The sequence below is a fragment of the Mycobacterium sp. RTGN5 genome, assembly GCF_033804465.1.
Lineage (GTDB): Bacteria > Actinomycetota > Actinomycetes > Mycobacteriales > Mycobacteriaceae > Mycobacterium.
In genome coordinates this window covers 173,015-228,006 of record NZ_JAPZLA010000006.1, presented here as the reverse complement: position 1 = coordinate 228,006, position 54,992 = coordinate 173,015, and the positions used below count along the sequence as shown (strand labels likewise).

Annotated in this window: 58 protein-coding genes (2 of these 58 running past the window's edge); 23 read left to right on the top strand and 35 right to left on the bottom strand. The window is 66.3% G+C overall.

Features of this window, described 5'->3' with window-relative positions:
* The 9 genes from SLQ31_RS25100 to SLQ31_RS25060 form a co-directional block, all read right to left on the bottom strand.
* Window positions 1–1,095, bottom strand: partial view of a CocE/NonD family hydrolase gene (locus SLQ31_RS25100; protein WP_319436954.1) — the 5' portion only. Its footprint begins 645 nt before the window's first position; 1,095 of the gene's 1,740 nt are visible here — the first part of the coding sequence; the start codon lies at window positions 1,093–1,095; its stop codon lies off the left edge, out of view.
* 179 nt (window positions 1,096–1,274) lie between these two features.
* On the bottom strand, window positions 1,275–3,647 hold the full coding sequence (locus SLQ31_RS25095) for a lysylphosphatidylglycerol synthase domain-containing protein (protein WP_319436845.1): 2,373 nt from the start codon (window positions 3,645–3,647) through the stop codon (window positions 1,275–1,277).
* A gap of 71 nt (window positions 3,648–3,718) precedes the next feature.
* On the bottom strand, window positions 3,719–4,264 hold the full coding sequence (locus tag SLQ31_RS25090) for a chromate transporter (RefSeq protein WP_319436844.1): 546 nt from the start codon (window positions 4,262–4,264) through the stop codon (window positions 3,719–3,721).
* Window positions 4,261–4,830, bottom strand: a complete 570-nt coding sequence (locus tag SLQ31_RS25085; protein WP_319436843.1) for a chromate transporter — start codon at window positions 4,828–4,830, stop codon at window positions 4,261–4,263. The genes SLQ31_RS25090 and SLQ31_RS25085 overlap by 4 nt, the downstream gene beginning before the upstream one ends.
* The gene (locus SLQ31_RS25080) at window positions 4,823–5,812 is read right to left on the bottom strand and encodes a phospholipase D-like domain-containing protein (protein WP_319436842.1); all 990 of its coding nucleotides are present in this window, start codon (window positions 5,810–5,812) and stop codon (window positions 4,823–4,825) included. The genes SLQ31_RS25085 and SLQ31_RS25080 overlap by 8 nt, the downstream gene beginning before the upstream one ends.
* A 71-nt stretch (window positions 5,813–5,883) precedes the next feature.
* Window positions 5,884–6,504 (bottom strand): hypothetical protein, encoded by a 621-nt coding sequence (locus tag SLQ31_RS25075; protein WP_319436841.1) that lies wholly within the window; start codon window positions 6,502–6,504, stop codon window positions 5,884–5,886.
* Window positions 6,505–6,587: 83 nt separating this feature from the next.
* A complete protein-coding gene (locus SLQ31_RS25070) occupies window positions 6,588–7,253 on the bottom strand; it encodes a hypothetical protein (RefSeq protein ID WP_319436840.1) in 666 nt (221 codons plus the stop codon).
* A gap of 7 nt (window positions 7,254–7,260) precedes the next feature.
* Window positions 7,261–7,950, bottom strand: coding sequence for an MspA family porin (locus SLQ31_RS25065; protein ID WP_319436839.1), 690 nt, complete (start codon window positions 7,948–7,950; stop codon window positions 7,261–7,263).
* A 129-nt stretch (window positions 7,951–8,079) separates the two neighbouring features.
* Window positions 8,080–8,763 carry an MspA family porin gene (locus tag SLQ31_RS25060; protein ID WP_319436838.1) on the bottom strand — a complete coding sequence of 228 codons (684 nt, stop codon included), beginning with the start codon at window positions 8,761–8,763 and terminating at the stop codon, window positions 8,080–8,082.
* A gap of 292 nt (window positions 8,764–9,055) precedes the next feature.
* On the opposite strand from SLQ31_RS25060, the gene SLQ31_RS25055 reads away from it, so the two are divergent.
* On the top strand, window positions 9,056–9,766 hold the full coding sequence (locus SLQ31_RS25055; RefSeq protein ID WP_319436837.1) for a hypothetical protein: 711 nt from the start codon (window positions 9,056–9,058) through the stop codon (window positions 9,764–9,766).
* 85 nt (window positions 9,767–9,851) lie between these two features.
* On the opposite strand, the gene SLQ31_RS25050 is transcribed toward SLQ31_RS25055, so the two are convergent.
* Together SLQ31_RS25050 and SLQ31_RS25045 are read right to left on the bottom strand one after the other, a co-directional pair.
* Window positions 9,852–11,045 carry a hypothetical protein gene (locus SLQ31_RS25050; protein ID WP_413643004.1) on the bottom strand — a complete coding sequence of 398 codons (1,194 nt, stop codon included), beginning with the start codon at window positions 11,043–11,045 and terminating at the stop codon, window positions 9,852–9,854.
* A 463-nt stretch (window positions 11,046–11,508) separates the two neighbouring features.
* Window positions 11,509–12,000, bottom strand: coding sequence for a hypothetical protein (locus SLQ31_RS25045; RefSeq protein WP_319436835.1), 492 nt, complete (start codon window positions 11,998–12,000; stop codon window positions 11,509–11,511).
* 86 nt (window positions 12,001–12,086) lie between these two features.
* Here SLQ31_RS25045 and SLQ31_RS25040 point away from each other — a divergent pair, with 86 nt between their 5' ends.
* A complete protein-coding gene (locus SLQ31_RS25040; protein WP_319436834.1) occupies window positions 12,087–12,335 on the top strand; it encodes a hypothetical protein in 249 nt (82 codons plus the stop codon).
* On the opposite strand, the gene SLQ31_RS25035 is transcribed toward SLQ31_RS25040, so the two are convergent.
* The 3 genes from SLQ31_RS25035 to SLQ31_RS25025 are packed head-to-tail and all read right to left on the bottom strand — an operon-like array spanning window position 12,336 to window position 14,642.
* On the bottom strand, window positions 12,336–13,121 hold the full coding sequence (locus SLQ31_RS25035; RefSeq protein WP_319436833.1) for an SDR family oxidoreductase: 786 nt from the start codon (window positions 13,119–13,121) through the stop codon (window positions 12,336–12,338).
* Window positions 13,118–13,378, bottom strand: a complete 261-nt coding sequence (locus tag SLQ31_RS25030; RefSeq protein WP_319436832.1) for a hypothetical protein — start codon at window positions 13,376–13,378, stop codon at window positions 13,118–13,120. The genes SLQ31_RS25035 and SLQ31_RS25030 overlap by 4 nt, the downstream gene beginning before the upstream one ends.
* Window positions 13,338–14,642, bottom strand: a complete 1,305-nt coding sequence (locus SLQ31_RS25025; protein ID WP_319436831.1) for a cytochrome P450 — start codon at window positions 14,640–14,642, stop codon at window positions 13,338–13,340. The genes SLQ31_RS25030 and SLQ31_RS25025 overlap by 41 nt, the downstream gene beginning before the upstream one ends.
* Window positions 14,643–14,689: 47 nt before the next feature.
* Between SLQ31_RS25025 and SLQ31_RS25020 the strand changes: the two genes are divergently transcribed.
* Window positions 14,690–15,607, top strand: a complete 918-nt coding sequence (locus SLQ31_RS25020) for a cyclase family protein (RefSeq protein WP_319436830.1) — start codon at window positions 14,690–14,692, stop codon at window positions 15,605–15,607.
* Entirely contained in the window at window positions 15,604–16,791 is a 1,188-nt protein-coding gene (locus tag SLQ31_RS25015; protein WP_319436829.1) for an alpha-hydroxy acid oxidase, read from the top strand. The genes SLQ31_RS25020 and SLQ31_RS25015 overlap by 4 nt, the downstream gene beginning before the upstream one ends.
* A 51-nt stretch (window positions 16,792–16,842) precedes the next feature.
* On the opposite strand, the gene SLQ31_RS25010 is transcribed toward SLQ31_RS25015, so the two are convergent.
* Window positions 16,843–18,327: an aldehyde dehydrogenase family protein gene (locus SLQ31_RS25010; protein ID WP_319436828.1), complete on the bottom strand. Its 1,485-nt coding sequence runs from the start codon at window positions 18,325–18,327 to the stop codon at window positions 16,843–16,845.
* Between the two features lie 74 nt (window positions 18,328–18,401).
* Here SLQ31_RS25010 and SLQ31_RS25005 point away from each other — a divergent pair, with 74 nt between their 5' ends.
* The gene (locus tag SLQ31_RS25005) at window positions 18,402–18,686 is read left to right on the top strand and encodes a DUF1330 domain-containing protein (protein WP_319436827.1); all 285 of its coding nucleotides are present in this window, start codon (window positions 18,402–18,404) and stop codon (window positions 18,684–18,686) included.
* A 7-nt stretch (window positions 18,687–18,693) separates the two neighbouring features.
* Here SLQ31_RS25005 and SLQ31_RS25000 read toward each other — a convergent pair whose 3' ends face one another.
* Window positions 18,694–19,356, bottom strand: a complete 663-nt coding sequence (locus SLQ31_RS25000; protein WP_319436826.1) for a 3-oxoacid CoA-transferase subunit B — start codon at window positions 19,354–19,356, stop codon at window positions 18,694–18,696.
* On the bottom strand, window positions 19,356–20,120 hold the full coding sequence (locus tag SLQ31_RS24995) for a CoA transferase subunit A (RefSeq protein ID WP_319436825.1): 765 nt from the start codon (window positions 20,118–20,120) through the stop codon (window positions 19,356–19,358). Before SLQ31_RS24995 ends, SLQ31_RS25000 begins: the two co-directional genes overlap by 1 nt.
* A 177-nt stretch (window positions 20,121–20,297) precedes the next feature.
* On the opposite strand from SLQ31_RS24995, the gene SLQ31_RS24990 reads away from it, so the two are divergent.
* From SLQ31_RS24990 to SLQ31_RS24970, 5 genes are all read left to right on the top strand, one after another.
* Window positions 20,298–21,065, top strand: a complete 768-nt coding sequence (locus tag SLQ31_RS24990; protein ID WP_319436824.1) for an IclR family transcriptional regulator — start codon at window positions 20,298–20,300, stop codon at window positions 21,063–21,065.
* Between the two features lie 97 nt (window positions 21,066–21,162).
* On the top strand, window positions 21,163–22,740 hold the full coding sequence (locus tag SLQ31_RS24985) for a methylmalonyl-CoA mutase family protein (protein WP_319436823.1): 1,578 nt from the start codon (window positions 21,163–21,165) through the stop codon (window positions 22,738–22,740).
* Window positions 22,740–23,141: a cobalamin B12-binding domain-containing protein gene (locus SLQ31_RS24980; protein ID WP_319436822.1), complete on the top strand. Its 402-nt coding sequence runs from the start codon at window positions 22,740–22,742 to the stop codon at window positions 23,139–23,141. The genes SLQ31_RS24985 and SLQ31_RS24980 overlap by 1 nt, the downstream gene beginning before the upstream one ends.
* A complete protein-coding gene (locus SLQ31_RS24975) occupies window positions 23,141–24,097 on the top strand; it encodes an LLM class F420-dependent oxidoreductase (RefSeq protein WP_319436821.1) in 957 nt (318 codons plus the stop codon). The genes SLQ31_RS24980 and SLQ31_RS24975 overlap by 1 nt, the downstream gene beginning before the upstream one ends.
* Window positions 24,094–25,131, top strand: coding sequence for a CoA transferase (locus SLQ31_RS24970; protein WP_319436820.1), 1,038 nt, complete (start codon window positions 24,094–24,096; stop codon window positions 25,129–25,131). Before SLQ31_RS24975 ends, SLQ31_RS24970 begins: the two co-directional genes overlap by 4 nt.
* A gap of 5 nt (window positions 25,132–25,136) precedes the next feature.
* On the opposite strand, the gene SLQ31_RS24965 is transcribed toward SLQ31_RS24970, so the two are convergent.
* Window positions 25,137–25,409 (bottom strand): 2Fe-2S iron-sulfur cluster binding domain-containing protein, encoded by a 273-nt coding sequence (locus tag SLQ31_RS24965; RefSeq protein ID WP_319436819.1) that lies wholly within the window; start codon window positions 25,407–25,409, stop codon window positions 25,137–25,139.
* 135 nt (window positions 25,410–25,544) lie between these two features.
* Between SLQ31_RS24965 and SLQ31_RS24960 the strand changes: the two genes are divergently transcribed.
* The 4 genes from SLQ31_RS24960 to SLQ31_RS24945 are packed head-to-tail and all read left to right on the top strand — an operon-like array spanning window position 25,545 to window position 29,665.
* Window positions 25,545–26,939, top strand: a complete 1,395-nt coding sequence (locus SLQ31_RS24960; protein ID WP_319436818.1) for a class I adenylate-forming enzyme family protein — start codon at window positions 25,545–25,547, stop codon at window positions 26,937–26,939.
* On the top strand, window positions 26,917–27,822 hold the full coding sequence (locus SLQ31_RS24955; RefSeq protein WP_319436817.1) for an acyl-CoA dehydrogenase family protein: 906 nt from the start codon (window positions 26,917–26,919) through the stop codon (window positions 27,820–27,822). Before SLQ31_RS24960 ends, SLQ31_RS24955 begins: the two co-directional genes overlap by 23 nt.
* Window positions 27,809–28,897, top strand: coding sequence for an acyl-CoA dehydrogenase family protein (locus tag SLQ31_RS24950; RefSeq protein WP_319436816.1), 1,089 nt, complete (start codon window positions 27,809–27,811; stop codon window positions 28,895–28,897). The genes SLQ31_RS24955 and SLQ31_RS24950 overlap by 14 nt, the downstream gene beginning before the upstream one ends.
* A 3-nt stretch (window positions 28,898–28,900) precedes the next feature.
* The gene (locus SLQ31_RS24945; protein ID WP_319436815.1) at window positions 28,901–29,665 is read left to right on the top strand and encodes an enoyl-CoA hydratase/isomerase family protein; all 765 of its coding nucleotides are present in this window, start codon (window positions 28,901–28,903) and stop codon (window positions 29,663–29,665) included.
* 18 nt (window positions 29,666–29,683) lie between these two features.
* On the opposite strand, the gene SLQ31_RS24940 is transcribed toward SLQ31_RS24945, so the two are convergent.
* Complete coding sequence (locus tag SLQ31_RS24940; protein WP_108058585.1) at window positions 29,684–30,448, bottom strand: SDR family NAD(P)-dependent oxidoreductase; 765 nt, start codon at window positions 30,446–30,448, stop codon at window positions 29,684–29,686.
* A gap of 112 nt (window positions 30,449–30,560) precedes the next feature.
* On the opposite strand from SLQ31_RS24940, the gene meaB reads away from it, so the two are divergent.
* A complete protein-coding gene (meaB, locus tag SLQ31_RS24935; protein ID WP_319436814.1) occupies window positions 30,561–31,460 on the top strand; it encodes a methylmalonyl Co-A mutase-associated GTPase MeaB in 900 nt (299 codons plus the stop codon).
* Between the two features lie 9 nt (window positions 31,461–31,469).
* Here the strand turns inward: meaB and SLQ31_RS24930 are convergent, their stop codons facing one another.
* The 8 genes from SLQ31_RS24930 to SLQ31_RS24895 all read right to left on the bottom strand — a co-directional run bounded on the left by SLQ31_RS24930 (window position 31,470) and on the right by SLQ31_RS24895 (window position 38,047).
* Window positions 31,470–32,123, bottom strand: a complete 654-nt coding sequence (locus SLQ31_RS24930; RefSeq protein WP_319436813.1) for a TetR/AcrR family transcriptional regulator — start codon at window positions 32,121–32,123, stop codon at window positions 31,470–31,472.
* Between the two features lie 163 nt (window positions 32,124–32,286).
* Window positions 32,287–33,066: an acyl-CoA dehydrogenase family protein gene (locus SLQ31_RS24925; protein ID WP_319436953.1), complete on the bottom strand. Its 780-nt coding sequence runs from the start codon at window positions 33,064–33,066 to the stop codon at window positions 32,287–32,289.
* A gap of 23 nt (window positions 33,067–33,089) precedes the next feature.
* The gene (locus SLQ31_RS24920) at window positions 33,090–34,214 is read right to left on the bottom strand and encodes an acyl-CoA dehydrogenase family protein (RefSeq protein ID WP_319436812.1); all 1,125 of its coding nucleotides are present in this window, start codon (window positions 34,212–34,214) and stop codon (window positions 33,090–33,092) included.
* The gene (locus SLQ31_RS24915) at window positions 34,211–34,645 is read right to left on the bottom strand and encodes a nuclear transport factor 2 family protein (RefSeq protein WP_319436811.1); all 435 of its coding nucleotides are present in this window, start codon (window positions 34,643–34,645) and stop codon (window positions 34,211–34,213) included. The genes SLQ31_RS24920 and SLQ31_RS24915 overlap by 4 nt, the downstream gene beginning before the upstream one ends.
* Window positions 34,626–35,843: a metal-dependent hydrolase family protein gene (locus SLQ31_RS24910; RefSeq protein WP_319436810.1), complete on the bottom strand. Its 1,218-nt coding sequence runs from the start codon at window positions 35,841–35,843 to the stop codon at window positions 34,626–34,628. The genes SLQ31_RS24915 and SLQ31_RS24910 overlap by 20 nt, the downstream gene beginning before the upstream one ends.
* Before the next feature lie 2 nt (window positions 35,844–35,845).
* The gene (locus SLQ31_RS24905) at window positions 35,846–36,175 is read right to left on the bottom strand and encodes a hypothetical protein (protein ID WP_319436809.1); all 330 of its coding nucleotides are present in this window, start codon (window positions 36,173–36,175) and stop codon (window positions 35,846–35,848) included.
* Complete coding sequence (locus tag SLQ31_RS24900) at window positions 36,168–37,511, bottom strand: aromatic ring-hydroxylating dioxygenase subunit alpha (RefSeq protein ID WP_319436808.1); 1,344 nt, start codon at window positions 37,509–37,511, stop codon at window positions 36,168–36,170. Before SLQ31_RS24900 ends, SLQ31_RS24905 begins: the two co-directional genes overlap by 8 nt.
* Before the next feature lie 5 nt (window positions 37,512–37,516).
* Window positions 37,517–38,047 carry a carboxymuconolactone decarboxylase family protein gene (locus tag SLQ31_RS24895; RefSeq protein WP_319436807.1) on the bottom strand — a complete coding sequence of 177 codons (531 nt, stop codon included), beginning with the start codon at window positions 38,045–38,047 and terminating at the stop codon, window positions 37,517–37,519.
* 235 nt (window positions 38,048–38,282) lie between these two features.
* Between SLQ31_RS24895 and SLQ31_RS24890 the strand changes: the two genes are divergently transcribed.
* From SLQ31_RS24890 to SLQ31_RS24865, 6 genes are all read left to right on the top strand, one after another.
* Window positions 38,283–39,578 (top strand): amidohydrolase family protein, encoded by a 1,296-nt coding sequence (locus tag SLQ31_RS24890; protein ID WP_319436806.1) that lies wholly within the window; start codon window positions 38,283–38,285, stop codon window positions 39,576–39,578.
* A gap of 105 nt (window positions 39,579–39,683) precedes the next feature.
* The gene (locus SLQ31_RS24885; protein ID WP_319436805.1) at window positions 39,684–40,862 is read left to right on the top strand and encodes an acyl-CoA dehydrogenase family protein; all 1,179 of its coding nucleotides are present in this window, start codon (window positions 39,684–39,686) and stop codon (window positions 40,860–40,862) included.
* Window positions 40,863–40,896: 34 nt separating this feature from the next.
* The gene (locus SLQ31_RS24880; protein WP_319436804.1) at window positions 40,897–42,111 is read left to right on the top strand and encodes a CaiB/BaiF CoA-transferase family protein; all 1,215 of its coding nucleotides are present in this window, start codon (window positions 40,897–40,899) and stop codon (window positions 42,109–42,111) included.
* Between the two features lie 25 nt (window positions 42,112–42,136).
* Complete coding sequence (locus SLQ31_RS24875; protein WP_319436803.1) at window positions 42,137–43,291, top strand: thiolase family protein; 1,155 nt, start codon at window positions 42,137–42,139, stop codon at window positions 43,289–43,291.
* A complete protein-coding gene (locus SLQ31_RS24870) occupies window positions 43,291–44,439 on the top strand; it encodes an acyl-CoA dehydrogenase family protein (RefSeq protein WP_319436802.1) in 1,149 nt (382 codons plus the stop codon). Before SLQ31_RS24875 ends, SLQ31_RS24870 begins: the two co-directional genes overlap by 1 nt.
* A gap of 51 nt (window positions 44,440–44,490) precedes the next feature.
* Window positions 44,491–45,228, top strand: coding sequence for an SDR family NAD(P)-dependent oxidoreductase (locus SLQ31_RS24865; protein ID WP_319436801.1), 738 nt, complete (start codon window positions 44,491–44,493; stop codon window positions 45,226–45,228).
* 19 nt (window positions 45,229–45,247) lie between these two features.
* On the opposite strand, the gene SLQ31_RS24860 is transcribed toward SLQ31_RS24865, so the two are convergent.
* From SLQ31_RS24860 to SLQ31_RS24850, 3 genes are all read right to left on the bottom strand, one after another.
* The gene (locus SLQ31_RS24860) at window positions 45,248–45,856 is read right to left on the bottom strand and encodes a TetR/AcrR family transcriptional regulator (protein ID WP_319436800.1); all 609 of its coding nucleotides are present in this window, start codon (window positions 45,854–45,856) and stop codon (window positions 45,248–45,250) included.
* A 224-nt stretch (window positions 45,857–46,080) separates the two neighbouring features.
* A complete protein-coding gene (locus SLQ31_RS24855; protein WP_319436799.1) occupies window positions 46,081–47,514 on the bottom strand; it encodes a GMC oxidoreductase in 1,434 nt (477 codons plus the stop codon).
* Window positions 47,515–47,696: 182 nt separating this feature from the next.
* Window positions 47,697–48,860: an alkane 1-monooxygenase gene (locus tag SLQ31_RS24850; protein WP_319436798.1), complete on the bottom strand. Its 1,164-nt coding sequence runs from the start codon at window positions 48,858–48,860 to the stop codon at window positions 47,697–47,699.
* 1,040 nt (window positions 48,861–49,900) lie between these two features.
* Between SLQ31_RS24850 and SLQ31_RS24845 the strand changes: the two genes are divergently transcribed.
* Window positions 49,901–50,509, top strand: a complete 609-nt coding sequence (locus tag SLQ31_RS24845) for a helix-turn-helix domain-containing protein (protein ID WP_319436797.1) — start codon at window positions 49,901–49,903, stop codon at window positions 50,507–50,509.
* Window positions 50,506–51,012, top strand: coding sequence for a hypothetical protein (locus SLQ31_RS24840; protein ID WP_319436796.1), 507 nt, complete (start codon window positions 50,506–50,508; stop codon window positions 51,010–51,012). Before SLQ31_RS24845 ends, SLQ31_RS24840 begins: the two co-directional genes overlap by 4 nt.
* A gap of 15 nt (window positions 51,013–51,027) precedes the next feature.
* Here SLQ31_RS24840 and SLQ31_RS24835 read toward each other — a convergent pair whose 3' ends face one another.
* From SLQ31_RS24835 to SLQ31_RS24815, 5 genes are all read right to left on the bottom strand, one after another.
* Window positions 51,028–51,219, bottom strand: coding sequence for a ferredoxin (locus tag SLQ31_RS24835; protein WP_319436795.1), 192 nt, complete (start codon window positions 51,217–51,219; stop codon window positions 51,028–51,030).
* Entirely contained in the window at window positions 51,216–52,418 is a 1,203-nt protein-coding gene (locus tag SLQ31_RS24830; protein ID WP_319436794.1) for a cytochrome P450, read from the bottom strand. The genes SLQ31_RS24835 and SLQ31_RS24830 overlap by 4 nt, the downstream gene beginning before the upstream one ends.
* Before the next feature lie 102 nt (window positions 52,419–52,520).
* Window positions 52,521–53,330: an NAD(P)-dependent oxidoreductase gene (locus SLQ31_RS24825; RefSeq protein WP_319436793.1), complete on the bottom strand. Its 810-nt coding sequence runs from the start codon at window positions 53,328–53,330 to the stop codon at window positions 52,521–52,523.
* Complete coding sequence (locus SLQ31_RS24820) at window positions 53,327–54,145, bottom strand: NAD(P)-dependent oxidoreductase (RefSeq protein ID WP_319436792.1); 819 nt, start codon at window positions 54,143–54,145, stop codon at window positions 53,327–53,329. Before SLQ31_RS24820 ends, SLQ31_RS24825 begins: the two co-directional genes overlap by 4 nt.
* Window positions 54,145–54,992, bottom strand: partial view of an alpha/beta fold hydrolase gene (locus tag SLQ31_RS24815; protein ID WP_319436791.1) — the 3' portion only. 28 nt of this gene lie beyond the right edge of the window; only the last 848 of its 876 coding nucleotides appear in the window; its start codon lies off the right edge, out of view; its stop codon occupies window positions 54,145–54,147. Before SLQ31_RS24815 ends, SLQ31_RS24820 begins: the two co-directional genes overlap by 1 nt.

The following is a 54,992-nucleotide window of genomic DNA, read 5'->3' as shown; positions in this document are numbered from 1 at the left end:
GTCCATCTGGCCGTCGCCGGACAGGAAGTATCGGCTCCACCGGGTTTGAGGCAACGGCCAGCTGTCGGCCGTCTTCCACTTGTTGGCGCCCATCACGAAGTAGTCCACCCGAGGCGTGCCGCCGGAGGTCCCGTTGACGCCATTGGCGACGCCCTTGAGGAAGTGGTCGTACCACGACAGCATCAGCTCGTTGATCGGGCTTTCGCCCACGCTGCCGATGTCCTTCAGCAGCGGTGCCGGTTCGGAACCGCGGCGGCCCCAGTCGACATGGTCCCATGGGCCGATGACCAGCCGTTGGTTTGACCGGGCCTGCGGCGTGGCCGCGGAATTCACCATCCCAGTGAAGTTTTCGATGCCACCGGCGAGGAAGGCGTCGTACCAACCTTCGACGTCGAGCACCGGCACCCGCACCGACGCGTAGCGGTCACGGATGCTCCACTGCCGCCAAAAGCTGTCACGTGACGAATGGGTGACCCAGTCGAAATACCACGGGGCCACAGCGGGATTGGCGGGTTGTAGCGCCGGAAGAGCGCGGTAGGGCCGGAGGTCCAGCCATCGGGTGGGGTCTGCCGCGGCCAGTTTCAGCGCGGCCGCGGTGGCGTCGTCGTGCCGATTGGTCGCGGCGCTGGTGGCCAAGCCGATCGCCCACGGCAGGACGAACGCCAGCCGGAATTGGCCACCCTCGTACATCCAGCCGTCGAAGTAGTCCGAGGCCGTGTTGGCCGGCACGATCGTGACCAAATGCGGGGGAGTGGTTGTCGCCGCGAGCCACTGCGTTGCGCCGACGTACGACGAGCCGTACATGCCCACCTTGCCGTTCGACCCTGGTAGGCCTGCGGCCCACTCCACCGAGTCGTAACCGTCGTCGCCGTCATGGGTGAACTCGCTGAAGGTTCCCCCCGAGGTGCCTTGGCCCCGAATATCTTGAATGACAACGAGATAGCAGTGCGATGCGAACCAATCGGGGCTTTGGTAGCGCGACGGCTGGACCTGCGCGCCCGACTTTCCGTACTGGGTGCGCATCAGGATCACGGGGACGGCGTCGGCGGTGTCCGGCCGGTAGACGTCGGCGCGCAGGATCGTGCCATCACGCATCGGCGCCGCCACGTCGGTCTGCTTGGTGACCCCGCACGGGCCGCGGCCACTCGATGGCGGCCACGTCGGGTCGGCGGCGGGCTTGTTCGGCGCACCGCATGCTGTCAGCACAAGTGCCAGCGCGGACAGCACCGCCACGACACGCTTCGCCAGCACGCCTCCACGCTACGCAGTCCGGGCTAGATCATCTCTCTTGCGGTCAGCCACCGCATGATGGGCCAGCCGGCGAATACCGGCAGCCAACACGTCAGCACCCGGTAGAGCAGTACCGCGGGCACCCCGACAGCCGCAGGCACGCCGAAGGCGGCGAGCCCACCGATCAGTGCCGCCTCCACCGCGCCGACACCACCGGGGGTGGGTGCCGCCGACGCGAGGGTGCCACCGACCATCGTCACGACGGTGACGGTGACGAACGTCGTGTCACCGCCGAAGGCTTCGATACTGGACCACAGAACAAGCGCTTGGCCGAGAGTTGTTGTCGCACAACCCAGCACGATGATCGCCAGCCGTTTGGGCTCGCGGACCAGTTCGAGCAGTTCGGTACCGACCTCCTGGATCCGCGGGCGGACGGCCGTACCGAGCCACCGGCGCGCCCTCGGCACCAACAGGAACGTGCCCAGCATGCCAAGCGCGACGCCACCGATCAGGTACAGCAGCGTGGCACTCGGCACGAAATGGGATAGGTCGGCGGTGGCCCCGGCGGCCACGCTGAAGAAGATCAGCAGCGTCACGTGGGTGATCACCTGCACGGCCTGCTGCAGTGCGACGGCCGCGGTGGCGCGCAACGCGCCCAGTCCGCCCTTCTGCAGGAACCGCGTGCTCAGCGCCAAGCCGCCGACGCCGGCCGGTGTGGTGGTGGCGGCAAAGGTGTTGGCGAACTGCATGATCACCAGGTTGCGGAAGCTGACGAACCCCGAAGCGCACGCCCACAACGCCGCAGCCGCACCGAAATACGTCAGCGCGGACACCGCAAGCCCGAGCAGCGCCCACCACCAGTTGGCGTTGCGCAGCTCGGAAAAGAACGTGGGCACCGTGCTGATGAAGGGGTAGGCGACATAGACCAGCGCCACCAGTAGGACCAGTTGGATGACCTGCTTGCGGGTGAAGCGGGTGATGGTCTCGGTCTTGATCTCGTCGGCGCCGGTCTGCCGTTTCACCTCGTCGCGCGCGGCGGCCATGACGGCCTTGGGATCGTTGAGCGACTTACGGATTCGGGCCGGCACCGCTGCTCTGGTCAGGCGACGTGACGCGTTGAGCACGACCTGCTTGCCCAGTGTGTCGACGGCGGCCCGGACGGCCGGCTCGGCGCCGAACCGATCGGTCGTCGTCACCAACAGCTGCGCGATATCCGACTGCAACTGTTCGTCGGTCGCCCCGAACTCCGAACTGCCGAAGCCACCGAACAACACCTTGCCGGATTCGACCGTCATTTCGTTGAAACGCAGGTCGCCATGGGCGATTTGGTGACGGTGCAGCACACCGAGCGAGCCCCAGATCATGGTCACCAAAGCCTCGTCGGAGGCGGTCCCGATCGGGGTGCCGAGCGACGGGGTGTGCGCGTACAGCGTCCACCCGCGCTCCAGCGCCGCGACGACCATCGTGGTGGTGTTGGACACCCCCAGATCGCCGACGGCGATCGTCATCAGCGCGCGATGTTCGACGGCCCGACGCATCGAGGCCTGCAGCGGTGCGGTTTCGGCGTCGCGCAGAATCAGCCACCGCCAGAACTGGCGCAACGCGCCGCCGCTGCGCAGGTTGGGCCCGTACATCTCGACGACCACGCGCGCACCGGCGTCGTCGGCCGCCGCCAACTCCAACGGACCGGTGCTGGCCGGGCGCACCACCGTCAGCGACGTCACGAGGAAACCCCGGCGAGACAACGCCCGCACCGCCCCGTCGAGGGGCACCTCGAGACCCGGGGTGCCCACCACCCACACCGTCAGCGCACCGACGAACCAACCGACCGACAGTCCGAGCAATGAGCGGGCCGGGACCACTGCACTGACCACGAGGTGAATCGGCACGAACGCCAGCAACAGCGTCCACCACCATCGGCGCCAGCGACCCGGCAGCCATGGCCCGCAGACGGTCAGGACCGCGGCGAGCATCGCGATCCAGCGGGGATCGTCGAGGAACTGCGACAAGGTCGTCGACAATCGTTCCGAGAGGTCGAAATGCCAGCGCGGCGCGGCGATCCCGTTGCCGGTGATGGACAGGGAGAACACGGCCAGGAACCCGGCCGCCGCATAGGCCGCGAACAGTTTCCACTGCCGTGCGGCGATCAGCCCGATCAGGATCACGAACGGCAGCGCCAGGATCGCCACGCCGTAGGCCAGATAGACCAGGTTGGACTGAGTGGGGGTGAGCACCCCCACGATCCGCGACACCGACTTCTCCAGCCCGACCCAGTCGTTACGGGTGATCAGTGAACTGGTGATGATGATGGCCAGGAAGAGCGTCGCCAGCCCGAGTCGCACGATGTCGTTGGTCCGGCGGGCCAACGGGAGCAGGACGTCGCCGGAAACGGCAACCTCGCGCCCGTCAACTCGCATCGGTGCAACTTATCCCGAGTTGCCGCCGGGAGGTCTCATTGGCCAGCCGCCGGGCGGCGATCAGACAGCAGTCAGACGAAACCGACATACCCCAGCAGCGCGGCGGCGCCCACCACGATGAGGGGGTTGGTCTTGGTCCGGACGAATATGAGCGTCGCGACGCCGGTGATCAGATAGGCCCGCCAGTCATGGTCGGCGGCCTTGCTCATGACCAGGGAGCTGGCCAGCACCAGGCCCACGGTCAGTGGCGCGAAACCCTTCTCCACGGCATACCGCAGCTTGGACTTCTGGGCCTTCTGCCAGGACAGGGTGATCAGGTACATCAGCCCCGCCGCGGGCACCACCATCGCCACCGTGGCGAGCACACCGCCGACGATGCCGCCGAAGACCCCTGCCACGCCGAGTCCGGCCGCATAGCCGACGAGCGCCACGATCAGGATGCTCGGCCCCGGTGCCGCTTGCGAGATCGAGAAGATGTCGGCGAACTGCGAGTTCGTCAGCCAGTGGTGACCGGTCACCGCCTCCAGGTGCATCTCGGGCAACACCGTATTACCGCCGCCGATCGACAGCAGCGACAACGAGCCGAACATGCCGACGACCGCGAGGAGGGTTTTCATGCCGCGACCGGCTTCTTCCTCGGCCAGGCCCAGATCAGGCTCAGCGGTGCCAGGATCGCGAGCGTCTCCAACAGCGGCCAGCGCAGCAGGCCGTTGAGCACGAAGCTCGCCAGGAAGAAGACGACCGGCATCACGCCTTTGAGACACTTCTGGCCGGTCTGGATCACCATCGCCAGAGTCAGGGCGACGGCGGCGGCCGAGGCGCCGTGCAGTGCGCCCTTGACCGCGGGTATTTCCTTGAACGTGAAGTAGACGAAGCCGAGCGTGAGGACGATCGCGACGGGTATCAGGCACAGTCCGATCAACGCGGCGACGGCGCCGGCAAGGCCCTTCATCTTGGTTCCGACGAAGACCGCAAGGTTCACCTGGTTGGCGCCGGGCACGATCCGGCACATCGTCAGGGCGCTGAGAAACTCCTCCTCGCCCAGCCACTTCTTCTCGACGACGATGACCTCACGGGACCAGGCTCCGAGCCCGCCGCCGAACGATGCGAGCGCGATGTGGTTGAACGTGCGGGCGATCTCCAGCAGGGAGACCTTCTCCAGGGTGGGGCCGGGCTCACTCATGGACCAGATCGTGGTCGTGCGGGAACTCGTCCTCGACGGGACGATTCTTCTCGAGCGGGTCGGGCGGCTCGTAGTGGTTGGACATCTGCCAGTCGCTCTTGAAGACCTCTTTGAGTCGAGTCACGACGTCCGGGTCGTCGGTGGTGATGCCGAGCTCGCGGCGGAGGTCGAAGGCGCTGCGGTCGATGTTCATCGACCCGACCAGAACCTCTCTGCCGTCGATGATCAACAGCTTGGCGTGCACTCGCAGGTTCTTCTGCTTACGTACCTCGACACCGAACCGGCGCAGGGTCCGCAGGGAGGCGAACGTATCGAGGATGTCCCATTCGCTGATGCCGTGCTTACCGCCGCACAAGACCCTCACCCTGACGCCGCGGTGCGCGGCCGCGGCGATGTGGTCGAGGATGACGGCGTCGACGTACTTCGGGTGCTGGATGTACAGCTTGTGCTCAGCGGTGTCGATGAAACGCGCCATGTGGTAACGCGAATTGGAGTTACTCCACAGCAGTCCTTCGTATCTGGGGGGTGTGAAGTCGCGATGCTCCCAATCGGCGTTGAACACATCGATGATCTGCTGCACGTGGCAAGGGTCGTGGGTGATGATCCCGTAGTCGCGGGTGAGCGTGAAGTATTTGATCATCAGGTTGTAGGTCGCGACCATGGCCGCGCTCTGATCGACGACAATCGACTTCTCGTGCGTCACATAGAATTTGGGGCTTGACCACTGGACATCGATGCCGGCGCTCTTGAACGCCTCGTAGCTCTCGTCGTTAGCCCGATCACCGCCCGACCGTTGCGGATTCAGCATGATCCGGACGTCGACGCCTGCCTTCTTCCGATCGATCGCAGCTTCCATCAAGCTGGGCTCGGTGAAGGTGAATTGCTTTATCAGAAGCGAGGTTTGCGCGCTCATCATGAATTCGAGGACCGGGTCCAAACCGTCGTCTGGCTCGACGATCACGCGCGGGGCGTTAGCAGGCATAGGTTTCGGATGCTAGCACCAGAACCCCCTCGGCACTTTGCCGTTGGGTGAATGTTGGCTGCGCGTCGCAGTCACGGGGCCGGTGCGGGTTCGGCCGGATCTGCCAGGCCGAAGCCGAGTCCGGGCGGAACGTCGATGCCGGGGCCGGGAGCCGTGCCCGGCAGGGGTTCGCCGAGTTGCTCGTACGGCGCCTGCCCCAGTAGCGCGCCGTCGAGTGCGCCGTCCTGATGCATCTCGTGAAGTCGGCGCAGGAATGCCAGCCGGCCCGTGCCCGGCGCCTCCGCCGACGGGCCGATACCGACGTCGGCGACGCCCTGCCCTGGCGCGGCGGGCGTGACGTTCTGCGGCACCAGGTACTCGTTGTTGAACGCGTGCAGATCCGGGGTCGCGACGGTGCCCTGGGCTCCCGGCGCCGACGGAACCGGGTTCTGCCCCAGGAGAAGTCCCGAGGCGAACGCGGACAGGTCGGGCAGGCCGACCGGCCCGGCCGACGGCGCACCGGCCTGAGCCAGCACGCTGCCGACCGTTGCGTTGGGCGGAACGTTAACTGTCGGCGGCGCCGGCGGAATCGGCGGCGGGTCGCCCGGGCCGGGATCGGCTATCGCAAGCGCCGGCCCGGCGAGGGCGGCGCCGACCGCGATCGCGGCCGCCAGCATCACCTTCGGCGCAAACGTCCGATCGCCCGTGCCCATCGCCCCTCCTGGCTTCGATCCTCGTCACACCGTAGTCGGCTCGGTGGGTGACGACGCCGCGAACGGCAACGAGGAGGACGCGGTCAGCCGACCGGAGGCGGCGGCGGCAGCGGCTGCGCCGGATCCGCGGGGGGAGCCGGAACTCCGGGAACCGCGGGAGCTCCAGGGGGAGGCAGGGCCGCTGGATCGGGCAGGAAATCCTCGGGGCCGGCCGGGATATTCGTCCCTGGCGGCGGCGCCGTTCCTGGCAACGGCTGGCCGAGTTGGTCAGCCGGCATGCGACCCAGCGCTCCGTGCACCATCGCGTGGACGCCCTTGAGCCCATCGACCCTGGCGAAGGGGCCGGGGGGCACACCTTGTTGCAGATCGTAGGGAGACGGAGTCGGATCGTCAGCACCCTGTTGCGTGCGGTAGTTCCGCGGCAGCAGCAGCTGCGTGCCGTCGAGGACTTGGACATCCGGCGGTGTGGCGGGCGCGTTGCCGCCCGGGGCGACAGCCGGCGCCGGTGTCTGGCCGAGCAGCATTTGGTTGCCCGCGGGACCGCCCAAGATGCCCGCGAAACCATTGAGCGAATCCTGCAGCGCTACTCCCGAGGGAACGAACCCTTGCTGGGGTGGCGGCGCGGGCGCGCCGGGATCGGCAGGGGGCAGGTCGTCGGCGGCGGCGGTCGCCATGGCGGTGACCGCCGCCCCGACCACGAGTGCGGCCGCGGCCGCACTCGTGACGAGCGTTCGGTAGAAGTAGCGCATTACGGCGTCAGAAGACCTTGGTGACGCCGTAGTACGCGACGATGTCGTCGGCGTCGGTACCCGAGCTGGTGAGCACCGCGTAGGAGCGCAGCGATGATGCGCCGACGCAGTTGTCGACCTTGATGTGGATGTCCTTGAGCGTGATGCGCGACGAGGTGCCCTTGAACGTCTTCTTGTCGACGACGACGTTGGTGATGGTGCCCGGACGGGGCTCCACCTCGACCTGGCCCTGGATCGGGAAGCTGATCGAGCCCGGCAGCGAGACGCCGGTGGTGGTCAGGCTGCTGTTACCCAAGGTCGCGCCGATCGAGCCATTGAGCTTGACCTTGTCCATCTCGACGCCGCAGCCGATCTGGTAACCGGCCTCCAGCGTTCCGCCGGACACCGAACCCGTCGTGGTGCCGGTGAACGTTGCGCCGACCAGCCAGTCGCGAGACGACAGCGACGTCGTCAGTGGCGCGACCGGGAGCTGGGTCTCATCCTTGGCGGCGACCGTCAGTGTGCGGCCGTCGGGGGTCTTGGCGATCCCGGGAATCTCGGAGGCGACGACGCCGTTGTCCGCCGGTGGTGGTGGGGGAGCGCCAGCGTCAGCGACGGGCGGTGCCGCTGGGTCGGCCGGGTCAGCCAACGCGAGCGGGGTCGCTCCCATCGGGAACAGCATGCAAACTGCAGCCGCGGTGGCAAAGCGATGCAACATGTCCTGTCGGCGCCTTCCGTATGTCACGGGGATTTTCCCTGAGAAATGATTGATTCGGTGGTGCGAATCGGCTGCCCGCCGCCGCGTGGTGACGGGCAGCCGATTTCGAAAAACGACAATGTGAAGTTGTTAAACGGCCTTGGTGACGCCGAGGTAGGTCACCACGTCGTCGGTGTTGTCGGTCGAGCTCGTCAGCGTTGCGTACGAGCGGATGAACGACTGGCCGGCGCAACCGTCGATCTTGATTCGGAACCCGGTGATCGAGACGCGGGGCTTGGTGCCCTTGAACGACTTCTTGCCCACCGGAACGATGTTCACGGTGCCGGGCTTGAGGTCGATCTTGATCTGCTCGGACAGTGACAGACCGAGGGTGATCGGCAGCAGCGAACCGTTCACGAGCGGGATGCCGACACCCGGGGTGATACCACCGGTGGTGATCGATTCGATGTCGTCCTGGATGATGCCGCAACCAATCTGGTAGCCGGCCTCCAAGCTGCCACCGGCGAGCTTTGTGCTGCCGCCGCCGGTGACGTCACCGGTGAAGGTTCCGTCCACCAGGTACTCGCGCGACCACGGCGAATTGGTGAGCGACGCCACGGGTTCCATGGACTCGTTCTTGCCCGTCACGCTGAGCACCCAGCCGTCGGGCGTCTTGAGAACTCCGGACGCGGCGGAGGGCACGGGCCCCGCAGGCCCGGCGTTGGCGGCAGGTGCCACGTTGGGATCAGCCGCCGGGTCGGCGAGGGCGAGCGGAGTCGCTCCCGTCGGGACCAGCAGGCATACTCCAGCCAATGCGGCAAAGCGTTTCAACATGTCGTGTTGGCGCCTCTCGTCGTTGATATCCACAGTTCGTTCGGACGAATCATTGAGTTGGAGGGTGTCGGGGCGGTAAACACCGTGCCAACAACTCCCACCCGATTACCGTCTACCGGGCGTCATTTCGCTGGGTGCATGGTCTGACGCGCCGTTTTCGGTCTCAAAGAGATACCAGCTAGGCGCGACGTCGGTAAAGGTGACACCGGATGGATCCCGCGAGGGTGCCCGTTGTTCGTTGTCTGTTCACCATTGCGTCAACTATCCCGTTGATCATCACTGTGTCCTGACCATGAGGAACCCTGACGCCACGGGTTTCGGGTTTGGGCTGGTATGGAACTTCCAGCCGGACGGTTCGGGGGAGCCCACGATCCAGGAGGAAGCGATGAAAACATCACTGCTGTGCGGCCGCGCGCTTACTGCCGCTGTGCTGGCGTCTGGATTGGCATGGGGCGCAGTCCCTGTCGCCTCTGCTGACCCCGATGCGCAGACCCAGGCGCCGGGGCCCGCACCCGGTCCCGCCTCGGCCAACGCGGCGCCAGCGGCCCCACCGTTAGACGTGCCGCCGCCGGACGCGCCACCGCCGCCGCCGGACGCGGCGCAACCGCCGGACCCGGGCGCCTACGATGCCGTCCTCACCGCCTGCAAGCAGTTCGGCGTGGCGCTGGACTTCGCGGCCAACAACTACGAAGACTTCGCGTACAACACCGCCGGTGGTGGCAACAACGTGAACTACGACGATCCGAACGTCGCGAACTCGAACGTCCGCGGCCGCACCGCACTGCGGGAGGCCGCGTCGACGGGCCTTGATGCCGCCAACACGCCGGGGTTGCCCGGCGACGTCTCGGCGCCCATGCGGTCGTGGTCGATGCGGGCCGCAAAGCTGCTCTTGCTCATGGGGATTCGGGGCGGCGGCGATTCGCTGAATTCGACGGCCGGCGATATGAACACCGACGCGAAGAACGCACAGATGGCGTGCGCGCTCAACGGCGGGCGTGCTTGATCGCTGGCGTTAACGAAGGCACCCACTTAGCACCAACGAAATCGGCCCCCTCCTTTCGGAGGGGGCCGATTCGTTGTTGGTTGACCTACCCGCCAGCGCCGCCGGTGCCGCCCTTGCCGGGCTTGCCGCCGATGGAGCCCGAGCCGCCCTGGCCGACACTGCCGGCGGTAGCGCCGCCCTTGCCGCCGGTGCCGCCGTTGCCGCCCTTGCCGCCGGAGATCACGCTGCCGCCGCCAGTGGCGCCGGTGCCGCCCTTGCCGCCGGTACCGGTCGTCGCGCCGTCGCCACCGTTGCCGCCGGCATTGCCGGCGCCACCGCTGAAGCCGCCGAAGCCGCCGGTCCCGCCGCTGCCGCCGGTGCCGCCGGTTGCGCCCTTGCCGCCCTTGCCGCCGGCGCCACCCGCGCCACCGTTGTTACCGGCCAGACCACCGGTGCCGCCGGCACCGCCGCTCCCGCCGGCAGCGTTGGTGCTGGTGCCGCCATCGCCACCGGTCGCGCCTGCGCCGCCGTTACCGGCCGCGCCGCCGGCGCCACCGCTGCCGCCCAAGCCGCCGTTGCCGGCGTTGCCGGTTCCGCCGTTGCCGCCGACACCGCCGACAGCGCCTGCGCCACCGTTACCGGATGCCAGGCCACCGGTGCCACCGGTGCCACCGGCACCGCCGGAACCGCCGGTCGCGGTGCCTGCGCCGCCAGCGCCGCCAGCGCCACCGGCGCCGCCGGACGCCGAACCGAAGTAGCCGCCCTTGCCGCCGTTGCCGCCCTTGCCGCCGTCGGTGCCAGCGGCACCGCCGCCGTAGCCGGCGCCGCCGGCCCCGCCGGCGCCGGCCGCGCCGCTGCCGACCACCGGCAGGCTCGCGGCATTGCCGCCGCTGCCGCCGGCACCACCGGCAACACCGGTCGTCGTGCTCGCGCCACCGGCGCCGCCGGCGCCGCCGGTGCCGCCGCTACCGGCCAGGGGGCCTGCGTTGCCGCCGTTACCGCCGGCACCGCCGGCGATACCCTTGCCGCCGTTGCCGCCGCCGCCGCCGAACAACGCGCCGGACGCGGAGCTGCCGGCAATCAGGCCGCCGTTGCCGCCGTTGCCGCCCTTGCCGCCGTTGATGGTGGGATCGAGGGCGTCGCCGCCGTTGCCGCCGTTGCCGTACAGCCCGGCGCTTCCGCCGTTGCCGCCGTTATAGCCGTTGCCGCCGTTGCCGAGCAGCAGCCCGCCCTTGCCGCCGTTGAGGGCACCCGATAACCCGTCGGCTGCGCTGTAGCTGTAGCCGTTGCCGATGAGCAGGCCACCGTTGGGATGCGCGGCGGTGCCGTTGCCGACGAGCGCCCCGAATCCACCAGTGGCGTTGGCCGTCACCGCGCCGACGGCGTTCTTGAGGCCGTTGCCGCCGGTCGGCGAGGTCTCCCACCAGAGGGTGGACTCCGTGGACGTCAGCTTGTAGGCCGGTGAAGCCGTGGGGATGGATGCATCAGTGGTGGCGAACAGGACACCCGCGCCCACCATCGCAGCACCGGCGAGGCCCGTGGTGACGAAGGCTGGGGTCACCACACGGGTCGATTTCTTGCGGTGTTTGGACAAGGTCGGAATTCCCTTCGGAGAAGAAGATCAACCGGCAAATGCGCCGAGTGTTTCACTGCCATGGAAATCCAAGGAGATGCCCCTTACTCAGGGCTGGCCCCCACAAAGCGCACTGCCGAACTTCGCGCTAACGGCAGTTGAACTCAACCTGTAAAACGCGCCGTAGTGGCTATTTGCAGAGGTCGGCGATCCGAGTGTTGAGACTCTCGGTGTTGCGCAGGCGGTCGGCCTGTGCCGGCTCGTTGTTGGCAACCCCGGCTAACGCATTCATCGAAATATCCTGCAATCCGGTCGCGAAGGAGCGGATCGCGTCGGCGAGATCGGCCGGCGTGCCGGGATTGAGGTGGGCCAGGAGGTAGGTTGCACCGCCGGACATCGCCAGGCGCGCGTTGGCTGCCACGCCCTGCAACTCAGTCCCCGGGTCGGCGTGGCTCTGCAACGACACGGCGGAACTCACGGTCTTGTAGGCGGCACAGGCGTTGGCCTTGGGGTCACCGCTTTGCGATGCGGCGGCAGGTGTTGGGCTCGATGGTGCCGGTCGCAGCAGGGCCCAGCCGGCTACCCCCGCGGCGATCACCGCGATCACCAGAGCCGCGATCGCGATCCAACGCGGCGAGGATGGGGATTGGGCGTGGGTCGACTTTGCGGTCTGCTCCGGCATGGTCCCGATCCTAATCACGCGGTCTGGCAACCCCGCCGAAGCGTAGTCTGGCTGCGGAAAGGCAGGCTGTGGTAACGACGATGCGCGTGGGGCGAACACTGGCCTGCGCCGCGGTGGCGGCGGGGATGATCGTCGTGGCGCCGGTGGCTCCCATCGCAGCGGCGGAAGGTTGCCCGCCCGGACACATCAACAACCAGTACACCGGCCAGTGCTATCTGCAGGGGAGTGCCCCCACCATCAACGGTGTTCCGTGTGTGGCGAGCAATCGTGGTCTGTGCCAGTCGTTTACGCAGAATCAGCAACCGCCGAGGAAGCCGTACACCGCGATCGGCTAGCTAGGCCCGCGCCAACATCTTCGTGAGCAACCGCTGCATCCAATTGGGCGTCACCTGCGACATCGCCGCGAGTACTTTGGTTTGACGCCCGACGGCATAGTGCACCCGGGGCAGCCGCCCGCGGCCGCGTCGGGTGGCCGCGTAGACGGCGGCGGCGACCTCGTCTGGCCCGAGGTTGATACCGAGCGACTTGGTGCTGCCGGTCTCCATGCCGTCGGTCATGGCGGTCTTGACGAACAGCGGCCACATCGCCAGGACCCGGATGTCGTAGCGGCGCCATTCCAGCTCGAGTGCCTCGGTCAGTGCCCGTAGCGCGAACTTGGTGGCCGAATAGGTGGCCAGTTCGGGTTGGCCGTAGAGGGCCGAGGCCGAGCACATGTTGACCACTTGTGCGTGTGCGGTATCGCGCAGGTAGGGGAAGGCGGTATGAAGCCCGGCCAGCGCGCCGTAGACGTTGATGTCGATCATCTGGCGGTGCGCCTGGAGTGGGATGTGGGAGAATGCGCCGTTGGTCAGCACCCCCGCATTGTTGACCAGGATGTCGAGTTTTCCTGTCGCACTGGTGAATTCGGCCAGTCGCGTCGACCAATCAGTGGCGTCGGTGACGTCCAGTTCGCCGATCACGGCCTCGCCGCCGTGCCGGGTGATCTCGTCACGCAGCGAGGCCAACCCGCCAAGGTCGATGTCGTAGGCGCCGACGCGGTAGCCGTGCCGCGCGAAGGTCAGCGCGGTTGCCCTGCCGATACCCGCAGCGGCTCCGGTGACGAAGACGCCGGGTGAATTCATACGACTTTGAGATGCGGGGTGACGGGCGCCGGCTCCTGGGCGATGCGGTCGTTGGCTGCGGCCATCGCGGTGTCGACGCGGACCGCGGCGGTCTGGCAGGCCACGGTGGCCTTGCGGCCCAGCCCGTCGAGGTCGTCGGCGGCGTTGCGCAAGTACGAGGTCAGGGTGATGCGCAGCCGGTCGCCGGCACGGGCCAGGCGGTTGCGGAACCGGTCGTCAACCGTCACGGTGACGTAGGGCAGTTCGAGCTTGATCATGTGCGCCTCCAGAGCCGTTCTTGTCGAATGTAGACGCTGCGCCCGCCGATGCCGAGACGCGCACGGCCGCCGGCCCGCGCACCGCGTAATTGGTGCCGAAGTCAACGGGAGAGTGGACCTGCCAGTCCGGCAGTGCGTCGATGAGCTCATCGAGGAAGATCTGGGCCTCCAACCGCGCGAGGTTCATACCCAAGCAGCTGTGCAGTCCGAACGCATAGCCGAGGTGGGACAGCTTGGGGCGCGACACATCGAATTCGTCGGCACGCTCCCACCGGAGGGGATCACGGTTGGCCGCCCCGAGCAGGAGCGTGATGCGTGCGCCGTTGGGGATCGCGACCCCGGCCACCGACACGTCATCGGCGATCACATCGCGGAACACCGAGTGGGTGATCGTCTCGTAGCGGTGCACTTCCTCGACCGCCGCCGGGATCAGCGACCGGTCCGCCCGCACGGCGCGGCGCTGTTCGGGGTGGTCGGCCAACGTGACGACGATCTGCGCGAGCAACTTGGCGGTCGTCTCGTTGCCGGCGAAGACCAGTTGAGTGTTGCCGGCGACGACTTCCTGCTCGGTCATGTGGTCGCGTGCGTACTGGTGGCGAACCATCGTCGCGATCAACCCGGGCTCGTCGGCCGCCGAGCCGCGCAGCCGGGTGATCTCCTCGCGCAGATAGGCGTTCAGCTCGGCGGTCGCTCGGCGTCCCGCCGCGATCAACTCATCGCCGCGCTCGCCCGGATTCGTGTACCCCTCGGCCGAGGCACCCATCGCGTCGCTCCATGCCGAGAACTGGTCGACCATCTCCGACTCGATGCCCAGCATGCGCGCAATGACTTCGGTGGGGATACCGCGGGTCAGCTCGGAGATGATCTCCACCGTGTCGCCGGCCCGCAGCCGCGTCAGCACCGGCTCGAGGCGGCGGCGAACGATGTCGGTGACCATTGTTCGGAGGTCCGCCAGGTCCTTGGCCCGGAAGTCGTGCGACCAGATCGCCCGGATCCGGTCGTGGTGCGGACCGTCGTAGAACTCCATCGTCGGGCCGCCGAACACGCCGGCCTGTTCGGCCTGCCCCTTCTCCGAGCCGAACAGCTCGGTGCGGGTCATGATCATCTTGGCCGGCGCGAAATCGCTGACCATCCACCGGTTCACCCGCTCGTTGAAGACGACTCCGCCGCGTGCCCGGATCTCCTCGTAGCGGGCCCACGGCAGCCGGACGAAGGCCGGGTCGGCGGTGTCGAACGCAAGCCGCGGAAGGCTGGCAGCGGTCATCGGGTAGATGGTCCCCGCATTGACAACATTGTGCAATTCTGTAACGCGTGACTGCTGACTTCAAGGCCCTCGGTGCCGAACTGTCCAACTGGGGCCGCTGGGGTCCTGACGACCAGCTCGGCACGTTGAACCTGGTTGGCCCGAACCACGTCCGGGATGCTGCCGCCGAGGTCACCAGCGGCAAGGTCTTCCAACTGAGCATCGCCGTCGGCAAGGACGGCCCGCAGAGCGGCATGGGTGGCCGGCTCAACCCGGTGCATCTGATGTCCATGCAGCCGCAGGATTGGGATCCGCACGGACTGCAGGTGTCCGACGACTGGATCATCATGCCGCTGCAGTCGGGCACTCAATGGGATGGCCTGTCGCACATCGGCTATGACAACAAGTTGTACAACGGCTATCCCGCTGATGAGGTCAGCACCCGATTCGGCGCGCGCCGGCTGGCCGTCGACGCGATGACCGACCGCATCGCTGGTCGCGGCGTCCTTCTCGATATCGCCAGGTTGCACGGCGTCGATTGGCTTGAGGCGGGTACGCCTATCACGCAAAAGGATCTGGCGGCCGCCGAACATGCGCAAGGTGTCACGGTGGGGGAGGCCGACTTCCTCCTGGTCCGGACCGGCTGGCGGACACGCTTTTTGGCCGAGGGGCGCGACGGCTGGATGAGCGGCGAACCCGGCCTGGACATCGACTGCGCCCAGTGGCTTCACCGACGCGGAGTGGCCGCTGTCGGTTCGGACAACTGGGGTATCGAGGTCATGCCCAGTGGCATCGACGGTGCCGTCATGCCCTTGCACTGTGTGCTGATTCGCGACATGGGTATGCCGCTGGCCGAGATCCTCGACCTTGAGGCGCTTGCCGAGGACTGCGTCGCCGACGGACGCTGGAGCTTCCTGTTCGTCGCACCGCCACTGCACATCAGCAACGCGGTCGGATCGCCGACCACGCCGATCGCCATCAAATGAGCCCCGCGTTCTCCTATCGGCTGGGTACGCCTCGGCCGCTGGTCTGCGTCGAGGACTACCGGCGCGCGGCGCTGCGCGCGCTTCCCAAGATGGTGTGGGCCTACCTCGACGGAGGTGCCGAGGACGAACGCACCCTGCGCGCGAACCGGGACGCGTTCTCGAAATGGGTGTTGCGGCAACGGGTATTGGCCGGCAACACAGGAATCGATACCTCGGTGACACTCGGAGGGGAGCGCCTGACGCTGCCGGTGGTGTTGGCGCCCACCGGGCTGGCGGGCCTGGCGCACTGGTCGGGAGAGCTTGGTGCGGCCCGCGCCGCCGAGCGGGCCGGCACCCGGCTGATCCTGAGCACGGCGTCGTCGTATTCGATCGAAGAGGTGGCCGCGGGTACGCAGGCCGATCACTGGTTCCAGCTGTATCCGTGGGGTGACCGCGCCGTGCCGGGGTCGTCGTTCATGGATTCGCTGCTCGACCGCGCCCGTGATGGCGGATACCGGACCGCGGTTGTCACCGTTGATGTTCCGGTGCAGGGCAACCGGATCGGGGAGCGCCGCACCGGTATGGGGCATCCGCCGATCCTCACCCCGCGCCGGATTGCCGACGCGGCGATCCGGCCCCGGTGGTGGTACGGCCTGCTGCGGTACCGGCGGATGACGATGCGCAGTATCACCGACGTCCGCGGCGCGGCCGGGGCCGTCGAATCGGTGGCCCTGCACAGCCGCCAGATCCGCCCCGACATCAGCTGGCGGGATGTCGCGTCGCTGCGGGACAGGTGGGACGGACCGTTTGTGGTCAAGGGCATCCTGGATCCCGCCGATGCGGTTCGTGCGGTCGACGAGGTGGGCGCCACCGGCGTGGTGGTCTCCAATCACGGTGGGCGCCAGCTCAATGCGGCGAGCGCGTCCCTGGATGCGCTGCCGGCCATCGCCGACGCGGTCGGTGACCGGGCGACGGTCCTGCTCGACGGTGGAATTCGGTGCGGCACCGATGTGGTCACCGCACTGGCGCTGGGCGCCGACGCGGTCCTGATCGGACGGTCGTTCCTCTACGGCCTCGCCGTCGCGGGAGGCGACGGGGTCGGTGCCGTGCTGGACATCCTCGGCGCCGAGATCAGGCAGACCCTGCTGCTGATGGGAGTCGCGTCGGTACGGGATCTGCGGCGCGACAACGTCGCGCGTTCTTAGCGATTTCGGCGCGCAAACCGCCGCTGAGCGAACGAAAGCGCGCCGAAATCCCTACGGCCGCACGCCAATCGTCTTCATGTTGAGGTACTCCCGGTAGCCCTCGTCACCGTTGCGGTGCCCCAGCCCGCTCTGCTTGGTGCCGCCGAACGGGCTGGTGATACCGAAGAACGAGTGGCCGTTGGTGGTCACACTGCCGGTGCGCAGCCGCAGGGCGATGTTCAGCGCACGCTCGTCGTCGCCGCTGGTGACGTCACCGGAGAGCCCGTAGATGGTGTTGTTGGCGATGTCGACGGCCTCGTCGTCGGTGTCGTAGGGCGTCACGGTGATCACCGGCCCGAAGATCTCGGTCTGGGCGATCGTGGAGGTGGGGTCGACGTCGGAGAGCAGGGTCGGCTGCACGTAGTACCCGGTGGGCAGATTCTCAGGAATGCCGCCGCCGGTGATCAGGGTGGCGCCCTCGGCGATGCCGGACTGGATCAGGCTCAGGGTCTTGTCGCGCTGCATGGCGCTGATCTGCGGGCCCTGCAGGTTGCCAGGAGTCCACGGGTCGCCGACCGGAAAATTCTCCATCATGGTCTTGAGGATCTCCAGACCCTCGGCATAGCGGCTGCGCGGCAACAGGACTCGGCTCGACAGGATGCAGCTCTGGCCGGACATGACGCAGGCGAACATCGCCGCCATCGGTAGGCAGGCGTTGAAATCCGCGTCGTCGCAGATGATGTGGGTCGACTTGCCGCCGAGCTCGAGCAGCGTCTTCTTCACCGTCGCGGCGCCCGCGGCCACGATCGCCCGGCCGGTGGCGGTGGAGCCGGTGAACGTGATCATGTCCACCCGCGGATCGGCCGATAGGGCCGCGCCGACCTCGTTGGCGTTGGACGTGACGACGTTGAACACACCGGCCGGGATGTCGGTCTTCTCGGCGATGATCCGGCCGAGCTCGGTGCCCGACCACGGGGTCAGCTGCGCAGGCTTGAGCACCACCGTGTTGCCGGCCATCAGCGCCGGAATCGTTTCGGCGATGTTGAGGTAGAACGGGACGTTCCACGGGGTGATCGCGCCGACGACGCCGACCGGTTCGTAGTGGATCTTGCGCCGCGCCGGGCCCATCTGGGTCTCGTGAATTCCGGTGTCGACCAGGTAGTCGAAGCCGCGGCCGTGCTCGGCCCAGTGCCGCACCTCGGCGATCGGGCTCTCGATCTGGGAGCCGCTGACCGAGACGGGACAACCGACTTCGGTGATCACAATGCGCCGCAACCGCTCCTGTTCGGCGGTCAGCGCCTCATGCAGCTGGTTCAGACAGTGGTAGCGGAATTCCAGATCGCGCGACCAGTCGGTGTTGTCGAACGCCCGGCGGGCGGCCGCGGTCGCCCGCTCGACGTCGGCGACGGTGCCGTCGGTGGCTTGGCCGACGACCTCCTCGGAGGCGGGATGCACGACGTCGAACGTCGCCCCGGAATCGGTGAAGCGAAGCTCCCCATCGATGAGCATCCGCTGCTCGCCGGCCAGCACACCCGTGTCAGCGTCGACATTGGTCATTGCATTTACCCCTAATGGCGTGGAAACCTGTCACTCGAAATGCGAGAACCTGATTCTCACACGAGAGGAACGGCATGGCCAAGGCTTACGTCATAGTCACCGAGGAAATCCACGACCCCGAGGGTATGAAGGCCTACGGGAAGGCCGCCGGCGCCGCGATGGGCGGGGTCAAGGTCCTGGCCGTCGACACCAAACCACAAGTGCTCGAGGGCAACTGGCATGGTCACCAGACGGTCGTGCTGGAGTTCGAATCGGTCGAGGCAGCCCAGGCGTGGTACGACTCGGAGGCCTACAGCGCCGCGCGCGTGCTCCGGCAAGCCGCCGCAGACAGCAACGCGGTGATCCTCACCGGCTTCTGAAGCCGGCTCAGGACAGCGCCACCGTCAGTTCGGGTTCGGTAGCCGCGATGATGTCGGCGGCCTCGACGCCGGGAGCTAGTTCGCGCAGCACCAGCGTGCCGTCGCCGACGACGTCGATGATGCCCAGGTTGGTGATGATCCGGTCGACGACGCCGACGCCCGTCAATGGCAACGAGCACTGCTTCACGATCTTGGGGTTGCCGGCGCGGTCGGTGTGTTCCATCAGCACGATGACGCGCGCCGCCCCGTGCACGAGGTCCATCGCGCCGCCCATGCCCTTGACCATTTTTCCGGGGACCATCCAGTTGGCGAGGTCCCCGGTCTGGGACACCTCCATGCCGCCGAGCACCGCGGTGTCGATGTGGCCACCGCGGATCATCCCGAACGACAGCGCCGAATCGAAGAACGCCGCACCGGGATTGACGGTCACGGTCTCCTTGCCCGCGTTGATGAGATCGGCGTCGACCGCATCCTCGGCGGGGTAAGGCCCGGTACCTAAGATCCCGTTCTCGGAGTGCAATGTCACGCGCACATCGGTGCTCAGATAGTTCGGGATGAGGGTGGGCAACCCGATGCCGAGGTTCACGTACTCGCCGTCGATCATCTCGGCGGCGGCGCGTGCCGCCATCTGCTCGCGGTTCCACCCTGCCGTGGCTGGTGCTTCAGTCATCAGTTCGCTTCCTGTGCGGCGCGGACGGTTCGCTTCTCGATGCGCTTGTGCTGCGTTCCGGTGTGCACGATGCGCGAGATGAACACCCCCGGTAGATGCACGGTCGCCGGATCGATCTCGCCCGGCGCAACCAGTTCCTCGACCTGAGCGATCGCGATGCGACCGGCCATGGCGCACAACGGGTTGAAGTTCATCGCCGATCGGTTGAAGACCAGGTTGCCGTCGGTGTCTCCGCGCAAGGCGTGCACCAGGGCGAAGTCGGCGTTGATCGCCTCTTCCAGGACGTACCGTTTGTCGCCGAACACCCGCGTCTCCTTGGGCGGTGACGCGATCGCGACCGAACCGTCGTCGGCATAGCGCCAGGGCAGTCCGCCGTCGGAGACAACGCTGCCGACCCCGGCGGGAGTGTAGAAGGCGGGTATCCCCGCACCACCGGCGCGCAGCCGTTCGGCCAGGGTTCCCTGCGGGGTGAGCTCGACCTCGAGTTCGCCGGCCAGGTATTGCCGGGCGAACTCCTTGTTCTCCCCGACATACGACGCGGTGATGCGACAGATGCGCTTGTCGGACAAGAGGATTCCCAGCCCGTAGTCGTCGACCCCGCAGTTGTTGGAGAACACCTGCAGGTCGGTAACGCCGGCGTCGGACAGGGCCTGGATCAACATGTCGGGAATCCCGCACAGGCCGAATCCGCCGACCGCCAGCGTCGCGCCGCTGGTGATATCGGCAACTGCGCTCGCAGCCGACTCATACACCTTCGATGTCATCGCACCTTCCCAAAACCAGCGGGCGTCCACTCTGTAAACGCAATGCCTTGCCGGTATCCACTCAACAAGTACGGTCCTGAGCAGTCAACCACCCGCGACATTCCGTGCCGAAGATGTTCGCAGTGCGATAACCGATTGCCTGAGTGTTCATCTGATGAACGCCTAAGATCGGCTTCCGTGACTGCCCGTCCGGACCGATCGCCCGTGGTCGCGCGGGTCGCTGCGTTGCTGGGTGCGGTCAGTGCCGCCGAACCTGCGGGCGCGTCGACGACGGAGCTGGGGAAAGGCGCCGGCCTCGCCCGCCCCACCGCCCACCGGTTACTCACGTCGTTGGCCGAGGTCGGGTTGATCGACCGCGACGCCAAGACCGGCCGCTGGTCGCTGGGCCCAGAGATGTATCTGCTCGGCGCCGTCGCGGCCAACCGGTACGACGTCAGCGGCCAAGCCCGCGACGTGGTCAATCGGCTCGCCGCCGAAACCGGCGAGAGCGCCTTCCTGTCCGCCCGCCGCGGCGACGAAACCGTCTGCATCCTCAGCGCGGAGGGCAGCTTTCCGCTGCGTTCCCACGTCCTGCGGGAGGGCATCCGCTTTCCCCTCGGCGTGGCCTCCGCCGGCCTGGCGATCCTGAGTCACCTACCGGCCAAGGAGGTCGACGACTACTTCTCCCGTGCCCGCCCGGTGGCGGACTGGGGTGCCGACCACAGCGAACAATCGATCCGGGCCAGGATCGAGGCGACCCGGATCACCGGCTATGCCGTGAATCCCGCCCTGATCGTGGAGGGCAGCTGGGGCATCGGCGCGGCGGTGTTCGACCAGAGCGGCCGGCCGTCCTGGGCGTTGAGCCTCACCGGCGTCGAGACGCGGTTCAAGGCCGACCGCCGCCACGAACTGGGGACCCTGCTGCTCGAGCAGGCGCACGCGTTGTCGGGCCGACTCCGCTCCTAGGGCTCGCAGTCCTCACCAGCGCCGACGGTGGAAACTGCACACGACTTGCCCAAAGCGGTATTGGCATTCTCCTAAACTGCAAGTACGGTATCCACCGATGGACCACCAATCCCAAACGTCGTCGGGAATCCCACTGGAGCCGGTGTATGGACCGGCCGACCGCAGTGGCGATCCTCCCGCTCCGGGTGCATTTCCGTTCACCCGGGGCAACTTTTCGAGCGGTTACCGCGGACGGTTGTGGACCTTCCGCCAGTATTCCGGCTTCGGCACCGCCGAGGAGTCGAACAGCCGCTATCGCTATCTCCTCGAACAGGGCGGTACCGGGCTGTCGGTCGCGCTCGACCTGCCGACCCAGTGTGGGTACGACTCCGACGACGCCGAGTACGGCGAGGAGGTCGGCCGCGTTGGCGTGGCCGTCGATACCCTCGCCGATGCCGAGATCCTCTTCGACGGCATTCCGCTAGACCAGATCAGCACCAGCTTCACCATCAACGGCACGGCCGCCATCCTGCTGGCGTTCTACGTCGCCGCCGCCGAGAAGGCGGGTGTGCCGCGCGAGAAGCTGACCGGCACCATCCAGAACGACATCCTCAAGGAGTACGCGTCCCGCGGCACCTGGATCTGGCCGCCGACGCCGTCGCTGCGACTGATCGCCGACACCATCGAGTTCTGCGCCGCCGAGGTGCCGCGCTTCAACGCGATCTCGGTGGCGGGCGCGCACTTCCGCGACGCCGGTGCCAATGCCGTCCAGGAGATGGCGTTCACCCTGGCCGACGGTGTCACCTACTGCGACACGGTGGTCGAACGCGGCCGGATGACCATCGACAAGTTCGCCCCGCAGATCTCGTTCTTCTTCTACACCCACGGCGACTTCTTCGAGGAGATCGCCAAATACCGTGCCGGACGCCGTCGTTGGGCCACCATCGTGCGGGAGCGCTACGGCGCCCAGACCGACAAGGCCTCGATGTTCCGCTTCGGGTGCGTGTCCGGTGGTGCGTCGTTGTATGCCCCGCAGGCGCAGAACAACCTGGTCCGGGTGGCCTACGAGGCGCTGGCCTCGGTGCTCGGCGGGGTGCAGTCGATGTTCACCGCCGCCTGGGATGAACCGTTCGCCCTGCCCAGCGAGGAGTCCGCGACGCTGGCGCTGCGCACCCAGCAGATCCTGGCCTACGAGACCGGCGTCGCCCGAGTGGCCGATCCGCTCGGCGGCTCCTACTTCGTCGAGGCGCTGACCGACGCGACCGAGGAACGCATCATCGAGATCATGGCCGATCTCGAAGGGCATGGCGGCATGGTGCGCTGCATCGAGGATGGCTACCTGCAGGGTCTGATCGCCGACGAGGCCTTCAAGATCCATAAGGAGGTCGAATCGGGTGAGCGTCCGGTCGTCGGCGTGAACAAGTTCGTTGTCGACGAGCCCGCGCCGGATCTGGCCACCTATGAGCTCGACGCTGAAGGACGCGACAAGCAACTGAAACGGCTGGCTAAAGTGAAGGCTGACCGCGATGGTGTCGCGGTGAAGGAAGCCCTTGCCGCACTGGCCCGTTCGGCGGAAGGCGACGACAACCTGATGCACAAGCTGATCGACTGTGCCAACGCCTACTGCACCGTGGGCGAGATGGTCTCCACGCTGAAGTCGGTCTGGGGCGAATTCCAGCAGCCGGTGGTCTTCTAGTGAGCGCCCGTGTGTTAGTCGCCAAACCCGGCCTCGACGGACATGACCGTGGGGCCAAGATCGTGGCCCGCGCGTTGCGCGACGCCGGATTCGAAGTGATCTACACCGGAATCCGGCAACGCATCGAGGACATCGTGTCGATCGCTCTTCAGGAAGACGTTGCCGTCGTTGGGCTTTCCATTCTGTCGGGCGCACACCTCGCGCTGACCCAACGCACCGTCGACGCGCTGCGCGCCGCCGATGCGGGTGACATCGCGGTCATCGTCGGTGGCACGATCCCACTGAGCGATGTACCCAAATTGCTGGAAGCCGGTGCGGCCGCAGTCTTTCCGACCGGAACGTCGCTGGACACCCTTGTCCGGGACGTCCGTGCGCTGACCTCAGAACAGGTGGCCGAGTAATGCGTCTTGGCGTGATGATCGGTGCCGAGCGTGGCGACATGGCCCGCAAGGTGAAGAAGCTCATCGAAGACATCGAGTGGGCCGAAGCCGCCGGCTTCGATACCGCCTGGATGCCGCAGGTGCCCAACGACTTCGACGCGCTGGCCATGGTCGCGCTGATGGGTGCTCGGACGTCGCGCATCGAGCTGGGCACCGCAGTGGTTCCGCTGCAGGCGCAGCACCCGATCGCGCTGGCCCGCCAGGCACTGTCCGTACATGCGGGCAGCGGCGGGCGGCTGGCGCTGGGCGTCGGTCCCTCGCACCACTGGATCATCCAGGACATGCTGGGGTTGCCCTACGACAAGCCCGCTGCCTACACCCGCGACTACCTTGAGGTGCTCAACGCGGCGTTCGCGGGTCCCGGCGACGTGGACGTCGAGAACACCAACTTCACCGTGCACAATCCGACTGTGCTGCAGGCGGAGTCACCGCTTCCGGTGCTGGTCGCCGCACTCGGCCCGGTGATGCTGCAGATCGCGGGCGAACTCACCGACGGCACCGTGCTGTGGATGGCCGACGAGCGGGCGATCGGCGATCACATCGCCCCCCGGATCACCAAGGCCGCCGACAACGCCGGGCGCAAAGCTCCGCGCATCGTGGCGGGAATCCCGGTGTGCCTGTGCGCCAATTCCGAGATCGACGCAGCCAAGGATCGGGCCAACCGCATTCTGGCCGAGGCAGAGACGTCGCCGAACTATCAAAAGTTGCTCGACCGCGGTGACGCCCAGACCGTCGGTGATCTCTGCGCGGCCGGTGACGAAGAGGCAATCCTGACGCGGTTCCGCGCGTTCGCCGACGCCGGCGTGACCGATCTGTCGGTTCGGCTGCTGCCGATCGGGGAGACCCGCGACGAGCTGGTGGCTTCGAAATACCGCACCCGAGAGGTGATTTCACAGCTCGCCGCTGAAGTTCGATGAAGGGGCCACTGGCCGGCATTCGGATCCTCGAGGTCGGCACGATGCTGGCGGGCCCGTACGCCACCATGTTGCTCGCCGACCTCGGTGCGCAGGTGATCAAGATCGAGCCGCCGGGCGGGGAAATTTCTCGTCAGGTCGGGATGAGTTATTTCGCGAGCCTCAACCGCAACAAACGCAGCGTATGCCTTGACTTGGCTTCCGCGGCCGGTCAGCAACGGCTTGGGGAGCTGGCGGCGGAATCCGATGCGCTGCTGGTCAATATGAAGCCCTCGGTGATCCGGCGCTTCGGTCTCACCTACGACGCCCTACGGGTGCACAACGAGAAGATCGTGTGTGTCGCGCTGACCGGCTACGGACTCGATGGTGGCGACGACCCTGCGTTCGACTACGTGATCCAGGCCGCGACGGGGGTGGCGGCCATGACCGGTGACCCCGACGCGCCGCCGACCTTGCCGGGCTACTCGTCGGCCGACAACTCCACCGGATTGACTGCGGCGCTGGGGCTTCTCGCGATGATCGTCTCCGGCGAGGGTGGGCAGGTGGACGTCTCGCTGCGCGACGTGATGTTCTCGCAGCTGAACTATCGAGCCTCGGCATACCTCAACGACGGCGTGCACCCGCGCAGGCATCCGTTCGGCGCGCATTCGTTCTATGTTCCCGCCCAGCTGTTCGCCACCGCGGATGGGTACCTTGCGCTGTTCGTGACCCACGACGGTTTCTGGCGGACCTTCGCGGCCGAGGCCGGTATCGAGGGCTTCCCGACGATGGCCGAGCGGTCAGCACACCGTGACGAAGTGCTGGCGATCGTGACGAACGCACTGGCCGCCGACTCCGCGGTCGGCTGGGAGGCGCGGCTACGGCCGCTGGGCATTCCCGCTGCTGCGGTGCGATCGCTTCCCGACGCCCTCGAGGCGACGCCGGAAGTCATCGTGACCGCGGGGGATTACCGCCTGGTCGGCAGCCCCGTCCGGGTGGTGGGCTATCAGCCCGACTATCGGCCGCCGCCTGCGCTCGACGAATTTCAGTCGTCGTAACCCATTCAGTCGTCGTACGTGAGCGTCACGTCGGTGTCGGGCACGCCCTGGCAGGTGAGCACGAGCCCGTCGGCGATCTCGTCTTCCTCGAGCACCTCGTTCACCCGCATCGTGACGGTGCCGTCGGTGACGGTGGCGATGCAGGTGCCGCAGTTGCCGGCTTCGCAGCTGTAGGGCGGCGACAGGCCGGCCCGTCGCGCGGTCTCCAGCAGTGTGTCGCCGGGATTGGCCGGCACCGTAACGGTCTTGCCATCCAGCGTGATGGTGGCCGTGGCCATCTACTTCTCTCCTCGGGTTTTGAGCACTATCATTCTACCCAGACGAGAATTCAATTCTCTACTAGCGATAGTATGTTCTCGGCTTACCGACCTGTCGATGGGATTGTCACGGACCATGTGCGAGCGGACCGCGCCGTGAGCGACGTGAGGGTGCTTGCGTTCGAGGATCGCATCTACACACGATCCCAGGTCGACGCGCTGTCCGCCGGGTTGGCCGAGACGCTGGCGCGCCGCGGCGTGCAGGCCGGGCAGCGGGTCGCGCTGATGTCGTCGAACCGGCCCGAGTTCATCTTCGCGGTGCAGGCTATCTGGCGTCTTGGGGCGTCGGCAGTGTTGATCAGTCCGAGCTGGAAGACCGCCGATGTCGGTCATGCTCTGGACGTGGCGGAAGCCGACCACGCTGTTGGCGACAGCCCGCTGCTGGCCGACGTGATGCCGATGCTGAGCCTCGACGAGCCGATCAACCCGGCGGAGCCGACCCCGTGGGAGCCGGTGGCCGATTCCGATGCGGTGCTGGTCTTCAGCTCGGGCACCACGGGAATGCCCAAGGCGGTGCGCCACACTCACCGCTCGCTGGCGGCGAGTGTGCGGCAATGGCGCCAGGCGCTGGGCTTGACGGCTGTCGACCGCATGCAGATCGTCACACCGCCCTCGCACATCCTCGGTCTGCTCAATATCGCCACCGTTCTCGACGCGGGTGCCTGGATGCGCCTGCACCGCAGGTTCGACATCGACACGATGCTGCAGCACATCCAGGATGACCGCATCACCGTCGAAATGGCAGTCGCCCCAATCGCGTTGGCGATCGCGTCGCATCCGAAACTGGAGACGTTCGACCTGTCGTCGCTGCGCTACATCATGTGGTGTGCCACGCCGGTCACCGCCAGCGTTGCCGACGAGGTGACGACGCGGACCGGCATCGGCTGGATCTCGGCCTACGGCACCAGCGAAGTGCCCGTCATCGCATGCTGCCCCCGGGACCAGGCCCGGCTGGACACCGTGGGCCGGCCGATTCCGGCGGTACGCATCGTGTCGCCGGAAACCGGTGAGCCGGTGCAGGCAGGCGAGACCGGCGAGATCCAGGTGCGCTCGGAGACGGCGATGGCGGGGTATCTCCCCGCGGAGGCCACCGCCGATGCGTTCAGCGACGGCTGGTATCGCACCGGTGACGTCGGCTACCTCGACGACGGCTGGCTGCGAATCACCGACCGGCTCAAGGAAATGATCAAGGTGCGCGGCTTCCAGGTCGCCCCCGTCGAGATCGAATCTGTGCTGCACGGGCACCCGGCTGTGCGGGACTGCGCGGTGTTCGGGGTGCCCGACGATAAGGACGGCGAGGCGGTCATCGTCGCGGTGGCCACCGCCGAGCAGGTCAGCGCCGAGGAGTTGGACGCGCTGATCGTCGGCCGGCTGGCCTCCTATAAACGCCCACGTGAGATTGTGTTCGTGCCCGAAATCCCGCGCCTGCCATCGGGTAAGGCGCTGCGGCGAGTTCTCAAGGAGCAGTATGGACGTACGTCTGACCAGTGAGCAGCAGCAGCTGCGCGCCGCGGCGGCCAAGTTGGCCGACGACTTCGGCCCCGGGTCCGTCGCAGACCTGGACGACGAGTCTCGTCGGGCCCGGCTGGCCAAAACCGTCGACGCGACCGGCTGGCGGTCACTTCGGTCCGATGGGGCCAGTGGCGTCGAAGTCGCCTTGGTCGCTGAGGAATTCGCGCGTGGCCTGGTCGATGTCCCGTTCCTGGGACCCGTGCTCGCCGATGACCTGTACCGCCTGCTCGGCACCGATCCGCTCCCGGCGAGCATCGCGGTTGGTGACGCGGTGATCGACGCCGACGGTATCGGTACGGCGCTGCGACTCACCGGCATCACCGTGGAGTCGGTCGGCGTGGGCGACGCCCGCGACGCCGCCGATCTGACCAGGGTTACAGCCGTGGTCGCTGGCACGCCCGATGCGGTGGGGGAGTTGACCACCGAGGAGGCGCAGCGCTGGTACGCCCTGGCGTTGGTGGTCACGACGGCCGATCTGGTCGGTGCGGCCCGCGGTACCCACACGCTGGCAACCGAATACGCGAAAGTGCGCGAACAGTACGGCTCGGCCATCGGCTCGTATCAGGCTGTGGCGCACATGCTGGCCGAGGGCCTGGCCCTCATCGAGGGGTCGGTCAGTGTCCTGCGTCATGCTGCCTGGGCGGTCGACGAACTTCCCGTCGAGCAGGCTGTGGAGGCCGCCCGGGTGGCCAAGATCTATTGTGCGCGGGCGGCATTTGCGGTTGCTGAGATGTCGATCCAGGTGCACGGCGGGATCGGCAACACCTGGGAGTGCCTCGCCCATATCTATCTGCGTCGGGTGCTGGCAGCCACGGAGGCTTGGCCAGTCAAGTTGGAGGAGTTGACCATTGGACTTTCGTGATTCGCCGGACGAAGCCGCCTTCCGGGAGCGGCTGCGTGGCTGGCTGAAAGAACAGAAGGGCAAATTCCCTACTTCCGGTGACGCCTACTGGGCAAAAGCGGGGGAGTGGCACCAGGCCCTGTATGCGGCCGGCTTCTTCGGCACATCGTGGCCGCAAGAGTATGGCGGCCAGGGCTTGCCGACCGTCTTCGACGTCATCGTCGACGAGGAGATCGCCAAAGGCGGCGCACCGGCACGCCCCAGTCTGGGCTACCTGGTCGTCGGCCTGCGACATCACGGTAGTGAGGAACTGGCCCAGCGCTTCCTGCCCGGCATGATCAACGGCACCGAACGCTGGTGCCAAGGCTTTTCGGAGCCCGGGGCCGGTTCGGATCTGGCCTCGTTGACGACGACCGCAACCCGCGATGGTGACGACTACATCATCAACGGTCACAAGATCTGGACCAGCTACTCCGATTGCGCCGACTGGTGCCTGGTCCTGGCGCGCACCGACAAGGATGTGCCCAAGCACAAGGGCATCTCGGCATTCATCGTCACGATGCATCAGCCCGGGATCGTGCAACGGCCGCTGAAGATGATCAGCGGTGTCACCAAGGAGTTCGGTCAGGTCGAGTTCGAGGGCGCCCGCGTTCCGGCCGAGAATATGGTCGGCGCGCCGGGCGATGGCTGGAAGCTGGCCATGACCGTGGTCAGCCATGAGCGCGAGCCCTCGACGCTGGGCTTCTCGGCTCGGTACGGAAAGCTCGTGCGCCAGATGGCGTCTCGGGTCGACGGCCCGGCCCCCGACGAACTGTCGTGGGCCTGGGTGCAGACCGAGATGTTGCGCCTGCACGTGCGGCGGCGGCTCTCCGAGCAGCTGGACGGGATCAAGCACGGGCCGGACGGCTCGCTGGACAAGCTGTTGATGACCTGGACCGAGCAATCGGTCGGGCATGCCGCGCTGGCCACCGTCGGCACCGATGACGAGGAGTTGTTCGGTGCCTACCTCTACAGCCGTGCCCAAAGTGTCATGGGCGGTACGTCACAGATTCAGAAGAACATCATCGCCGGACGCATCCTTGGATTGGGGATTTAGCTCATGTACGACATGCCAGACGAAATCGACGTCAAGGCCGATGGCGCACTGCGCATCATCACGCTGAACCGTCCCGACGAGCTGAACGCCGTCAACGACAATCTGCACGTTGGGCTGGCCAAGGTGTGGGAGGCGCTCAACGAGGATGCCTCCGCGCGGGCGGCCGTCATCACCGGTGCGGGGCGGGCGTTCTCGGCCGGCGGCGACTTCAACTACCTCGACGAGCTGCGCAACGATGAAGCATTGCGGCAGAAGACGATCAAGCACGGCCGCGATCTGGTGATCGGCATGGTCCGCTGCCGGATTCCGGTGATCGCGGCCGTCAACGGACCGGCCGTCGGCCTGGGCTGCAGCCTGGCCGCCCTGTCCGACATCGTCTACATCGCCGAGAACGCGTTTTTCGCCGACCCGCACGTCTCGATCGGCCTGGTCGCGGCCGACGGTGGCCCGCTGGTGTGGGGATCGCAGATCTCGCTGCTGCAGGCCAAGGAGTTCGCCCTGACCGGCGTGCGCATCAAGGCTGCACGCGCGGTGGAGCTCGGTCTGGCGAATCATGTTGTCGCCGACCCGCTAGCCGAGGCGATCGCGTGCGCCAAGAAGATCATCGAACTGCCCCAGCAGGCGGTCGAAGCCACCAAGCGGCTGATGAACATCCAGCTGGAGAAGTCGGTGATGGCCTCGCTGGACTACGCCAACCTCGCCGAGTACGTGTCGTTCGGCACCGCCGACTTCAACAGGATCGTCGACGGGCTGATCGCCAAGAAGTAGCGCGCTCGGAGAGGTGACCTACTTCGGCGGGAAGCGCAGTGCGCCGTCCAGCCGGATGGTCTCGCCGTTGAGGTAGTCGTTTTCGGCGATCGACAGTGCCAGTGCGCCGTACTCGACTGAGCGCCCCATCCTCTTGGGGAACGGCACCTGCGGTCCCCAGTAGGCCTCCAGCTGGTCGGCGGCCTTGCCGTATGCGGGGGTGTTGATGGTTCCCGGCGCGATCGACATCACTCGGATGCCCAGTGGCGAAAGATCGCGTGCGGCAACCAGTGTCATCGCGACGACGCCGCCCTTGGCGGCCGAGTAGGGCAGCTGGCCGATCTGGCCTTCGAACGCCGCGATCGACGCGGTGTTGATGATGACGCCGCGGGCGCCGTTTTCGTCGGGCTCCTGACGCGCCATCGCTGCGGCGACGTGCCGCATGACGTTGAACACCGCGGTCAGGTAGAAGGTGATGGTCTTGGTGAACGCCTCCATCTCCATGGGGGAGCCGTCCTTGCCGACCAGCCGGCCGCCGCCGGCCGGGCCGCCGTGGGTGTCGACCGAGACGCGCAGCGGGCCGAGCGCCTCGGCCGCGGCGATGGCGGCAAGCACGTCGTCGTCGTTGGTGACGTCGGTGCGCACGTAGGGAATTCCGAGCTCGCCGGCCAGTGCCTCGCCTTTCTCATCGGACAGGTCGGCGATGACGACCTTGACGCCCGCCCCGTGCAGCTTGCGCACGGTCGCCTCGCCAAGTCCGCCCGCGCCACCGAAGACGACGGCGGAATTCCCACTGATCTGCATAGCATTACCCTTCTTGCAACTGACGCTCTCTACTTGAGAGAATAGTATTCTCATGTCGCCCGAACTTGGTCAACCCGAAACAGTGACCGTCTCCGCGCTAGCGTTGCCCACTATGGACGTCGCCGAGCTGATCGCCGCGGCCCGCGGTGGGAACACCCGCGCGGTCGGGCGGCTGCTGAGCCTCGTCGAGAGCGCCCGCCGTGACGAGGTGCTCGCCCAGGTCGGCTCGGCCGCGGTGCCGGTGGTCGGCGTGACGGGTCCGCCCGGCGCGGGTAAGTCGACGACGATCGCGGTGCTGGCCGCGGCGTATCGCGAACGCGGACAACGGGTCGCGGTGCTTGCCGTTGACCCGTCGTCGCCGTACAGCGGCGGGGCGCTACTGGGCGACCGGATCAGGATGGCTCAGCACATCAACGATCCCGATGTGCTGATCCGGTCGGTGGCCACCCGCGGTCATCTCGGTGGCCTGGCCGCCGCGGTGCCCGCCGCCATCCGGTTACTCGGTGCGCTGGCCTATGACGTCGTGTTGCTGGAGAGCGTGGGAGTCGGGCAGTCCGAGATCGAGATCGCCGCGGTCGCCGACCCGACGATCGTGATCCTCAATCCGGGCGCCGGCGACGCGGTCCAGGCCGCCAAGGCGGGCCTGCTCGAGGTCGCCGATCTGGTGGTGGTGAACAAGGCCGACCGGGAGGGCGCCACGCAGACGGTGCGCGACCTGAAGTTCGAGACACACGTTCCGGTGCTGACGCTGGTCGCTTCCCGGGCGGAGGGCGTGGCGGAGCTCGTCGACGCGATCGAGGCCCACCGCCGAGCCGATACGCCCGCCAGGCGCGCCGCACGGGCCCGGGCACAGGTGCTGTCACTCGCGCAGAGCCGCCTGCACAGCCACCCGGATCTCGATGCCTTGGCCGCCGCCGTTGCCGACGGTCGTTGCGATCCCTATACCGCGGCAGAAACGCTCATCACGCCAAGAGTTTTGCCTGCGGGCGGGTCGCCGATCGAACCGCAGTGAGCACGCGCGCTACTTGCGGGCGAAGCCCTGGGAGCAGAAGGTCCACACCTCGTCGCCGCTGATCGGCATGTGGTTGTCTTCGTCTTCCACCGAGCTCGACTGGGCGATGAACATGATGGTCTGCATCGTCATGGCCGCCATGCGGCGGGCATTGGCGTCCTCGCGCAGCTCACCGGCCGCGGCGGCCTCGATCATCAGCTCGGAGAACAGCGCGACCAGCGGGGCGTGGGCGACCTTCACCTCGGTGGGATGCGAGATCAGCAGTTGCGGTGCGAAGTCGGTGAACAGCGGCCGACGGGCGGTGGGGTCCGGCCGGGAGAGCTCGAAGAGCAGCGTGACGGCCACCTTGAGCCGATCCAGCGGATCTTTCTGCGCCGACGTGGCCGCGCGGATCTGATCGGAGGCCCGGCTCAGCGCGTCCTCGAACAGCGCGAGCAGCAGCTCGTGTTTACCGTCGAACTGCAGGTAGAAGCTGCGCAATGACTGGCGCGACCGATCCACCACTTCCTGCACGGTGAAGTCGGTGCTGCCCTTTTCGGTGATGATGGCCTGCGCGGCGTCCAAGAATCGCTGCACCCGCTGCCCGGCACGCACTTTGGCGGTCCGGATGGACCGCTCGACAGCGCGCTGTTTCCAGGCCGGTTCTTCGCTCGGACTGTTCACAGCCGGGCTCTAGACGAACGCGAATCAGCGGTTCGGATGTAGCTCACGCTGAGTAGAGTACTACTCTCAGCGGCGAGAATTACGTTCTCAATCCAATAAGGACCAAAATTTTCGTTCCGCACAGTCTAAAGGGTGACCAGCGCATTCACCGTCATGGCGTACGTCACAGATTTCCCAGCCGCGGGGCGTGCCCCAGCGAACGAACGAGCGCACCGGCCTCCCGGGTCAGGTCGCGTGCCGAACCGAGCAGACCGTCGAGCACGTAGACGCGCTTCACGTGGCGGTGCAGGTCGTGCTCGTCGGTGAAGCCGATACCGCCGAGCACCTGCTGGCAGTGCTTGGCCGCGGTCAGCGCGGCCTGACCGGCCGCCGCTTTGGCCAGTAGGCAGCCCAGGTCGCTCCCGTTGTCCTGGGCCGCGAACAGGGCCGCTTCGGCGCCCTCGACGGCGACCAGGGTCTCGGCGAGCCGGTGGCGCACCGCCTGGAACGACGCGATGGGCCTGCCGAACTGGACCCGGTCCACGGCGTGCTGGCGGGCCAGCACCAACATCGCCCGGGCCGAACCCGCCAGCCACCACCCCAGCGCGAGGCGCCCCTTCGCCAGCGGGACGTCGTCGCCGGCGTCGGTGCGGTGGATGGGCAGTTCGGGATCCATCGCCGATTGCGGGCCGTCGGTGCGCTCCCAGGTCACCCAGCGCCCGCCGGTGTACGGAAGCGTGATCGTGCCGCCCGGCTCACGCCCGGCCGCCGCGAGCACCACGTCGTTGACCACACCGGCATGGGTGCCGGTCTTGCCCAACAGGCGGAAGACCAGAGCGGTTGCCTCGGCCGGGATCTCGTCGAGCATCTCCAGCCAGCCGAGGTCGGCGAGGACATCCTCGACATTGGGTGTGCCTGCGGCCGCCGCGGAGGTCATCGATTTCTCCAGGGTGTCGGCCAGCATCCCGAGTTCGCCGTCGTCCACGTCTACTCCTTCCCAAGGTCGAGGAGTCGGCGGGCGATGATGTTGCGCTGGATCTCCGCGGTGCCGCCGTAGATGGTGGCCGACCGCGAGTAAAGGAACTCCGAAAGCCACGGCGTCTCGTCGAGTTCGAGGACTCCCGGCAACACATCGCGCACGGTCTCGTAGAGGCGCTGTTCGGCACCCGCGAGCAGCACCTTGTCGATCGAGGTCTCCGCGCCCAGTTTCGCCCCTTCGGCGAAGCGGTGCTGAGTGCTCGCCGACCGGCAGCGGACGGTGTGCAGGGCCAGGTAGGCCGCTCCGAGTTCGGCGTCCCCGGCGTCGGTGGCATCGGCGATCAGCCGGTCCAACCGGGTGAACAGATACGAGATTCGCTGCCAGAAGCAGGTGGATCGCTCGAATGGCAACAGGTCGTTGGCCAGTCGCCAGCCGTCGCCGGGATTGCCGAGCATGCGATCTCCCGGCACCACCACGTCGTCGAAGTAGACCTCACAGAACTCGTCGACGCCGTGCATGGTGTGCAGCGGCCGCACCGTGATACCCGGTGAATCCATGTCGATGAAGAAGGCGGTGATGCCCTCGTGCTTGGGGGTTTCCGGTGATCCGGTGCGGGTCAGCAGAACGCAGCGCTTGGAGAACTGGGCGAAGCTGGTCCACACCTTCTGGCCGTTGATCACCCACTCGTCACCGCGCTGGGTGGCCTTGGTGGACAACGACGCCAGGTCACTGCCCGAGCCGGGCTCGGAGAAGCCCTGGCACCAGTGCTCCTCGCCGCGCAGGTAGCGCGGCACCATCTCGGCGGCCAGTTCCGGGCGGGCATACGAGATCATGGTCGGCACAAGGACTTCCATCATCGAATACGGGCCCGGCTCGGCGATGTTGCGGCCGAGCACTTCTTCGGCAACCACCATTCGCATGATCACCGATCCGCCTAGGCCGCCCACTTCTTCGGGCCAGCCGTAGCGCATCCATCCGGCGTCGTACAGGGCGCGGCGGACCCGGCTCATCTGCTCGATGTGAGCAGGCAGGGAATGATCCGGGCCGGGGGTCAAGTCGTTGGCGTCGAGCCAGGCCGTCAGGCGACTGCGGAACTCTTCGATCGTCGTACCGGATTCGGCTACCGTGGTCATCCGCCCGCCGGCCGGCCGATCGCATGCGGACGGCCCGAATCGTGCACACCGGTGCGCCGGATGAATGTCATCGCGCGGGTGCGCAGCCGCCAGCCCTGTTCGGTCCGCAGGTAGGTGTCGCGGTAGTAGCCGATGCGCATGTCGTGCGCGGAATGCTCGATGAAGCACAGCGGCTGGGTTCCGGTGGCCGCGTCCGGGTCGCTCTCGTCGAACTCGATCAGCGACTCGCCGGTCATGAACAACCCCTTGGGTGCGGCCTCGACGAGCTCCGGAAACCGCCCCAGCGAATAGGTTTCGCCGAAGGCGCTGTACGTGCCGCCCTCGGTGAAGACCTTGACCAGGCCCTCGACGTCCAGTTGGGTGATGGTCACCGCATAGCGGGCCAGCAGCTGCTGGATCTCGACGATATCGTCAGTCCTCTTTGTGGACATAGACTTTCCCGCCTTTCATGACGAAGCGAACGTCCTTGGTAACGGTGATGTCGGACAACGGATCACCGGGCACGGCGATGATGTCGGCCAGCAGCCCTTCGGCAATGCGGCCCCGGTCGGTGACGTTGATCAAGTCGGCGCACACCACGGTCGCTGCCCGCAGCACCGCCGCCGGCGGCATGCCCCATTCCACCAGGGTGACCAACTCGTCGGCGTTCTTGCCGTGCGGGATGGCGGGCGCATCGGTGCCGACGGCGATCTTCACCCCGGCCTCATAGGCCGCCTTGATCGACGTCTCGGCCTTCGGGAACATCACGGCCGCCTTGTCCTGCAAAGCCTTCGGCGCATGGGAAACGTCCATCGCCTGCGCCAGGCGACGAGTGGTCACCAGGAACCGGTCGTTGTCGACGAGCATCTGAATCGCCTCGTCGTCCATCAGGAAGCCGTGCTCGATGCAATCGATGCCGCATGCCACCGCGTGCTTGACGGCCTCGGCACCGTGGGTGTGCGCGGCCACCCGCAGTCCGCGCCGGTGTGCCTCGTCGACGATCGCGCGCAGCTCGTCATCCGAATAATGTTGCGCGCCGGCCTCTCCGGTCAACGACATGACACCGCCGGAAACACACACCTTGATCAGCTGAGCGCCATGCTTGATCTGGTATCGCACCGCCTTGCGGACCTCGTCGACCCCGTTGGCGATGCCCTCCTCGACGGTCAGCTCGAGGGCGCCGGGCATGAACGCGGCGAACATCGTCGGGTCCAGATGTCCGCCGGTCGGGGTGATGGCATGACCGGCCGGGACGATGCGCGGACCTTCGATCCAGCCGGCGTCGATGGCCTTGCCCAATGCGACGTCGAGCAGATAGCCGCCGGTCTTCACGAACAGCCCGAGGTTGCGCACCGTGGTGAAGCCGGCATGCAGCGTGCGGCGGGCATTGCCGACCGCGCGCAGCACCCGGGTCGGCGGGTCGTCCTGAACCTGGGAAAGACCGGGGGTTTCACCCCGGCCACCCATGAGGAGGTTGACCTCCATGTCCATCAGGCCGGGCAACAGGATGGCATCACCCAAATCGATGATGTCACCTTCGGGAGTGCCCCCGACTGCGACGATTCGGTCGCCCTCGACCTTCACGATGCCGGGGCGGACGATCTCGCCCGCGTCGACATCGACGTACCCGGCAGCCTTCAGGGTCAGCACGCTCAGACCACCGGCTCCTTGATCAGTTCGATATAGGCAGCACCGCTGTCGAGCACGCGGGGCTGCTTCCATACCTCGATCGGAAAGCTGACCTGGACGATCGACTGTCCCAGATGCACCAGGGCTTTGGCATCTTCGGGCATCCCCTTGAGCGGGAAGCGCGCATCCACGTAGACCATGATCTCTTCCAGGCGCGCTATGCCGGCGTCGTACAACTCCTGCATCTCGGCCATCGTCGACCTCAGCCGCTTCTGATAACGCTCTTCCTCGGTCGGCAGGCACCAGTCGCTGAAGCGCTCCAGGTCGGCGAATTCCTCTGGCAGCTTAGGCATTTGCTGGATCCTTTTCTTCAGCCTTCGGGGCTAGTGCGGCAGCTGAGCCGTTCCCGTTGCCGTTGGCCATCGCTTCTTTGTACCTGTCCACGTACTGGTGCGCGGTCATATGCAGGTGGCGCAGCAGGATTTCCTGATCACACAACGGGAAGTCCTTGATGACCCCGGTGCCGATCTGCGACTGGGTGGCCTCCAGCGTGTTGGCGTCCTGGAACGCATACTCCTTGAACGTCACCGCCGCCAACTCCTGCGAGAGCCGCTGCCGCAGGTTGGTGGGGGGAACGAAGTACAGGTCGGCCTCGAAGATGTGCTTATCCACCGCGGTAGGCCAGTAGTTGTACGTCAGGTACCACCCCGGCGCCCAGAACAGCAGCGTGAAGTTGGGGAAGAACTCGAATGAGTCGGTGCCCCAGGTCTTGTGGCGGCCGGGGTTGATGGCCGGCGGCAACTCCTCGGCCAGGATGCCCTTGATGTCGGGCCGGTCCCACGGTCCGAACAGCCCGCTGTGCAGGATCTGTTCGATCGGCTTGACCATGTTGATGTCCTTCGGCGGCGACATGCCACCCCACGACGACACCATCGAGTGGTCACCCTTGATGTCGTAGGCGAGCGCCTCGAAGCCGAACTTGGCCAGCTTCTCGGCTTCCTCCCGCTCCGCCTGCTTCATGTGCAGGATCGGTGCGTGATAGAACTCGGTGAACGCGTCGATGAAGAGCTTCCAGTTCGCGTTGACCTCTGAGCGGTAGCTGTAGTGCTCGGTCATTTCGTGGAACGGGTAGCCCTCGAGGCCCTCGCCGAACTCGCCGAGGTACTCCCGCAACGGGATCGCGTTGTCGTCGAAGTTGACAAAGATAAAGCCTTCCCACACCTCGCAGCGCACCGGCACCAGCCCGTAGTCCGCCTTGTCGACGTCGAAGAACTCGCCCTCCTGCTGGATGAAGGTCAGGTCACCCTTCAGCGAGTAGCGCCAGGCGTGGTACTTGCAGGTGAACTGCCGGCAGGAACCCGAGACCTCTTCGTTCGGAAAGTCGTTCCACACCAGCTTGTTACCGCGGTGGCGGCAGAAGTTGTAGAACGCGCGCACCTCGTCACCGTCGTTGACGATGATGATCGACACGCCGGGGCCGACCGACGGCAGCTCACGGGTGACGTAACTGCCCTTCTTGGGGACGAGTTCGACGCGGCCCATCTGCAGCCAGGTCTTCTTGAAGATCGCCTGCTGCTCGAGCTTCCACTGCTCCGGGTCGATCGAATCGGTGTAATCGACCGGAGCGGTGCCCAGTTCGGGCCAGTTCTCTGTCCAGCTACCCGCAGCTGGTTTCGGGAAAAATGCCAACGCACTTACCTTTCATTCTCGAGCTGTACGCCGAAAGTGTTGAACGCCATGGCCAACATGCCGTAGCTGCCGACGGTGAAGACGAAATCCATACGCTGGCGCTCGTTGAGGTGCTCGCCGAGTGCTGCCCAGGTTTCGTCGGTGAGATTTGATGCGCCCTCGAGCTCGTCGGTGGCCTTCACTACCAGCCGGTCGAGCTCGTCGTTGGCCTCGCCGCGCCGGATGGCCTCGACATCGGCGTCGGTGAGCCCCTCCGCCTTGGCCATCTCGACGTGGTGCGCCCACTCGTACGCGCAGTCGCGACGATGCGCGACCCGCAGCACCGCCACCTCACGGATCCGGGCCGGAAGCGTGGAGCGGAACAACAGGTAGACGTTGAAGCCCAGGTAGGCCTTGGTGAGGTCGGGATGCCGTACGAGGGTGGACAACGCTGTCCCGGCACCCTCGGGGTTTTGCCGGTCGCGCGGCAGCATGCCCTTCAGGGCGGACTGCACCTCGTCGTCCCACTGTTCCGCTGGTAGCGGCGTCAGGCGCACCGGTAACCCCCTCTCAAGGTGGAGAATCGCATTCTCAAATCCGGATAACAGATTTCCATGATCTTGCCGGAAGGTCAATCCCCGCCTGTGAGCAGGGCGAAAAATCGAGGTCGGGCGGGCGTGTCAGAGGGTCAGCCTACGGCCGTGAACCGCCGGTAAGGCGATTACCGGATGTTGATTCTCGCGGAATGAGAAGCTAGTTTTCAGTAGAGGGCCGCCAGCGAAGGGAAGTGCCATGCGCAAAGAGGACATGATCCTGATCAGCGTCGATGACCACATCGTCGAGCCGCCTGACATGTTCAAGAACCATCTGTCGAAGAAGTACGTCGACGACGCGCCCCGGCTGGTCCACAACCCCGACGGCTCGGACATGTGGCGCTTCCGCGACATCGTCATCCCCAACGTCGCGCTCAACGCGGTGGCCGGTCGGCCCAAGGAGGAGTACGGCTTGGAGCCGCAGGGCCTCGATGAGATCCGGCCTGGCTGCTTCGACGTCGATGAGCGGGTCAAGGACATGAACGCCGGCGGCATCCTCGGGTCGATGTGCTTCCCATCGTTCCCCGGCTTCGCCGGCCGGCTGTTTGCGACTGAGGATGCGGACTTCTCGCTGGCGTTGGTGCAGGCCTACAACGATTGGCATGTCGAGGAGTGGTGCGGGGCCTATCCGGCCCGCTTCATCCCGATGACGCTGCCGGTGATCTGGGATCCGGTGGCCTGTGCGGCCGAGATCCGCCGCAACGCCGCCCGCGGTGTGCACTCCCTGACGTTCAGCGAAAATCCCTCGGCGATGGGTTATCCGAGCTTCCATGACTTCGACCACTGGAAGCCGATGTGGGACGCGCTCGTCGACACCGACACGGTCCTCAACGTGCATATCGGATCGTCGGGCCGCCTGGCGATCACCGCCCCGGATGCGCCCATGGACGTGATGATCACGTTGCAGCCGATGAACATCGTGCAGGCGGCGGCGGATCTGTTGTGGTCGCGTCCGATCAAGGAATATCCCAATCTGAAGATCGCGCTTTCCGAGGGTGGCACGGGCTGGATTCCGTATTTCCTGGAGCGTGCCGACCGGACCTACGAGATGCATTCGACGTGGACGGGCCAGGATTTCGGGAAACAGAAGCCCTCAGAGGTGTTCCGGGATCACTTCCTGACGTGCTTCATCTCCGACAACGTCGGGGTGCAGCTGCGCAACGACGTCGGTATCGACAACATCTGCTGGGAAGCGGACTACCCGCACAGCGACTCGATGTGGCCGGGCGCCCCCGAGCAGCTCGATGAGGTGTTGAAGAAGCACAACGTGCCCGACGACGAGATCAACAAGATGACGTACGAGAACGCGATGCGCTGGTATCACTGGGATCCGTTCACGCACATCGCCAGGGAACAGGCCACCATCGGCGCGCTACGTAAATCTGCTGAGGGACATGATGTTTCCACCCAGGCGCTGTCCAAGAAGGAGAAGACCGGCGCCAACTTCGCCGATTTCGCGGCGAATGCCAAGGAAATGAGCGGCAACACGGACTGAAAAGTCCGCAACAGCGATGGTGCGCCGGTGCGCAGAATGCCGATCGCACCGGTGTCGTCGGCTGTGCCGGCGACTGAATAGAGGAGTGTGGGTGTGTCTTCAGGCATGAGCTTCGAATTGACTGACGATCAGGAGCTGATCCGTAAGTCGGTGCGGGAGCTGGCATCACGCTTCGATGACCAGTACTGGATGGACAAGGACCAGGGGCACGAATTCCCCCAGGAGTTCTACGACGCCATCGCCACGGGCGGCTGGCTGGGCATGACCATCCCGGAGGAGTACGGCGGCCATGGGCTCGGCATCACCGAGGCCACGCTGCTGGCCGAGGAGGTCGCCCGCTCCGGTGGCGCCATGAACGCCGCCAGCGCGATCCACATGTCCATCTTCGGCATGCAGCCGGTCGTGGTGTTCGGCTCCGACGAAATGAAGGCCGCGACCCTGCCGCGGATCGTCAACGGAGACCTGCACGTCTGCTTCGGCGTTACCGAACCCGGTGCCGGACTGGATACTTCGCGCATCACGACGTTCGCCAAACGCGACGGCGACCACTATGTGGTCAACGGCCGCAAGGTGTGGATCTCCAAAGCGCTGGAATCCGAGAAGATCCTGCTGCTGACGCGAACCGAGAGCCGCGACGACGTGGAAAAGCGGGGAGGCAAGCCGACCGACGGCATGTCCCTGTTCCTCACCGACATCGACCGCGACCACGTCGACATCCGGCCCATCAAGAAGATGGGGCGCAACGCCGTCAGCTCCAACGAGGTGTTCATCGACGACCTACGGGTCCCGGTCTCTGACCGCATCGGTGAAGAGGGCAAGGGCTTCTCCTACATCCTGCACGGGCTGAACCCGGAGCGAATGCTGATCGCTGCCGAGGCGCTGGGCATTGGGCGGGTGGCACTGGACCGGGCGGTGAAGTACGCGAACGAACGGGTGGTGTTCGACCGGCCGATCGGGATGAACCAGGGCATCCAGTTCCCGCTGGCCGATTCGCTGGCGCGCCTGGACGCCGCCGAGCTGATCCTGCGCAAGGCGACCTGGCTCTACGACAACGGAAAGCCGTGCGGCCGGGAGGCCAATATGGCCAAATACCTGTGTGCGGACGCCGGATTCGCCGCAGCCGACCGCGCGTTGCAGACTCACGGCGGCATGGGCTACTCCGAGGAATACAACATCTCCCGGTTCTTCCGCGAATCGCGCCTGATGAAGATCGCCCCCGTCAGCCAGGAGATGATCCTGAACTTCCTCGCCGCCAACGTGCTCGGCCTGCCCAAGAGCTACTAGTGGCTCTCTTGCCGGCCGACCGTATGGTGATCCGATGACTTCTGCGCAAGGACCGGCAGCCCCGCTGGCCGGTATCACGATCGTGGCCCTGGAACAGGCGGTGGCGGCGCCGATGTGCTCACGCGTGCTGGCCGACTTCGGTGCCCGCGTGATCAAGGTCGAGAACCCCGCCGGTGGGGACTTCGCCCGCCACTACGACGATGTCGTCAACGGCCCCGGTGGCCTTGCCGCCCATTTCGTTTGGGCCAACCGCAACAAGGAATCGATCGCGCTGGACCTCAAGTCGGCCGAGGGTCTCGAGATCCTGCATCGGCTGCTCGACCGCGCCGACGCGCTCGTCTCGAATCTGGCGCCGGGCTCGACCGCCCGGCTCGGCATTTCACCGGAGCAGCTGCGCGACCGGCACCCCGACGTGATCGCCGTCGAGATCGATGGATACGGGGCCGGCGGTCCGCTGTCGAACAAGCGCGCCTACGACCTGTTGGCGCAGTCTGAGTCCGGATCATGTGCGGTCACAGGCTATCCCGGCATGCCCGCCAAGCCCGGGCCCCCGATGGCCGACATCTCCACCGGGCTGTACTCGGCGCTGTCGATCATGGCAATGCTGATCTCGCGGGACGGCCGGGAGCGCCGCGGTGCAGCGGTCAACGTCAGCCTGTTCGACACGATGATGGACCTGATGGGCTATCCGCTGACCTATGCCCAGCATTCCGGAATCGATCAGCAGCCTTTGGGGATGAACTCCCCGGCGGTCGCCCCGTATGGCTCCTTCGACACCGCCGACAATCAGACGGTCGTGCTCGGCACCACCAACGACCGCGAGTGGCAACGACTGGCTCGCGAGATCATCGAGCGACCCGACCTCGCTGACGATCCGCGCTTTGCATCCAACTCCGATCGCGTCGCCAACCGCGATGTCCTCAACGAGGCCATCCAAACCTGGTGTGCCCAACACGATCTCGCGCACATCCAGAAGACCGCCGACACCGCGGGCATCGGCAATGCCCGCTATAACCTGCCCAGCGACGTGCTGGCGCATCCCCAGCTGTCGGATCGCGACCGCTGGCGGACGGTGCAGACCACGGCCGGGCCGATCCAGGCGATCCTGCCGCCGCCGATCATCTCCGGCTACGAGCAGCCGATGGGGCCGGTGCCGGGCCTCGGTGAGCACACCGACGCCCTGCTGGCCGAATTGGGCTTGTCCGACAACGAGATCGGCCGCCTGCGTGAGCAGGGAGTTGTCGCGTGAAAAATACGAAGGAGCTGGAATAGCCATGCGGGAAACGGTGATCGTCGAGGCAGTGCGCTCTCCGGTCGGCAAGCGAAACGGCGGATTGTCCGGCATGCATGCCGCCGACTTGTCGGGGCTGGTGCTGAACGCGCTCGCCGAGCGGACGGGACTCGACCCGTCGACCGTCGACGACGTGGTGTGGGGTTGCGTGTCCCAGGTCGGTGACCAGTCCAGCAACATCGGCCGGTTCGCCGTCCTGGCGGCCGGGTGGCCGGAGTCCATTCCAGGGACCACGGTCAACCGGGCCTGCGGATCCAGCCAGCAGGCACTCGATTTCGCGGCGCAGGCGGTCATGTCCGGGCAGCAGGACGTGGTCGTGGCAGGCGGCGTCGAGGTGATGAGCCGCGTTCCACTCGGCTCGGCGCGTGCCTCTGGCATGCCGTACGGCCCCAAGGTGCTCGAGCGCTACGACGACTTCGCGTTCAACCAAGGCATTTCGGCGGAGATGATCGCTGAAAAGTGGGGCTTGGGCCGCACCGACCTTGACGAGTTCTCGGCGCGCTCGCACGAACTCGCCGCCGCCGCACAGGATCGCGGGGCCTTCACCGATCAGATCGTCCCGGTGGCTACCGAGGGTGGCGTGGTCAGCGCCGACGAGGGTATCCGCCGCGGTACCACTGTCGAGAAACTGGCCGGCCTCAAGCCGGCCTTTACCGAGGACGGCGTGATTCACGCGGGCAACTCTTCGCAGATCTCCGACGGTGCGGCCGCATTGCTGGTGACCACCGCCGAATATGCTGCAGCCCAAGGGTGGACACCGCTGGCTCGCTATGTCGCAGGCGCGGTCGCCGGCGCCAACCCGGTGCTGATGCTCACCGGTCCGATCCCGGCGACGCAGAAGGTTCTGGGCAAGACGGGCTTGAGTATCGACGACATCGGAGTGTTCGAGGTCAACGAGGCGTTCGCGCCGGTCCCGCTGGCCTGGCAGGCCGACACCGGTGCGGCCGCCGACCGTGTCAACCCGCTCGGCGGGGCCATCGCGCTGGGCCACCCGCTCGGCGGTTCGGGTGCGGTGCTCATGACGCGCATGCTGTACCACATGCGCGACAACGGAATTCGCTACGGACTGCAAACGATGTGCGAAGGCGGCGGCACCGCCAACGCCACCGTCGTCGAGCTGATCAACACAGGAGCCTGATGCGCCGCGACCTGTTCACCGAGGACCACGAGGCGTTCCGCGAACTCGCTCGAGACTTCATCGAGAAGGAGGTCGTTCCCGCATACCCGCAATGGGAGAAGGCGGGACGGATGCCGCGCGAGACGTTCGCCAAGCTCGGGGAGACCGGGATCATGGGGATCACCCTGCCCGAGGAGTATGGCGGCGGCGGGCAGGACGACTACCGCTACAACGTGGTGCTGCAGGAGGAAGCGGCGCGTGCCCTGGTGACGCTGTCGACGGTGCGCACCCAGCTCGAGGTGATCCTGCCGTACTTCCTGCACTACGCGAATGACGAACAGCGCACCCGGTGGTTTCCGGGGCTTGCCGCAGGCACGCTGCTGACCGCGGTCGCGATGACCGAACCCGGCACCGGATCGGACCTGGCAGGCGTGCGCACGACGGCGGTGCGCGACGGAGACGACTACATCGTCAACGGCGCCAAGACGTTCATCACCGGTGGCATGCAGGCGGATTTGGTGGTCGTGGTGGCTCGCACCTCCACCGATCCGGATAACCGCCGCGCCGGGCTGACCCTGCTGGTCGTCGAGGACGGGATGGCGGGCTTCACCCGCGGGCGCGAGCTGGAGAAGATGGGCTGCAAGGTGCAGGACACCGCGGAGCTGTCGTTCGTCGACGTCCGCGTGCCGGCCGCCAACGTGCTGGGGGAGGAGGGTCAGGCCTTCAGCTACCTGGGGCACAATCTGGCCCAGGAACGGCTCACCGTGGCGGTCGGCTCGGTGGCGCAGGCCCGCTCGGCGATCGTTGCCGCGATCGAATACACCAAGAGCCGTAAGGCATTCGGCACGCCCGTCGCCTCGTTTCAAAACACCAAGTTCGAACTCGCCGCCTGCTCGACGGAGGTGGAGGCCGCCCAGACGATGCTCGACCGGGCGGTGACGCTGCACGTCGAGGGCGAGCTCAGCGGTGCCGACGCCGCCCGGGTCAAACTGTTCTGCACCGAGATGCAGCAACGGGTGATCGACCGCTGCCTACAACTCTTCGGCGGCTACGGATACATGATGGAGTATCCGATCGCCCGCCTCTACACCGATGCGCGGGTGGCCCGGATCTATGCCGGCACCAGCGAAGTGATGAAGGTGATCATCGCGAAGTCGCTCGGGCTGTAGCCGTCGGCGCTGTTCTGTACCGATCGGTGCGGAAGTGTTATGGTTCCCGCCATGGCGGCGAATCAGGAGACGAAACAGGTTGTCCTCATCACGGGCGGCACGTCGGGCATTGGCTTGAGCCTGGCAGAAGCCTTCCTGGGTCAGGGCGCTGCGGTAGCGGTCTGCGGACGATCGGTGACGGCTCTGGAGAGTTTTTCCCGCGCTCACCCGGATGCGTTGGCCGTCCAGGCTGACGTGACGATCGCCGAGGCGAGGGCTGCGCTGCTCGACGCGGTAGCCGCTCGGTTCGGTCGACTTGACGTCCTGATCAACAATGCGGGCACGTTCGTCGAACGCGATTTTGTCTCCGACATCGACGCCACCCACGGCCTCGAATACGAAGTCGCCCTTAATCTTACGGCGCCCATTGAGCTGACAGGCGCAGTGCTGAATCGCTGGCCGGCGCTCGCTGCGATCGTCTTTGTCACGTCGGGCTTCGCCTTGGTTTCACCCACCCGCGCGCCGACCTACGGCGCGGTGAAGGCGGGATTGCACGGCTTCGCCGAAGGCCTGCGCCGCCAGCTTGAGCCCACGAAAACCCATGTCCTCGAACTCCTTCCACCCACGACCGACACGCCCATGAACGCGGACCTCGTTGGCAAGAAAATGTCACCGGCCGCGGTGGCGGCGGTAACTCTCAAGGCTTTGGCGCGCCGCCGGCCGATGGCCCTGCCGGGCTCGACCAAGATGCTCCCGACGATGCTGCGGATCACTCCGAACACCATCACGCGCGCGGTCGCCAAGATGTGATGCGCGAAGCGGACAAGCCTCAGGCGGGTGGCCAGTTGCGCAGCGCAGCGTCGGCGACGGAGTAGAGGTCGTCGGCACTGGCGCCGGCCGCGGCCTGAACGGCGATGCCGTTGGACACCGTGACGATGTAGCGCGCCAGCACGCCGGGGTTGGCGTGCGGCGGTAGGTCGCCTTCGTCAAGTGCGCGTTGAAATCGGTCGCGCAGCGCAGCGACTGCCTCATTGCGCCATCCGATGAGCATGTCGCGGATCGCGCGGGCGGGCTCGCCGGCGGCGAGGGAACCTTGAACGGCCAGGCAGCCCGCTGGGTCGGCCGGACTGGTGGTGGCCTTGATCGACCCCTGCAGGACAGCCGCGGCCACCTGTCGCGCGGTCGGTTCTTCCAGCGCGCGCGGGCCGTAGGAGGCCGGGCCTTCGGAGTAGCGCCGCAGGGCCTGAGCGAACAGCTCTTCCTTGTTGCCGAACGCGGCGTACATGCTGGTACGGCTGATGCCCATTGCTTCCGTCAGGTCGGTGAGGCTCGCACCTTCGTAGCCCTGTTCCCAGAAAACGCGCATGGCGCTATCGAGCGCTTGGTCGGCGTCGAATGCCCGCGGGCGCCCGATCGCCGGCTTCTCGACACCTTTCATGCGATCGACCGTACCGGTTTTGCACCGATAGGTACGAAACTCCACGCTGCCCGAAGAGTGACGCTATCGACGGTGCGCACCCAGCTCGAGGTGATCCTGTCGGCACCAGCGAAGTGATGAAGGTGATCATCGCCAAGTCCCTGGGCTATAGCCCCGACTTCGCTTCACGCGACGATCGCGATCTGGAGCTGGTCTCGGGCGTCCCAGCTGCTGCCGTCCAGAGGCTAGTGGCGGTCCTGAAGTATCGCTTCGATGTTTCGTTCGGCCAGGGCAGTTATGGACATGAACGGGTTGCAGCCGATGAAGCCGGGGATGAGCGAGGCGTCGTTGACGTAGAGGTTCTTGTAGCCGTTGACTCGGCCGAATGCGTCGGTCACGGTTCCGCGTACACAACCGCCCAACGGGTGCACGGTGTTGGGCGCGAAAACCTCACCGGAGAAGATGTCGTCGCGGTAGTCAACCCCGTTCGCTTGCGTGATCTTGTCGAACACTGCTCGGGCCCGCTGCGTGAGATGCTCGGTGTAGGCGGCAGGCCAGTCGATGGCGATCGAGTCTGTGGCTTGGTTATATCTGATGTCGGCCCGGTCACCGGTCTTGACCATGACGTAGTAGCCGAGCATGTGTGTTTCGACGGGCAACGGCATCGAGAAAATGGTTGCGTAGACGGGATTGTCCGGGTCGGCTCGACCGTCGATGTTGATCAAGCCGAGTAGCGACTGCTCGGTGCCCGCAGGGTCGGCGTCATTGAGTGAATGGGCGACCATGATGTCGCCATTGTTCCCGTAGCCGTGGCCTAGGGATTCGCCGAGATTAGGCAGTGCGCCGGACTCTCGCGCGCGAAGCAGAATGTGATTGGTCCCCAGCACACCTGCGCTCAGATAAAGGTGGGTGCAGCCGATTTCGTCGCGGCCGGCGTCGTGTCCCCACCGATCGATCGAGTGGGTGGACACGACGTACTCGCCTGACGGCTCGCGGCGGATCCCGACGACTTCGGTCAGCGGTTTGAGCGTCACTTTGCCAGAGGCAAGAGCTGAAGCGATGTAGGTCTGATCGACGCTGCCGACACGTCCGTAGTTGTTCCCGAATTGCTGCTCGACGGCGAGCGCCGAGCGGGGAACGGCGTCGGCTGCTTCTCGTTGCATGTAGTCGAAGGAGTATGCGCTGCCGGTGTAGTCAACCGGGTAGCCGCTGGCAGCGGCATACTGCCGTCCGACACGCGCGTATTGGTAACACGGGGTTTGTTCAAACCAATCCATGTCGCGATAGCTGATACGCAGCGTGGCCTTCGCCCGCTCGATGTACGTCCCGAGAAACTCCGATGGCGGGATATCGGGAAACGTCTCGGTGATCTGGTCACTGGTCGGAATGGCAGCGACGGCAGCGTTGATCATCGACCCGCCGCCGACGGCGATTCCCCGGAAGACTCGGTGAGCGCCGTGTGTTTCCTTCGCACAGATGCCCGCCTGTATCGGCTGCGGCGACGGCGCGTGTTTGGCGACGTCGTCGATCGAGACGCCCTGAAACGAGGTCACCAGACTTGGGGGAACATCTGTGAACCACCCTGCACGGGTGTCGGCGGGCAGCATTTTGGTGAACCGCCGACCGTCGGCGTCGGGAGCATCCCATAGCCGGCCCTTTTCGAGGATCAGGGTGTTCACCCCTGCTTGTCCGAGCCGCAACGCCGATACTCCACCACCGTAGCCACTACCGACCACGATTGCGTCATAGTGAGCCCGTGGGGCAGATCCGGGCTGCAATGTCTTGGCCGAACAACCGAGTCCCAGTGCGCCCGAAGCGATCGCAAGAGTGCCCCCGACAAATTGCCGCCGTGACAACTGGTTCACGACAGGACGGCTTGCCGGTCGGAATATTTGCGCAGCAAGGCCTTCCTTCGGCGGGGGTCCAACGCCGCCCGATCAATGCGACCGCCGTAGTAGTTGATCACCCGCGGGTCCATGACACGGCACCAAAGCGGGGGTATCGCTGCTAGGAGGAACATCGCGGGGTAGCCAGCGGGTAGTTGGGGCGCGAGTTCGCTACCGCGGAGGTAGGTGAATCGGCGCCGTGGATTGGCATGGTGGTCAGAATGGCGTTGCAGATGGAAGAGGAAGATATTGGTGATCAGGTAGTTGCAGTTCCAACTGTGTTGGATGTCGATGCGCTCGTAGCGGCCGTTCGGCAGAAGTTGGCGACGCAAACCGTAATGTTGGACGTAATTGGCCATCTCCAGCAGACAGATGCCGATGACGGCTTGTCCGGCCAGCCATGGAAGAACCACCGGGCGAAACCACAGGGTGAGTCCGACAATGAGAACCGCACTGATCAGCCAGCCGCTCAGGTTGTCGTTTTTCAGGGTCCACGGCGAGGTGTGCAGTCGTGCGAGGCGGCGGGTCTCCAGCTTCCACGCCGAGCGCACGCCTCCGATCACCGAGCGCGGAAGGAATCTGTAGAAGTGTTCGCCGAGTCGTGAGCTGGCGTTGTCCTGCGGTGTGGCCACGCGAACGTGGTGGCCGCGGTTGTGTTCGACAAAAAAGTGGCCGTAGCACGTTTGCGCCAAGGCTAGTTTGCTCAACCGCTTTTCCATCTGCACGCGTCGGTGGCCGAGTTCATGGGCGGCGTTGATGCCGATCCCGCCACTGATGCCGACTGTCACCATCAACCCAAGCTTGTCGCTCAGCGACATCGACAACCACCCCCCGCCGCTCCACAACCAGCAAGCGAAGATCAGCGACAAATACTGGTTGGGCAGGTACAGAAATGTCGCGAGCCCATACAGAGGGTGATCCCGGTCGAGATCGATATGTGCATCACCGGGTGTGCTGGTCCTGTCGATGCCGACGAAGTAGTCGATGATCGGCAACCCCACAAACACCAGGAGGGGGCCGAGCCACCAAAACAAGGCGATTCCGGTGGTTTTCACCAGAAGCCACGACGCCATGACCAGCAATGGCACCAGGGCGGCCAAGAACCAGACGTACCGCTTCGGGTCGTTCCACGTCGTCATCCCAACGGTTCCTTGCGAGATTTCCTGGGCGCGAATGCATGTCACAGCGACGCGGGCCCGACCTCGTCGCTCGCTTGAGGCCAGCGTCTCAGTGGGAGACGTGGCAAGTCTATAGGACAGCGGTGACGATTATGTATCGACCGACACCGGCGCGGTGTGTCTGGGGAGCCATGACCTCCTTTGGTGGGCACCGGTTTTGGGTTGTCTGCCTCGGAACGGTGGCAGTGCGGGACCGTTGAGTGCTGTAACCGCCGGTCAGTCGGAGACTTGCGGCGGCGGTCGTCACGTCGGAGCGGCGAGCACAGCCCGGGTTACCCCGTCAGGTTGGCATTAAACGAGGCCGGCTCGTCCCACAGCAACCTCCAGCGGCCGACAATGCGCTGTGTCAGTGCGGTGCGAAAACGCCTGAGGCGCACGGATCGGCGGCTGAACTGCCAGCACCATTTCATGGCAATAGTGGTAGCGCTCGCTAACGGCTCGGCAGGTGTCCAGCACAGGTATTTGCCGGGAGCCTATTTATTGTGTGAGCCACTGCTTTGATCTCGTCTGCGGACCACCACGAGCACGTTTCGTTGGAAAGTACTGGCGCAGCTGGCCATTGGCGTTTCGCCGCTGTCTCGGTCCCGTGGCAATTGAGGGTCGGCGACGACACTAATGGTGCCAGCTCGGTCCTGAACTGGACGTGGACCGAAATCGGTTGCCTTGCTCGCTCGGTGGGCGGGGGTGGATGACCGTATCTGCGGCGTTCCGGCCGTGCGTTCGGTACCACCGTCCAGACCACCGCGGGGGTGGGCGCGCCGCTGCCTGATTGTGGGGCGGTCGCGGGTGCGGTGGGGTTTGCTGTGCTCGTCATCCTGGCGGCTGTGGCACGGCGGTGATCCGCCGTCCGCTCTGCTGATCTGCCCGGACAATCGGTCCCTGGACATCAGCGCGCTGCCTGTAGCCCATGCGATTCCCACCATTTCGGCTGAGACCCTTGTCACATCGGCCCCAACCAACCTACTGTGTGTTCACTAGGTTGGTCTGAGGAAGGGAGTGCGGTGACGGCGACGCGTCCGTACGCAACCCTTCTCGCCAAGGGTGAGGATCGCAAGCAGCGCATTCTCGATGTCGCGCAGCGGCTGCTGGCGCGCAACGGCTGGCGAAACACCACCCTGGCTCAGATCGCCAGAGAAGCCGGCGTCACCGCGGCCGGACTGCTGCACCACTTCGAATCCAAGGAGCAGCTTCTGCACGCGGTGCTCGACGCCCGGGATGCCGACGACAGTGAGCATGCCGACTATCTGGCGGGCGACCTTGTCGAGGGCATCGCGAATGCTGCCGACCGGTTTGACCGGTCACCGCAGCTCGTCGGGACGTTCGCCGTGCTGATGGTGGAGAACATTGCCCCCGACGCCCCGCTGCACGATCGCCTTGTGGACCGCTACCGGCAGGCGGTCGAGATCATCGCCGAGCGCATCCGCAGCGGTCAGGCCGAGGGGCGCTACCGAACAGACGTGAACGCGGCCCGCAAGGCCGTGGAAATCCTGGCATTTGTCAACGGAATGGAGACCTCATGGCTACTCGACCCGTCAATACCGCTGACGCAAGTGTTCAGGGAATACTCGAGGTCGCTGGCGACCCAGCTGAACCCGGCCGCCGGATCATGAGATACCGCCTCGACATCGTCGCACCGAGTGTCGCCGAGGCGGTGCAGCATGCCGGCGGTTGGATCTTCGACCGGGTCATGGCCGGCTGGGATGTCAACGTCCTGCTCGCTCAACCCGGTGACACCCGTGCCTTGTCGATTCTGGGGGCCCAGACGGCCGACTTCGAATCCATGCTCGCGGCCGGCGATGATCAGCCGCACCCCCAGGCACTGGCCGTGGCAGCCGATCTCGTCGACACCGATGCCCGGGTGCGCGAAGGTGTGCTGCGGGCGCTGGATTACGGCATGACCGAGGTGGCGCTGTGGGGTGAGGCGCGGCCGGCCGAACTCGACCGCAACGTGGACTCGGTCGAGCACCGGCTGAGCTCCGCGGCGCGGGTGTTCAAGGCGCAGGCGCTGGCGGCCGCCCTGGTCAGCGATCTCGCGGTGGGGCCAACCGAGACCTTTCGAAGCGGCGCGATGAGCTGTCCGGCCATCGGTGCCGACTTGGTCCCGGCTAGCTGAGCTCGACCTCGAGCGTTATTCCTTGATGGAGATGGCCTGCCGGGGGCACTGGCGCACCGCGTCACGGACTTGCGCCTCGTTCTCCGGCGTCACCTCGTCGTTGAGGACGGTCAGGTAGTCCTGGTCGTCGACCTCGAACACCTCGGGGATGATCGCCATACAGATCGCATTGGCCTCACACAGGCCGAAGTCCACTTCGATCTTCATCGCAGCACCTTAACGGGGACGTGGGAGAAACCGGCGACGTTCTGCATCTGGACTCGCCGCAAGCCGTCCCACTGCACTTCGTAGCGGGGCATGAAGTCGAGCATCTTCTCCAGCGCGATGGCGCTCTCCATGCGGGCAAGGGCGGCGCCGAGGCAGCTGTGGATGCCGTAGCCGAGGCCGAGGTTCTGCGCCTCGGTGCGGTCGCGGTCGATGTCGAAGGTTTCGGCGTCGGTGAAGGCCGCCGAGTCCCGGTTCGCCGATGCCAACAGGAGGAACACCGGTTTGCCTGCCGGAATGGTCCCGCTGGGCAGCGTCGCTTCCCGCAGGGTGTAGCGCACGTTGTACTGCACCGGGCCCTCGTAGCGCAGCAGTTCCTCGACCGCCGCGCCGACCTTGTCCCGGTCGTCGAGCAGCTTCTGCCACTGCTCGGGGAAGCGGGCGAAGTTGACCGCCGCAGTCCCCATCAGCTTGGTCACGGTCTCCGCGCCCGCGCCACCGAGAAGTGTTGCGAAACCGCAGATCTCGATGTCGTCGAGGCGGCGCAGGTTGCCGTCGTCGTCGGGGATCTCGGCGGCGATCAGGCGGCTGATCATGTCATCCTGCGGATTCTCGCGCCGCTCCTGCACCAGGCCGTAGTAATACATCGCGGTGTCGATATTGGCCTGCATGCCGGCCTCGCTGGTCCCGACTTGCCCGGGCTCACGGCTGAGGCTGGTGTCGATCCAGTGCCGAACCTGCTGGCGGTATTCCTCCGGCACGCCGGCCATCCGGGTGATGACCTCGACCGGGAACGGCCCGGAGAAGTCTTGGACGACATCGAACGCGTCCGGGTTGACCGCAGCGAGATACTTGTCGACCAGTTCGTTGACGACATCCTTCTGCGACTGCACCGCGCGCGGCGTGAAGGCCTTGTTCAGCAGGCTGCGCATGTGCCGGTGCTCGGGCGGATCCATGAAGATGATGGATTTCTGCGGCGGCTCGTCCGCCTTCACCATCGCCAGATCGCAGCCGCGGGTCGACGAGAAACTGTCGTGATCCTTCAACGCCGCCGCGACGTCCTCGTGGCGCGAGATCGCGTAGTAATCCTCTTTGGCGTCGTAGTAGATCGGCGCCTCGTCCCGCATGCGCCGGTAGATGTCGAACGGATTCTCGAAGTACTGCTGCGAGAACGGATCGAAGACGAGTTCTGCTTGGGTCATTGCATTCTCCTCCGAGGCGGGAGCTGGGCCAGAAGCGTTACGGAAGGCTGGTTGATTGTAACGCTAACAGTGGGGGTATCGGGAGAGCGGAAAATGGCTGAATCACCCAACCTTCTCGCGGTAGAGACCGGCGTCGACCACCTGGTCGAGCAGACCGAGGTCACTGCCGAGATCGGCCACCGTCGCGCGGACGACGGCGACGTCTTTGCCGATGAATTCGCCGACGGCGCCGATGAATCCGGCGGCCGAGCCGACGCGGGCAATCGAGTCCAGGGCCCGGCTGGTGCCGCTGCCGTGGGGAAGCGCCGTCAACAGGGTGGCCTCGTCGACGCCGAGCCGGCCGGCCAGTCGCACCGCCTCGGCCACGATCCCGATCTGGGCGGCGAACAGGGTGTTGTTGATCAGCTTGACGCGCTGGCCGTACCCGAGCGGCCCGACGTGCAGCACCGGGTCGCCATAGCTGGACAGCAGCGGGTGTGCCCGTTGCACCGCCTCGGCGTCGCCGCCGACGTACAACGTCACCGTCCCCGCGGCGATGTCATGGGGTCCGCCGCTGACCGGCGCGTCGATCACGCTGACGCCGTACGCAGCGGCCCGCTCGGCGATGGCTTCTGCGGTGCGCGGGCTGCCCGTCGTGTGTAAGACCAGTACCGAGCCTGCCCGCATGACAGCCAGCAGATCATCGGTCAGGCAGACCTGCCGCACCTGCTCGTCGGTGAACACGCAGACCACCACCGCGTCGGCGTCGCGAGCCAGCTCCACCAGGTTTTCGGCCGGTGTGGCACCCAATTCCTGTGCCGCAGCGACTTTTTCCGACTCGCGGCACAGCACCGTGACGTCGTGGCCGGCGTCGGCCAGCCGGCGCACCATGGGTGCGCCCATCCGGCCTGCGCCGACGAAGCCGATTTTCACCGGGGGTTGTCCATCAACCTCAACGCCGCGTCGGCGGCATCAAGCACCGCGCCGGGATGGGCGCCGGCTTCCTCGGCGATACCGGCGATCAGGCTGACGTCCTTGTGCAAGAGCCCCGCCGCGACCTGCTTGAGAATGTCGAGGCTGCCACCGAAGCGGGCCACGCTGCCCAGCGCGAAACTGTTCGCCGAGCCACGGGTGATCACCTCGGAGAGGTTTTCCGGTGCCACGCCCAGCGCCGCTCCGAGGTCGAGCGTGGTCTTCGCGGTGGCGATGTTCGCCGTGAACAGCAGGTTGTTCAGCAGTTTGGTGACCTGCCCGGCGCCAACGCCACCGAGGTGGACGATCGGGTCGGCGTAGGTGGCGAAGACCGGGCGGACCTTCTCCACCGTGTCCTCGTCACCGCCGATCATCACCAGGAGCTTGCCTTCTTCGGCTGCCGGGCCGCCACCGCTGACCGGCGCGTCCACCACGGCCACGCCCTGGGCGGCCGCGGTCTCGGCCAGCTGACGACAGGTGTCCGGATGTACCGTGGCGTGCACCGCGATGATGCCGCCGGGCTGCAATCCGGACAGCACCCCGTCGTCGCCGCTGGCGACCTCGAGCACGTCGGCGTCGCCGACCACGCACAGGCACACCAGATCACTGTTGGCGGCCAGCTCCGCCGGTGAGGCCGCGACGGTCGCCGCGGTGTCGGCGAACGGCTCCAGCGACGCTGCCCGCCGGGCCCACAGCGTGGTCGGGTAACCACCCTCGACGATGCGGCGTGCCATGGGCGCGCCTTGGCTGCCGAGCCCGATGAATCCGACGCGCATTAGCCAGCCTCCTGGTTCACATCAGCAGTGATGCATTGGTTCACGAATGAGAAAACGCTCGAATGGTATTGCGCCGCCGTGACACCCAGGCTCAGGTTGTGGCCGGCGCCGTCCTGATGGTGTATCTCGACGTGCGGCGACGCGGCGAACAGAGCGGCGATGTCGGCCAGCGCCTCGGGGGTGGAGTCCCACACCCGCTCGTGCTCGGCGGCGGTGAATCGGACGGGCACGACGACGTGGGCCGCCAGTGCCGGGAAGTCGCGGCCGGCCCAGTGGGTCGACACCTCGCCTTCCTGCGGCGGGGCACCGGCGGAGCCGACGGCGTTGACGACGTCGGCGGGGTAGAGCTCCTCGGGGGCCCAGATCAGCTCGCGGATACCCGCGGGCCGATAGGCGGGCGTGGCCTGCTTGAGAATCGCTGCGGCAGCAGGGTATTGGCGCAGACCGGTACCGGCGAGTTCGAGACCCAGTAGGTCAGCCCCGCGCCCGTCGACAGCCATCCGCAATGCCAGTTCGCAGCCGTTGGAGTGGGCCAGGATGAACAGGCCCGCGCCACGGTCACGCGCGCCGAGCATCGCTTCGGCTGCCGCATACGCCAGTTCGACCCGGCGCTCCGGCTCCCACATCGAGTCGGAGTAGGGCGCCGACGCGCCGTAGCCCGGCCGGTCCAGGGCCACCGCGGTGAAACCGGCTGCGGCAGCGCTACGCAACAGCGACAGCTCCGGATGTCCGGGACAGTCGAAGTAGGCCGCCGAGGACGCCCCGCCGTGCAGCGCGACGATCACCGCGCGCGGATTGGGGGCCTCGGCGAACAGGCCCGACATCGGGATCCCGTCGACCGGCACCA

Bases quoted from the DNA above. Each gene is read 5' to 3' on its own strand.
- SLQ31_RS24860 (WP_319436800.1), bottom strand. From the start codon at position 45,856: ATGAAAGGTGTCGAGAAGCCGGCGATCGGGCGCCCGCGGGCATTCGAC.
- SLQ31_RS25070 (WP_319436840.1), bottom strand. From the start codon at position 7,253: ATGCGCTACTTCTACCGAACGCTCGTCACGAGTGCGGCCGCGGCCGCA.
- SLQ31_RS25000 (WP_319436826.1), bottom strand. From the start codon at position 19,356: ATGACTGAAGCACCAGCCACGGCAGGGTGGAACCGCGAGCAGATGGCG.
- SLQ31_RS25065 (WP_319436839.1), bottom strand. From the start codon at position 7,950: ATGTTGCATCGCTTTGCCACCGCGGCTGCAGTTTGCATGCTGTTCCCG.
- SLQ31_RS24970 (WP_319436820.1), top strand. From the start codon at position 24,094: ATGAAGGGGCCACTGGCCGGCATTCGGATCCTCGAGGTCGGCACGATG.
- SLQ31_RS24870 (WP_319436802.1), top strand. From the start codon at position 43,291: ATGCGCCGCGACCTGTTCACCGAGGACCACGAGGCGTTCCGCGAACTC.
- SLQ31_RS25015 (WP_319436829.1), top strand. From the start codon at position 15,604: ATGAGCCCCGCGTTCTCCTATCGGCTGGGTACGCCTCGGCCGCTGGTC.
- meaB (WP_319436814.1), top strand. From the start codon at position 30,561: ATGGACGTCGCCGAGCTGATCGCCGCGGCCCGCGGTGGGAACACCCGC.
- SLQ31_RS24885 (WP_319436805.1), top strand. From the start codon at position 39,684: ATGAGCTTCGAATTGACTGACGATCAGGAGCTGATCCGTAAGTCGGTG.
- SLQ31_RS25005 (WP_319436827.1), top strand. From the start codon at position 18,402: ATGGCCAAGGCTTACGTCATAGTCACCGAGGAAATCCACGACCCCGAG.
- SLQ31_RS24985 (WP_319436823.1), top strand. From the start codon at position 21,163: ATGGACCACCAATCCCAAACGTCGTCGGGAATCCCACTGGAGCCGGTG.
- SLQ31_RS24925 (WP_319436953.1), bottom strand. From the start codon at position 33,066: ATGCTGGCCGACACCCTGGAGAAATCGATGACCTCCGCGGCGGCCGCA.
- SLQ31_RS24965 (WP_319436819.1), bottom strand. From the start codon at position 25,409: ATGGCCACGGCCACCATCACGCTGGATGGCAAGACCGTTACGGTGCCG.
- SLQ31_RS25045 (WP_319436835.1), bottom strand. From the start codon at position 12,000: ATGCCGGAGCAGACCGCAAAGTCGACCCACGCCCAATCCCCATCCTCG.
- SLQ31_RS24850 (WP_319436798.1), bottom strand. From the start codon at position 48,860: ATGACGACGTGGAACGACCCGAAGCGGTACGTCTGGTTCTTGGCCGCC.
- SLQ31_RS24905 (WP_319436809.1), bottom strand. From the start codon at position 36,175: ATGCCTAAGCTGCCAGAGGAATTCGCCGACCTGGAGCGCTTCAGCGAC.
- SLQ31_RS24880 (WP_319436804.1), top strand. From the start codon at position 40,897: ATGACTTCTGCGCAAGGACCGGCAGCCCCGCTGGCCGGTATCACGATC.
- SLQ31_RS24915 (WP_319436811.1), bottom strand. From the start codon at position 34,645: ATGTCCACAAAGAGGACTGACGATATCGTCGAGATCCAGCAGCTGCTG.
- SLQ31_RS25080 (WP_319436842.1), bottom strand. From the start codon at position 5,812: ATGCCTGCTAACGCCCCGCGCGTGATCGTCGAGCCAGACGACGGTTTG.
- SLQ31_RS25095 (WP_319436845.1), bottom strand. From the start codon at position 3,647: ATGCGAGTTGACGGGCGCGAGGTTGCCGTTTCCGGCGACGTCCTGCTC.
- SLQ31_RS24865 (WP_319436801.1), top strand. From the start codon at position 44,491: ATGGCGGCGAATCAGGAGACGAAACAGGTTGTCCTCATCACGGGCGGC.
- SLQ31_RS25055 (WP_319436837.1), top strand. From the start codon at position 9,056: ATGAGGAACCCTGACGCCACGGGTTTCGGGTTTGGGCTGGTATGGAAC.
- SLQ31_RS24890 (WP_319436806.1), top strand. From the start codon at position 38,283: ATGCGCAAAGAGGACATGATCCTGATCAGCGTCGATGACCACATCGTC.
- SLQ31_RS25030 (WP_319436832.1), bottom strand. From the start codon at position 13,378: ATGATCAAGCTCGAACTGCCCTACGTCACCGTGACGGTTGACGACCGG.
- SLQ31_RS25035 (WP_319436833.1), bottom strand. From the start codon at position 13,121: ATGAATTCACCCGGCGTCTTCGTCACCGGAGCCGCTGCGGGTATCGGC.
- SLQ31_RS25025 (WP_319436831.1), bottom strand. From the start codon at position 14,642: ATGACCGCTGCCAGCCTTCCGCGGCTTGCGTTCGACACCGCCGACCCG.
- SLQ31_RS24820 (WP_319436792.1), bottom strand. From the start codon at position 54,145: ATGCGCGTCGGATTCATCGGGCTCGGCAGCCAAGGCGCGCCCATGGCA.
- SLQ31_RS24835 (WP_319436795.1), bottom strand. From the start codon at position 51,219: ATGAAGATCGAAGTGGACTTCGGCCTGTGTGAGGCCAATGCGATCTGT.
- SLQ31_RS24975 (WP_319436821.1), top strand. From the start codon at position 23,141: ATGCGTCTTGGCGTGATGATCGGTGCCGAGCGTGGCGACATGGCCCGC.
- SLQ31_RS24995 (WP_319436825.1), bottom strand. From the start codon at position 20,120: ATGACATCGAAGGTGTATGAGTCGGCTGCGAGCGCAGTTGCCGATATC.
- SLQ31_RS25090 (WP_319436844.1), bottom strand. From the start codon at position 4,264: ATGAAAACCCTCCTCGCGGTCGTCGGCATGTTCGGCTCGTTGTCGCTG.
- SLQ31_RS24840 (WP_319436796.1), top strand. From the start codon at position 50,506: ATGAGATACCGCCTCGACATCGTCGCACCGAGTGTCGCCGAGGCGGTG.
- SLQ31_RS25075 (WP_319436841.1), bottom strand. From the start codon at position 6,504: ATGGGCACGGGCGATCGGACGTTTGCGCCGAAGGTGATGCTGGCGGCC.
- SLQ31_RS24830 (WP_319436794.1), bottom strand. From the start codon at position 52,418: ATGACCCAAGCAGAACTCGTCTTCGATCCGTTCTCGCAGCAGTACTTC.
- SLQ31_RS25010 (WP_319436828.1), bottom strand. From the start codon at position 18,327: ATGACCAATGTCGACGCTGACACGGGTGTGCTGGCCGGCGAGCAGCGG.
- SLQ31_RS24945 (WP_319436815.1), top strand. From the start codon at position 28,901: ATGTACGACATGCCAGACGAAATCGACGTCAAGGCCGATGGCGCACTG.
- SLQ31_RS24955 (WP_319436817.1), top strand. From the start codon at position 26,917: ATGGACGTACGTCTGACCAGTGAGCAGCAGCAGCTGCGCGCCGCGGCG.
- SLQ31_RS25060 (WP_319436838.1), bottom strand. From the start codon at position 8,763: ATGTTGAAACGCTTTGCCGCATTGGCTGGAGTATGCCTGCTGGTCCCG.
- SLQ31_RS25085 (WP_319436843.1), bottom strand. From the start codon at position 4,830: ATGAGTGAGCCCGGCCCCACCCTGGAGAAGGTCTCCCTGCTGGAGATC.
- SLQ31_RS24875 (WP_319436803.1), top strand. From the start codon at position 42,137: ATGCGGGAAACGGTGATCGTCGAGGCAGTGCGCTCTCCGGTCGGCAAG.
- SLQ31_RS24920 (WP_319436812.1), bottom strand. From the start codon at position 34,214: ATGACCACGGTAGCCGAATCCGGTACGACGATCGAAGAGTTCCGCAGT.
- SLQ31_RS24940 (WP_108058585.1), bottom strand. From the start codon at position 30,448: ATGCAGATCAGTGGGAATTCCGCCGTCGTCTTCGGTGGCGCGGGCGGA.